Raw genomic sequence first — 57,167 nt, 5'->3', positions numbered from 1 at the left:
TGCATTTGCTCAAACTGACCCAGAAGCCTCAGATTGACGCCTCCGACGCCCTGGCTATCGCGCTGTGTCATGCGCACACGCGCTCCAGCCTGATTCCTCACGGGTTGAGCACCGCGCGAAGTCGCGGCGGCCGTTTGCGCCTGTGACTGAATCACGAGGACCTGTTTTTACGATGACTGTGTTCAATTTCTTCTTCGCGCAAGCGACAGGCAACACGAAAGGATCTGAAACGTGATTGGACGTTTGCGCGGCTCTCTCGCCGAAAAACAGCCTCCGCATCTGGTGTTGGATGTCAATGGTGTCGGCTATGAGCTGGAAGTGCCGATGACGACACTGTATCGGTTGCCGCATGTCGGCGAAACAGTGACATTGCACACCCATCTGGTGGTCCGCGAGGACGCGCATCTGTTGTATGGCTTCTATGAAAAACGCGAGCGCGAGCTGTTCCGTGAATTGATCCGACTCAACGGGGTTGGCCCCAAGCTGGCGCTGGCGTTGATGTCCGGCCTGGAAGTTGATGAGCTGGTGCGTTGCGTTCAGGCGCAGGACACATCGGCGCTGACTCGTATTCCCGGTGTAGGCAAGAAAACCGCCGAGCGTCTGCTGGTCGAGCTCAAGGATCGGTTCAAGGCATGGGAATCCTTGCCAGGCACCTTTACGCTGGTTTCCAATGGTCCGAATCAGGCCGAGCCTGTGGCATCGGCCGAATCCGATGCAGTCAGCGCGCTGATTTCACTGGGTTACAAACCGCAGGAGGCGAGCAAGGCGGTCTCCGCCATCAAGGAAAAAGATTTGAGCAGTGCGGATCTGATTCGCCGTGCGTTGAAGGGGATGGGTTAAGTGATAGACGCCGACCGTCTGATAACCGCCGCTGGCGGCCGTGATCGTGATGAACAGATGGACCGTGCGATTCGGCCACTAAGCCTTGCGGACTACATCGGCCAGCCGACCGTACGCGAGCAGATGGAACTGTTCATCCAGGCTGCCCGTGGCCGCAATGAGGCGCTGGATCACACGTTGATCTTTGGGCCGCCCGGTCTGGGCAAGACCACGCTGGCCAATATCATCGCCCAGGAAATGGGTGTGTCGATCAAGAGTACTTCAGGGCCGGTGCTCGAGCGGCCTGGTGATCTGGCCGCAATTCTGACCAACCTTGAGCCCAACGATGTGTTGTTCATTGATGAGATCCATCGTTTGTCGCCGATTGTCGAAGAAGTGCTGTATCCGGCAATGGAAGACTTCCAGCTCGACATAATGATCGGTGAAGGCCCCGCCGCACGTTCTATCAAACTTGATCTGCCACCGTTCACGCTGGTCGGTGCGACTACCCGAGCGGGCATGCTGACCAATCCGTTACGCGATCGTTTCGGGATCGTTCAGCGACTTGAGTTTTATAATATTGCCGACCTGTCGACGATCGTGTCTCGCTCGGCTGGCATTCTGGGGCTGGTCATCGAGCCGCAAGGCGCTTTCGAGATCGCCAGGCGCGCCCGTGGTACGCCACGGATCGCCAACCGTTTGTTGCGTCGGGTGCGGGATTTCGCCGAGGTGCGCGGCAATGGGCAGATCACCCGGCAGACCGCCGACAAGGCCCTGAACCTGCTGGACGTCGACGAGCATGGCTTCGATCATCAGGACCGGCGTCTGCTGCTGACCATGATCGAGAAGTTCGATGGCGGGCCTGTCGGTGTCGACAGCCTGGCGGCGGCCATCAGCGAGGAGCGTCACACAATTGAGGATGTGCTCGAGCCCTATTTGATCCAGCAAGGCTATATCATGCGCACGCCGCGTGGACGTGTGGTCACCCGTCATGCGTACCTGCATTTCGGGCTGAATATTCCCTCCAGGATGGGGGAGATGCCAGTGGTGGACGATGTGGTCGATGATCCGGCGGATTTATAGCAATGCTTTGCAATTTATTTGCGGTCGGCGTGGTCACATTGCCAGTCCTGCCGCCGATACCGGTAATAAGTGGCAAAACGTTGAAAAACAGTTGCCTGACCCGATTGGCAACCTGAGGAGTAAGCTCTAGAGTATGCGCGCGCAAAACGGGGTTCAGTCGTTCGCACATCGCTGTCGCGTTTATTACGAGGACACCGATGCCGGCGGCATCGTCTACTACGTCAATTATCTGAAATTCATGGAGCGGGCTCGTACCGAGCGGCTGCGGGAATTGGGCTTTGCCCAATCCGAACTGGCGCAGGAAAACCTTTTATTTGTCGTGCACTCCAGTGACGCGCGTTATCACAAGCCCGCGCGGCTGGATGACGAGTTGCTTGTCAGTGCAGAAGTAACCGAATTGAACCGTGTCAGCCTGCGCTTTCAACAGCAGATCAGGCGGGCGTCGGATGCAACGCTGCTCTGTGAAGGGCAGTTCCTGGTGGCGTGTGTACGCGCCGATAGTTTTAAACCCCGGGCCATTCCCGAAGCTCTGCGAGCGGCCTTTGCCGACCAGGGCGGCGCGGGCATACATTCAGAGCAGGAGATAAAGCGTGGAAGCTAACGTCGTCGACCATTCCTCCATGTGGAGTTTGGTCAGCAATGCCAGCATTGTTGTTCAGTTGGTAATGCTGATTCTGGTGGCTGCTTCGGTCACTTCGTGGATCGTGATTTTTCAGCGCAGCAATATGCTGCGCGCAGGTCGGCGCGCACTGGACAGCTTTGAAGAGCGTTTCTGGTCGGGTATCGATCTGTCCAAACTGTACCGTCAGGCGGGCAGCAATCCCGATCCGGACTCTGGCGTAGAGCAGATCTTTCGTGCTGGTTTCAAGGAATTCTCCCGCCTGCGTCAGCAGTCCGGTGTCGATCCCGATGCGGTCATGGAAGGTGTGGCGCGCGCCATGCGTGTAGCTATTTCCCGTGAGGAAGAAAAGCTCGAAGCGGGTCTGCCGTATCTGGCGACCGTGGGCTCCACCAGCCCGTATGTCGGTCTGTTCGGTACTGTCTGGGGGATCATGAACTCCTTCCGCGGTCTGGCGACTGCCCAGCAGGCAACGCTGGCCACCGTGGCACCGGGTATTGCCGAGGCACTGATTGCAACGGCCATCGGCCTGTTCGCAGCCATCCCGGCCGTTATTGCCTACAACCGTTTCGTCGCGCGCAGTGAGACCTTGATCAGCCGTTACTACACGTTCGCTGACGAGTTCCAGGCCATCCTGCACCGTAAAGTGCACACCAGCGAAGAGTGAGCAGGTAATTCCCCATGGCTTTAATCGCTCGAGATCGTCGCAGAAAACGCAAGCCGGTCGCCGAAATGAACGTAGTGCCCTACATCGACGTGATGCTGGTGTTGCTCGTGATTTTCATGGTGACGGCTCCCATGATCAACCAGGGCGTGAAAGTCGACTTGCCCAAGGTCTCCAGCGAGGCTTTGCCGCAAGACAACAACAATCAGGTCCTGACCATTTCGATCAAGGCTGACAAGACCTATTACTGGAACCTTGGCAGCGAAGTCGATACCGACAAACAGATGGACAAGGCAATGACCCTGCCGCAGCTGACTGCCGCAGTGACCAAGATCGTCGCTGCCGGTCGTGACGCAGGCAAGCAGACGCAGGTTTTCATTCGTGGTGACAAGACCGTCGATTACGGCTCGGTCATGGGCACGATGGGCGGGCTGCAGAAGGCTGGGGTCGGGAATGTTGGCTTGATTACCGAGGCACCCTGATGCAGCCGATTCGAGAGCCGTTCGCCTCGGAAAGCTACTTCTGGCCCAGTGTCTGGGCTGTGGCATTGCATATTCTGATCTTTGGCATGCTGTTCGTCAGCTTTGCCATGACTCCGGATCTGCCCGAAGCCAAGCCTATCGTTCAGGCAACGCTCTATCAGCTCAAGTCCAAGAGCCAGGCCACTACCCAGACCAACCAGAAGATTGCCGGTGAGGCGAAGAAAACCGCTGCGCGACAAACTGAAGTCGAACAGCTGGAGCAGAAAAAGATCGAGCAGCTCAAACAGGAAGCTGTAAAAGCTGCGGAACAAAAGAAAGAAGAGGCTGCTCAAAAAGCCGAAGAGCAGAAAGCTGCCGACGAAGCCAAAAAGGCCGAACAGAAAGCAGAGGAGGCCAAAAAGGCTGACGATGCCAAGAAAGCCGATGAAGCCAAGAAGGTTGCCGACGCCAAAAAGCTTGAAGAGAAGCAGCAGGCTGATATAGCCAAGAAAAAGGCCGAAGAAGAGGCGAAGAAAAAAGCCGAAGAAGACGCCAAGAAAGCTGCTGCCGAGGAAGCCAAGAAACAGGCTGCTGATGAGGCCAAGAAAAAGGCCGCAGAAGACGCCAAGAAAAAGGCAGCCGAGGACGCGAAGAAAAAAGCCGCTGCAGATTCCGCCAAGAAGGCGCAGGAAGCAGCTCGCAAATCCGCTGAAGACAAGAAGGCGCAGGCACTGGCCGATTTGCTGTCCGATAAACCGGAGCGGCAACAGGCTTTGGCTGACGAGCGGGGCGATGAAACGGCTGGCAGTTTCGATGACCTGATTCGTGTCAGGGCTTCCGAAGGCTGGAGTCGTCCACCATCGGCACGTAACAACATGTCGGTAACGTTGCAGATCGGCATGTTGCCGGACGGTACGATTGCTTCAGTATCGATTGCCAAGTCCAGTGGTGACGGGCCGTTCGACAGCTCTGCGGTTGCTGCGGTGAAGAACATTGGACGTTTGACAGAAATGCAGGGTCTGAAGCCGGCTGACTTCGCTCCCTATCGTTCATTCAAGATGACATTCACACCTGGAGATCTAGCCTTGTGATCAACCTTTTTCGAGGACTGCTGGTCGTTCTCTGTTTCGCATCCGCAATGGTGTCGGCAGAAGAAAAGAACATTCTGGTCACCAGCGGCAGTGACCGTGCAGCACCGATTGCTGTTGTGCCATTCGGATGGCAGGGCGGCAACGTACTGCCGGAAGACATGGCGGAAATCGTCAGCAACGATCTGCGCAATTCCGGCTACTACGCGCCGATCCCGAAGCAGAACATGATCAGCTTGCCGACCCAGGCCAGCGAAGTCATTTTCCGTGACTGGAAAGCGCTGGGTGCCCAGTACGTCATGGTCGGCAACATCACGCCTGCCGGCGGACGTCTGCAGATCCAGTACGCGCTGTTCAACGTAGCCACCGAGCAGCAGGTTTTGACCGGTAACGTGTCAGGCACCAATGACCAGCTTCGGGACATGGCGCATTACATTGCCGACCAGTCGTTCGAGAAGCTCACTGGCATCAAGGGCGCGTTTTCTACCCGCATGCTTTACGTGACGGCCGAGCGTTTCTCCGAGAACAACACGCGTTACACCTTGCAGCGTTCGGATTACGACGGTGCTCGGGCAGTAACCCTGCTGCAATCGCGTGAGCCAATCCTGTCGCCACGTTTCGCGCCGGACGGCAAGCGTATTGCCTATGTATCGTTCGAACAGAAGCGCCCGCGCATTTTTGTTCAGCACATCGATACCGGTCGCCGTGAGCAGATCACCAATTTTGAAGGCCTGAATGGCGCGCCTGCATGGTCGCCGGATGGCAGCAAGCTGGCATTCGTTCTGTCCAAGGACGGTAACCCGGAGATCTACGTAATCAATCTGGCTTCGCGCCAATTGAGCCGCGTTACCAACGATTCTTCGATTGATACCGAACCTTTCTTCGGAAAGGACGGGTCTACGCTATACTTCACGTCGGACCGTGGCGGCAAGCCACAGATCTACAAGACAAACATTAATGGCGGCGGTGCCGAACGTGTATCGTTCGTGGGTAACTACAACGCCAACCCGAAATTGTCAGCGGATGAAAAGACGCTGGTAATGATTCACCGGCAGGACGGCTTCACTAATTTCAAGGTGGCAGTGCAGGATTTGGCCCGCGGTAGCGTAAAAATTCTCACAGATAGCAACCTTGATGAGTCGCCTACTGTTGCGCCCAACGGCACCATGGTAATCTACGCCACCCGCCAGCAGGGCCGGGGAGTCTTGATGCTCGTGTCCATTAATGGACGCGTAAGGCTCCCGCTTCCTACCGCTCAAGGCGAAGTCAGAGAACCTTCCTGGTCCCCTTACCTGAACTGACGCGGCGCTACACGATTTGCTTAACACACTGGGGTTCATTAGGAGTTTCAAGATGGAAATGCTGAAGTTTGGTAAATTTGCTGCGCTGGCTCTGGCCATGGCTGTAGCTGTAGGTTGCTCTTCCAAAGGCGGCGACAATGCCGGTGCAGGCGGTGCTGTTGACCCTAACGCTGGTTACGGCGCCAACACTGGTGCAGTTGACGGCTCCCTGAGCGAAGAAGCTGCTCTGCGCGCAATCACTACCTTCTACTTCGAATACGACAGTTCGGACCTGAAGCCAGAAGCCATGCGCTCCCTGGACGTGCACGCAAAAGACCTGAAAGCTAACGGCGCTCGCGTTGTTCTGGAAGGCAACACCGACGAACGTGGTACTCGCGAGTACAACATGGCACTGGGCGAGCGTCGTGCGAAAGCCGTTCAACGCTACCTGGTTCTGCAAGGTGTTTCCCCAGCTCAGCTGGAACTGGTTTCCTACGGCGAAGAGCGTCCAGTTGCTACCGGCAACGACGAGCAGTCCTGGGCTCAAAACCGTCGCGTCGAACTGCGTAAGTAATTTGACATGCGAACGTGCCGACGTGCTCTAACCGTTTTGGCCCTCGCCCTCCCGCTTTCAGCGTTGGGTGCGGCACCTGTGGTCGATAACAATTCTGGCTCTGGCAGCAGCAGTTATCCGCCAGCGGGTTATGGCACGTCCGGTGCCTATGCCGGGGGAGGGGTTACGGCCCCTGCCTCGGCACAAGGTCAGCTGTTCATGCAATTGCAGCAAATGCAGGACGAAATCGCGCGTTTGCGCGGTGTTGTCGAGGTCCAGCAGAATGATATCCAGCGCATGAAGCAGGAAGCTCTGGAGCGTTATCAGGAACTCGATCAACGCATAGCCAGTGGCGCAGCCGCTCCGGCTACCAATAATTCTCAACCTTCTGGTGGCGCTATCGATGCCAGTGGGACGCCTTCGGCCTCAGCGGCTCAGCAGGCACCGGCAGCAGGCACCGAGCCTCCTGACCCGACGAAGGAAAAGCTTTATTACGAAGCGGCCTTCGACTTGATCAAGGCAAAGGATTTCGACAAGGCCAGTCAGGCCTTTACCGCTTTCCTGCGCAAATACCCGAACAGCTCGTACGCGGGCAACGCCCAATACTGGCTGGGTGAAGTGAATCTGGCCAAAGGTGACCTTCAGGGTGCCGGTCAGGCGTTCGCCAAGGTCAGTCAGCAGTATCCGAAGCATGCCAAGGTGCCTGACTCGCTGTACAAGCTGGCTGACGTCGAGCGTCGTCTCGGTCACACCGATAAGGTCAAAGGCATATTGCAGCAAGTAGTCGCCCAGTATCCGGGCACCTCAGCTGCACAATTGGCGCAACGAGATCTTCAGCGTCTTTGATGTTCTGACCCGCTGATCAAGAAAGCCGCGCTAGTCGCGGCTTTTTTCGTTAGAATCTCGCACCCGAAATTCCGGTACACCCTACGCGTTTCCGGATTCTGCGATTGCAGGGTCCTTTGAAGTGCCTGACGGAGGCGGACGGCCTGTTTAGCTGTTACGCCCGTGGCTGATATGCAAGACACATTACGCATCACCGAAATCTTTCACTCGTTGCAGGGTGAAACCCGTACGGCTGGCCTGCCTACCGTATTCGTCCGCCTGACCGGCTGCCCATTGCGCTGTCAGTATTGCGACAGTGCCTACGCATTCAGCGGTGGGACCATCCAGACGCTGGATGACATCGTTGGGCAAGTGGCGGCCTATCGTCCTCGCTATGTCTGTGTGACCGGCGGTGAGCCGCTCGCTCAGCCCAATGCCATTCCGTTGCTCAAGCGTCTTTGTGATGCTGGCTATGAGGTCTCACTGGAGACCAGCGGCGCGCTGGATATCTCGGCAGTCGATCCTCGTGTAAGTCGCGTTGTGGACCTCAAGACCCCTGGGTCAAAGGAAGTCTCGCGTAACCGTTACGAGAACATCGAGCTGCTGACGAGAAATGACCAGGTAAAATTCGTGATTTGCTCGCGCGAAGATTATGACTGGGCCGTCTCCAAGCTGATTCAGTACGGTCTTGAACGCCGTGCGGGCGAAGTCCTGTTCTCTGCCAGTCACCACGAGCTTAAAGGTCGTGATCTGGCGGACTGGATCGTTGCCGACAATCTGCCGGTACGGTTGCAGATGCAGTTGCATAAAATTCTTTGGGATGACGAGCCGGGGCGCTGACATGAGTGAATTGACCAATACCGAAAAAAGAGCCGTGATCCTGCTGTCCGGTGGGCTGGATTCTGCAACCGTCGTCGCCATGGCCCGCGCAGAAGGCTACGCCTGCTACACCATGAGCTTCGACTACGGCCAGCGTCATCGCGCCGAACTGGATGCCGCAGCGCGCGTTGCCCGCGATCTGGGTGCAGTCGAGCACAAGGTCATTGGCCTGAACCTCAACGGCATTGGCGGCTCGGCATTGACCGATAGCTCCATCGCCGTGCCGGAGTCGCCCTCTGAGGGCATTCCGATAACTTACGTACCGGCCCGCAACACGGTGTTCCTGTCGCTGGCGCTGGGCTGGGCAGAGGTGCTGGGTGCACGGGATATCTTCATCGGCGTCAATGCCGTGGACTATTCGGGCTATCCCGACTGCCGTCCCGAGTTTGTCGAGTCGTTCGAGCGCATGGCCAACCTGGCGACCAAGGCTGGTGTGGAAGGGCAGGGCTTCACAATCAGAGCGCCGCTGCAGAACCTGAGCAAGTCGGACATCGTCAAGGCAGGCGCTGCTTTGGGGGTCGATTACTCACTGACGGTTTCCTGCTATCAGGCTGATGACCAGGGCCGAGCCTGTGGCAAATGCGACAGCTGTCGCCTGCGCACCGAGGGCTTCACAGCCGCAGGTATGGCAGACCCGACACGTTATTTTTAAAGTTTTTTGAAAAAGGTGTTGAATTACTGATAAAAATCAGTAATATACGCGCCACACAACAGAGGGTCGTTAGCTCAGTTGGTAGAGCAGTTGGCTTTTAACCAATTGGTCGTAGGTTCGAATCCCACACGACCCACCATTTTTGGTTCCAAGGTTCACCTTGGAGCCGAATCTTAAAGATCTGATGCCACTCGTATCAGGTCGCAGGCAGCTGGTTGAGGTGCCTTGATTTACCGGGGTATAGCGCAGTCCGGTAGCGCGCCTGCTTTGGGAGCAGGATGTCAGGAGTTCGAATCCCCTTACCCCGACCAAACACTGTTGTGTGCTTCAGATCTTCAACTGCGGTGTGTAGTTTGCTTCTCGAGGCGAGCATTGCATGTGAAGCGATTTATCCAGGCAAGCAGCCGTCTGTCGCGAAACATAACGCCGGCACGCGGTGATGTCAAATTGCAGCGCCCTGTTCCAAACGAAAGTTTGGGAACAGGGCGCTTTTTTCTGCGCGTGCGACTCAATTCCCACGGCTTATCGGCCATATGACGGGCTTCCTAAGTCCGCTTGGTGGTTCAGGCGACAGCCGGGTATGACCCATCAGTCATGGCAGTTAAGAATCAGCCACACCCCTGTATGTCAGCCTGTTCGGCTGCTCCAAGTGCTCGCTTGAATGCATACCGGCGTTAAGTTGGCTTTTTGCTCGTTCGGTCCGGAAGGTATCGAGGTGCCCACGCTGGTAGGCCCCATCACCAATCTGCCGCTAGCGGCTTCTCTCAGCCACAGCGAAAATTCGTCAAGCCGCCGCGCGAGATACTCCGCACTCATATCCCCGGGAGCGAGAGCCCTTCCCATCAGTGGGTCAGCGAGGTCACCAAACAGATCTGTTTGATCAATGGGCACTGGATCAGCTCTGTATGTTTCAGTTCTATTTGAATGAGCATTTTTGGCCCGCTCACCTCGGCGGTGCATTTCATCGGTCTTCATTTGTGGATGGACATTTGCTGCTGTGGCAGGGACTCTTGTGCTTCCAGAGGCGCTATCTAAATGTGGGGTAGGGGTGATTCTGGGTGAGTTCTGAGTCAGGTTTTTAACGGGTGCTTTCTTGCTTGTACGCGCATTCTCTTGATTAGCAGCATCTGACTTAGCCAGATAATTAATTTTTGCCGGCCTTTTGCCTCGCTCATTCATGACCTCACGCATCACGTCGTAATCCGGCTCGATATATTCCATCGTAGTCGCGATATTGGAGTGGTTGAGCAGGCTTTTGGTTATGTGAATGTTGCGCTCCGGCTGTCGCATCATTTCACTCGCAATGGTATGCCTGAAGCGATGAGGGGTCATTCGAACGCCCGTCATCGCAGTGAGTTTTTTGTACATGGCTTCAACTTGATCAGAGTTCATCTGTGACCGGCTGTAATGGCCGGAAAACCTGTTCACATTGAAAATCTGATCCGTGGGTGCGAAGCCTACTTTGTGCGCGATTTCCATGAGCAATTTCAGATGAGGCATCAGTCCGTCTGGAATCGGGATCATGAATTCTCGATGCGTCTTTTCCGTCTCCCCTCTGACTCTGATCAGGCGTTCTCCGATGTCTATATCGGCGTACCTCAAGCAGATCAGGGCATTGAGTCTAATGCCGGTGTAATAGAACATCTCAAACACGGCCAGCCAGAACCAGGCTGGGGTGATCTCTGCTCTCTTTTCCGTAGCCCGCTCCTCCTGGACCAAAATGTTAAGCCAGTTTCTTGCCCGCACAATGGCGTCTGTTTTGATGGTTTTCTTCGGACGTTTAGTTGGAATCACGCGCGTTTCTTTTAGAGGGTTGACCTTCAGTTCGACGAGGCCGTGTTCCATAGCATAGGCGACGATCTCAAGACCGTGATCCAGCATGCCGCCGTGGTAGGCATGGTGGTGGTTCTCAGAGGCAGGGAGATGCTGCACCAAGGCTGCGTAGCTCTTGAACGCCTGCATGTAAAGCGTATCGAACTGTTCTCGGGGGAGAGAGGTACGCTGCCAGATGTTTTCAATGAGCTGGCGCCGCCGAGAAGTAGAAAGCAACCCATCGGGAGACTCGGGTTTGAAAAAGCCTGTAGCAGTATTGGACGATATCGGAGACGCTTTTCTTCGCGAAAAAAAACTAAGCATTGAGGCACCCATGATGAAGTCATTGGTGGGCCTTTTGCTCTATATGGCTCAACGTGACAAGTCGAAACCCATATCCATCTTGGAAAGGTTATGTACATGAGTCGCTACCTGAATGATTGGGATCCAAGCAGTGTCAGCGAACCGATGTTGCCATGTTTGCCGAAGAAAATGTGGCACTCCAAGTACCTGTTAAGTAACATTTTTTTAAATTCATGTTTATGGAGGCCGCCTTTCCAACCCTTTCGATATCCATTTCCGGCGGAATCGCCGGCCTTTTCAGGTAAGGCACTTACCCTTATTCCCCATTCCATTCAAACCCTTTGCCTTGCCATTTGCTTCAGACCATTTCGGCTCTTTGGGGCTTTGATTGCCTCAGCCTGCTTCATTGCGCCTGTGAGGGGAGGGGCTGAAAAATCAACCCGTTTGTATGGGGGACTGGGCGGCAGGGAGGCGAGGCGCGAAAAATCTGGAACCAAAACTGGAAGAACAGCCACTCAACGTGTGCGACTTTTGTCGGTTTGGGTCAGAGATGCTTGGGCAGACCAACATTGCTTAAGGCTAAGCGTTGCTGCAGGTTTGTCAGCAAAAGCGCTTTATGGCTAATATTTTCTTGGTAGAAATGGAGTGATTATCAACTTATGAAAGCACTGGGCTTAATGGATAACCAGAGGCTTGAGCTTGTGGATTGCAAGGATCCTGTCATGCTTGCTCCTGACGGCGTAGAAATCGATATCGTGCTATCAGGTATATGCGGAACTGATCTGGCGGTATTGTCGGGCCGTGAAGGTGGAGAGGTGGGCATTATACGCGGGCACGAAGCAGTTGGCATTATTATCGATGTAGGTGAGGGCGTAGTACACCTACAAAAAGGGATGCGGGTGGTGGTTGATCCCAACGAATACTGTGGCGTTTGCGAACCTTGCCGTCTTGCTAAAACGCACCTATGCAATGGGGCGGGGAACGCTGGGTTGGATATCGCAGGTGTCAACAAACATGGAACTTTTGCCGAGCGCTTCGTTACTCGTGAGCGTTTTGTGTATCAATTGCCAGACGATATGAGCTGGGCAGCTGGTGTGTTGGTTGAGCCTGTTGCCTGCATTCTGAATAATATAGACCAGGCGTTCATTCGAGCGGGAGAGCGTGTGTTGATCCTAGGGTCTGGCCCTATGAGTCTGATTGCGCAGATCGTTCTGCGCTCAATGGGAATTGACACGCTCGCCACTGATCGAAACACACATCGCATACAGTTCGGCCGCTCACAAAGTCTTGATGTTATACATGCCAATGATCTTGAGTTGCAGATGCAGCACCAAGAAAAGTTTGATGTTGTTATCGATACTGTCGGTAATCAGATCGATACAGCTTCACGCTACATCGGTCGCGGTGGGAGAATTGTACTTTTTGGATTTGATAGCGACTATCATTACATGCTGCCTGTAAAGTACTTCCTGATTAACGCTATCAGTATTATTTCTGCTGGAGAATACAATCAGCACTTTCCTAGAGCAATTCGTCTTGTGCGAAAACTTCCTGAGCTAGGGCGGCTGGTAACGCATCGCTACGTACTAGAAAATCACTCGGAGGTTTTCGATACACTTCTTAACGATGCTTCCGCCCCTAATATAAAAAGCGTATTCACACCAAATCTCGCTTATCTTTAATACCCAATTTCCTCTGTATGATACGAGCGGAATCAAGGAATCAAGGAATCAAGGAATCAAGGAATCAATATGAAAGTTACTGTATTCAGTCAGATATCAATTGATGGCAAGTTGACGATGGGCAAAGGCGCATCCAGCAAGCCGTTGTTTCAGAACTTTGATGATGATGACATGCGTTTTATCCATAAATTCCGCGGTGAAGTAGACGCAATCATGGTAGGGCGCAATACAATTGTTACTGACGATCCACAATTGACCAATCGCTATGAGTCGGGTCGTAACCCAATACGTATCATTCCCACCACCTCCTTAGATCTGCCTACTTCCGCCAGTATTTTCAAATCACCAGAGAAAACTATTATCGCAACTACCGAACAGGCTCGTGATCATGAAATGGTCAAACATATCCGTGCTTGTGGAAAGGAGGTGCTCTTTGCCGGTGCAAAGCATGTCGACTTTACACGACTTTTCCCCATGCTGGAGGTGCGCGGAATAAACCACATCATGGTTGAGGGCGGTGGCCACCTGAACTGGCAGGTATTCAATCTCGATCTGGTAGATGAAATTATACTCATGCAGGTGCCTATCATCATAGGTGGTGCGGCAACTGCAACGCTTGCTGACGGGGTGGGGTATCGGGATATCAACATGGCCAATTCGTTTACGCTGCATGCTTTAGAAGCACGCCCCCATTACAATCTCATGCACTTCAAGCGCGAATAGAGCAATCGGAGCCCATACTGATGCAGGTGATAGGGTCTGTTATTTTTGATATGGATGGAGTTCTGGTTGACAGTGAGCCCCTTTATATGGAACAGGAAAAGAGTTCCTGTTTGCGCCACGGCGTGACCCTTTCTGAAAAAGATCTGTCACGTTTTTTGGGAACTACACAGCACTACATGTGGAGCACGATTAAAAATGAGTACGCGCTCACTGAATCCATCGACCACCTGATGGGACAGCATCAACAGCAATTAATGCGCTCAATCAGTTTTGAATCGTTTCAATCCATGCCTGGCGTGGAGGCGCTTCTCAATTTACTGGAGCATACCGGAGTGCCCTGTGCCGTAGCCTCTTCGTCTCCACGTAATTTGGTCGAGCTTATATTGGAAAAAACGAAATTGCGTCGATTTTTCAAAAAGGTTATTTGTGGTACTGATGTTAAAGAGAGCAAACCGAATCCGGAGATTTTTCTTACGGCGGCCAAGGGGCTTGGAGTATCACCTCGTTCATGTCTGGTTATTGAAGACTCCCATCACGGTGTTACCGCTGCGAAGGCCGCCCATATGTTTTGTATAGGTTTGCGTCATCCCGGCTCATTGCAGCAGGATCTGAGCGCTGCTGATCTGATCGCCAATAATCATTATGAAATCAAGCAATGGTTTGCAGAGAAATAGTATGAAAAAACTCAATTTTTCCGAGCTGAACTGGATTAACACTCCTGAGAGTTTCTCGATTACCGAAAATGAACTCGTCATCCATACGTCACCTGATACTGACTTTTGGCGGGGTACCTATTATGGTCTTGAATACAATAATGCTCCGGGTATTGTGATGCGCAGCGAGGAACGTTTCTGGACGCTGAAATCTAAGGTCGCGTTTGAATCCTATATGTTTTTTGATCAGTGTGGGATGTTGATCTATATAGATGATAATAATTGGATGAAAAGCGGGATCGAATATCAGAATAATGGCTATCAGCAGCTTTTTTCGGTGGTCACGAATAACGGGTTCTCGGATTGGGCAATGACCAATCTTGATCGTGTTACGCAGACTATGTACTACCGACTTAGTCGCCGGGGCAACGATTTTCTGCTCGAGCATTCCGCTGACGTGTTGCCGCTGATGCAGAATTGACCCAACTGCCGAAATTTCGCTGACCCAAGCTTCTACTTCGTAAAACGTTAGCAGGTCTGACTTTGGGCTGAATACTTATGGGGCAACGCCAAGTCGGCAGTTGGGTCAATTCTGCATCAGCGATAATACTCTAGCGTCAGGCAGGGGTTCAGCAAGGTCAACTTCAGCGCTGCCTTCGCACCAACGATAGTTTCCCCCAGTATCGCTGTACCTGTTTTGAGCAAGGACATGCGTATGGACTTGTTGATCCCGTCAATGGACTCCTGGTCCAGGCCACCGGTATAGCGGAACAGCACCGTAGTCAGCGTGGCGGGAGCCAGCAATTCGAAGTCGCTGCTCGCTGCAATCATCTTCGCTACTTGCCCCGTTTGTGTCATGAGGTGATCCACCATGGCGCCAAGGGTTCGAGTGCCAATGGTTCGCAGCGTCATGAACACCTTCAATGCGTCGAATCGCCGAGTGGTAGAGATTGAAAAATCCACAAGATTGGGCAGCTCATCCTCCTCGCGATTGAGGTAGGCAGCGCGATGGAGCAGGTGTTTGAAAGCCTTATTGTCACGTAAAAGCAGCGCTCCACAGCTAATTGGTTGAAACCACATTTTGTGAAAGTCCACTGTCAGCGAGTCAGCGCATTGAATGGCCTCAAGGCGTGATTTGGCCTGGCTGAAAATCACAGCCCCACCGTAAGCTGCGTCCACATGGAGCCAGAGACGTTCGCGCTTTGCGACATCAGACAGCGCGACCAGATCATCAATCGCGCCGTGGTCGGTGGTCCCAGCCGTTGCGACCAGAGCGAAAGCCAGCAGGCCTTCGTTTTTCAAGTCCTGCAAAGTCTGCTCCAGCGCATCCACGACCATCGAGCCGTCCGGATGGGTGCCAACGCGCACCACAGCCTTCACGCCCAACCCCATGATGGCAGCCGCTTTTTCGACAGTAATATGGCTTTTGTCAGAGGTGACAATCCGCAGTTTGCCAGAGTAGTCCGGAAGCCCGTCGTGGTAGACGCTATGGTTGCTATGTGACTGCAGGAAACTGTCCCGTGCCATCAGCAGCGCCATGATATTGCTTTGAGTGCCTCCGCTTGTGAAAACGCCTCCTCCGGAATCTGCAAACCCGTAGATGTCGCAAAGCTCGCGTATGACGCGTTGCTCTACGTAAGTCGCTGCACCGGACTGGTCCCACGAGTCCATGGACAGATTCTGAGCGGCAATGAAGCTCTCGGCCGCTATTCCCACAACCGACGGTGGCGTGTGCAAGTGCGCAGTACACATAGGGTGCTGAACAATGACCGAGTTGCTGGCGATCAGTTGGCCAACCTCTTTAATGGCCTCTTGCAGCGTAACGGTGTGTTCGGCCGAAAGTGATTGATCGTTGATTCTGTTTTGCAGCGTATCCAGTGCAAGACCAGAATAAGGACCGGCGCAGTTTTCAATTATTCGGGCTATTTCTTCCGTGCACAGTTTCAACGCTCCGCGAAAAGCGACTGTGCCTTGAGACGACGGTTGTACGAAGTGGTGGCTCCAGGCTTCAGTCATGGCGGTCTCGCGAAGTCATGGTTAGCGCTTGTGCGAAAACGCGCACTGCAAAATCCAATTGGGCTCGTGTGATGTTCAGCGGGGGAAGCAGTCTTAATACAGCGCCATGACGGCCTTCTTTCTCAATGATTAATCCTCTGCTCAATGCTGCACGCTGTATGGCCGCTGCGCGTTCAGGGTCAGTAAGTGGATCTCCCAACCTGTCGGTCTGTCCGGGCGCCGTGATTTCCATGCCCACCATCAGGCCTCGGCCTCGGCCTCGCACTTGTGCAATGCAAGGATGCTGTTTGCTTAAGGCTTGCAGCTTGCCCATCACATAGTTACCCAGCACTCCGGCGTTATGAGTCAGGTTGTCTCGCTGAATAATCTCGAGCGTTTTCGCACCTGCGGCCATTGCGAGCTGATTTCCCCGGAATGTCCCTGCATGTTCGCCCGCCTTCCAACAGTCCAAATCCTTTTTAAACACCAGACAGGCCAACGGCTGGCCGCCTCCGATGGCTTTGGACAAGACCAGAATGTCAGGCGTGATACCCGCATGCTCAAAGGCAAAATGATTGCCTGAGCGGCCGATACCACATTGGATTTCATCTACGATCAATACTATTTCCAGTTCGGTGCAGATGCGCCGGATCTCCTGGAGCCAGTAAGCGGAGGCAGGAATTACTCCGCCTTCCCCCTGAATGTGTTCAAGAATAAGCGCTGCGGGCTTTACGATGCCGCTCTCCTGGTCATGCAGAACCGACTCGATGTAGCGAATGGATGCACGGTCACCTGCTTCGCCCCCCACGCCGAACTTGCAACGCAAGCTGTAGGGGAACGGGAAAAAATGCACGCCTGGCATCAGGCTGCTGCGGCGCGACTTGGCGTTCAGGTTGCCCATCAAGGCAAGTGCACCATTGGTCATGCCGTGGTAAGCACCATGAAACGAAATGATGTTGTCGCGCCCTGTCACTTGCTTGGCAATCTTCAATGCGGCTTCCACCGCATCCGAGCCGGACGGACCGCAAAATTGAATGCAGGCGTCCCTGGCAAAATCGGCCGGCATGAAGGCCATTACTGATTGTACGAAAGCATCTTTCACGGGGGTCGTCACGTCCAGCGTCTGGAACGGAACGAGAGATTCGATCTGCGCGGTAAGTACCTGATTCACTTCAGCGTTATTGTGCCCAAGTGGCAGAGCGCCTGCGCCCGCAAGGCAGTCAAGGTAAACCTGCCCGTGGGTGTCTTCGATATACGCCCCTTGGCCCCGTGCAATGGTGAACGGAAAGCGCCGTGGGTACGAGCGAACCTGCGACTCCAGGCATTCCTGATTCAAGAACGCCTGATCTTTCGTAAAGTGGTAAAGGGGCAGAACGTCTTCCCCCGCCTCAATTTGATGATTGAAGGTACTGATAGCCGTTGGCGAGAGTTGCATTCGGTGGCGTCGTCTGAATAAGTGATTGTCAGTATTGTTTTGGGCGAATCAGGCAAGGGAAGCGGCTATGTGCAGCGGGTTGCTCAACGCATCGCCAGGCTGGTCCCATTTTGGGGCAATTCCAAATGTCTGGAATGCATTTTTTTCCCGAACCGGATAATGAACTCGGTTGGTAAGGTTGTTAATAATACTGGCGCTTCGATAAGCGCCCATCCCCAGGTCCGGCGCCCCCACTCCATGAGAGTGAATTTCGGCATTCTGGACATAAATACGTCCTTTGATATTCGCCGAGGTTTTGAGTGTGTAGTCACGATTGACGGCAGCATGCCCTTTGCCATCGAACTCAAGCCATTGCCCGAGCGAGGAAAGAAACGGCGGGAATACGTAGTCGTAGCCGGTGGCAAGAATCAGCGCATGGGTGTCAAACGTGAACTTCTTTTGCATGTCTAGCTGACGAAAGCTCAAGGAAAGCGAACTTCCCGCTGCGGCAATGTGTTCCAACTCTGTACGTGACTGAAGCACCACAGGCAGTGGCCTCTCGATGGACTGTATGTACAGGCAGTCATATATCTCCTTGATCGTATCGATGGAAATGCCTTTGTACCAATGGCTTTGCCCTTGTATCGCCGAAAGGCGACTGTGCTCTGGCAGTGCGTGGAAATGCTCGACATAGTCGGGAGTGAAGTGTTCGCTGCCCAGCTTTGAATACTCCATGGAGATAAAGCCACGGCTGCGCGACAGCCAGTTTAGCTCATAGCCAAACTGCGGTTGATCTTTCAGCAGGTCGAGAAAAATCTCCGCAGCACTTTGCCCACTTCCGACCAGAGTGATGTTTTTCTGCGCTTGAAGCCCGCGCTTGTTTTGCACATAGCCTGAAGAGTGAATGCAGTTTTCCTGCTGCATGAAATCGTTAGCCATTTTTGGCCACACGGGCTCAGTGCCCACGCCAACGACCAGATCGCGCCCGCGGTACAGTTTGCGTTCCTGAGTCACCTGATCGGCAACGGTTAGGCAGAAGAGACCGTCGACGATTTCGAGAGCCACCACCCGTGCAGAAAACCGGATATTGTCCAACTGTTCGCTGACCCATTGGCAGTAGTGGTTGTACTCAACCCTGGGAACATAGAAGCTTTGATAGGAATAAAACTGATGGAGGCGACCGTGTTCGTGAAGGTAGTTTAAATAGGTGAAACGGCTCCTTGGTTCCACCATCGTGACTAGGTCGGCCATAAAAGGCACCTGCAGTGTTGCGTCGCCAATCAACATCCCCGCGTGCCAGTGAAAATGTGGCTTGGCTTCGAAAAACAGGCTGTCAATACCGTCCAGAGGCTGTAACAACGAACACAGCCCGAGGTTGAAAGGGCCTACACCGACCCCCAGCAAATCGTAAATTCGATCAGTTGAATCGTTCATGTTAGAGATTCCACGCTCTTGGCTGTCGAGTGGCAGCCAGACTCCTAGAACTGAAGAGGTTCAGCTCTTCAAGAAATCAGTGATTGAGTATTTTGTGATAAGTAATGAACGTCTGTTCCGCCTCGTAGCCAAGCGACTCATAAAGCGCCTGGGCGGTTACGTTGGCTTTGGCCGTGTCCAGGCTCAGGCGTTGAGCACCCTCCCGCGTGAAGATATCGGTGAGTTGGTTCATCAAATAGCGCGCATTGCCTTGCCTGCGCACGCGAGGTTCGACAAATAGATCGTAAATCCAGTAGAAGCGCTTCATCGCTAATGAACAGGTGGCTGGGTAAAGCTGAGCAAACCCGACAGGCTCGTTTTGATCGTCCAGGAGCAGATATATTCTCGACGTCTGGTTATCGAGATTGGACTTTAAAAAGTCACGAGCCGTTGGCAGGTCGTCGGCCTCTTGATAGAACATACGGTATTGATTGAACAGGTACGCCGCTGCGTCCAGGTGCTGCAGTTCGCATGCAATTACATTCATGTGAGGTGCTCGCTGTCAGTGAAGTTGGCCAATTTCTATCTGGATATCGTTGATGTCTCTGAAGAAGAACGCGCGGTACCCCTCAAGCTCGCGAGCGGTGTAGGGCTCTTCAGTGGTAGGCGTAATACCCATGGCCTTTACGCGCGCGAAAATTTCGTCGATGTTGTTGACCATGAACGCCAGATGGATACCTCCAGAGTCGTTATGGTGGGTCACGATATGCTTGCCTTTGGACGAGTAATGCTCGATCAGTTCGAAGTCACGACGGCCGATTCTGACCATGCAGGACTTATAGTCGGGCTTGATGACGTCAATGACCGCACCTACACCATCACCGGTGATATGCACCGCCTCCTCGTAAACTTCCACGGTTGTTAACTGGCGGTAAAACGCCAGGGTGTCATCGATATTCAAAACGGTGAGGCCGACGTGGTTCAGGGTATCCAACATGTCATGGGTTCCGGTTATCAAGTGCGTGCATTAAAAAACGAAGAGTGGGCTGTTCAAGAAAGTCGATGAAATCGATTACCACTCCAAAACTGGTTTCCAGGTTGGACAGTAAGTGCATGATGTTTATCGATGAGCCACCCAACTCACGAAAGTTTGATTCCTGCCTGAATGTCGTTACGGGTAGCTTCAGTTCAGCGGCCCATAACTGCGCCAGCGTATCGAACGTTTCTCCGTAGTTCGTCGATGCAGCAGGTTGCGACTCGCTATTCAAGTGGCTGGGCAAGAGACTCGGGTCTACTTTGCCATTGGCTTTGTAGGGCATTTCCGGAAGCTGAACGACATACTGAGGGACTTTGTAATCCGGTAAATACTGACCAAGCTGATCGCGCACCATCTGTTGGTCCAGGTATTGAGCTGCAACGATGTAAGCCACCAGGCTGCCTTGCGGGTCTGCCATGACGGCTACTTCTTTATGCCCAAGTCGGAATAACATAGCCTCGATCTCTTCCAGCTCGACACGAAAGCCACGAATCTTGACTTGCCGATCCAGCCGACCCACAAAGCAAATGTCTCCCGACGGTGTTACTTGTACGCGGTCGCCAGTCCTGTATAGGGGCGAAGCATCAAGCTGCGCAATGTTCACAAACTTTTCGCACGTCGCCACACTGTCATTCAGATAACCTGCCGATACGGCTAACCCGGCGACGTACAACTCACCTTGGTCCGAAGGCTGTTGATGCTCATCAAGTACATGTAGCCGCACACCGCTGATGGGCTGACCGATATTCTGAGCCGACGTGGTGGCACTCATCGCCTTGCAACTGACCAGCACGGTGGCTTCGGTCGGGCCGTAGAGATTGTAGAGCCGACGCCCGTTTGACCAGGTCTCAATGGCTTGCGGGTGACAGGACTCGCCGCCGGTCAAGACCGTTTTTATGCCTGAGAAACGCCCAGCGTCAAAGACCGCGAGCAGAGGCGGCGGTAGAAAGGCTTGTGTAACTGCATGACGTCTGCAAAACGCAGCCAGTGCCATTTCTGACATTCTTGCATCTTCGGTGGGAATGCACAGAGCACCACCGCTCAGCAGCGTGGGAAACACATCCAGCACAGAAGCATCAAAGTTGATGGTGGAGTACTGCAATACTCTCGCGCCCGGGCCAAGTTCGAATGCGTTAATTGCCCAGTCGACAAGATTCAGCACATTAAGGTGGGTGACGTTAACGCCTTTGGGACGGCCGGTAGAACCCGAGGTAAATAAGGTATAGACGATATCGGTAACGATTGAGGTGTTGGGCGCCGGCCGGCCTGTTTCATCGGCGACAGTGAGGTCTGTGTTGTTCTCCATCCAATCCGGGGTTACTACCAGGTCGCAACGGCAACGGGCGCTTAACTGAAGTCGAGTTTGTTCATTGAGCTTAAGGTCAATGGGCACATAGCAGGCGCCTGTCGTCAGGATCGCAAGAATGGCAATATAAAGATCGACACCTTTGTTTAGTGAAAGGCCGATTTTATCGGAGGGCGAAATAGCCCGGTGCTGCTCATCTAAAAACCAGGTGTGCAGTGCCGCAGCGGTTGCATTGACGTGTGCGAGCAACCCGGTATAGCTGAGTTGCGTATCGTGGGTGATCAATGCGACTTCGTTCGGGTAGCGCTGAACGGTTGCGTGAAAGCGTTCAATAATCGTATTCATAGGCGGCCTGCTCAGGGTGCAGTGCATGTGATGATGCAGGCGCCCATTTGAAACGGGCCCGTGCTGAACAGCAGGATATGGTCGCCGGCCGACAGTTCTTTATCCATTTCCAGTTGTTTGAGATTGATCAGGTTGTCTGAGCCGAAACAGTGCGCGAAGCGTGGTAGCTGTCGGGTGACGGCCTTGCCATGATTGATACCGGACAATTGGCAAAACAGGCGAGTGGCTTCCAGTGTGTAGTTATTGCAAATGAAGCGGCTGACGGACGCGGCAGGAATACTGGATTGTTGATAGGTCCGTTTCATCAGCGCAGAAATGCTGCGCATGTCGGTTTCGCTTGAGAAGTTTTCTATTTGCCTGGTGTTGGAGGTGTACTGCACGTGCCCACATAACTTATAGGGAAGCTGGTGCGCATCCCTGCTGACAAGGCAGGAAGATACGGCATCGCCGGTCACGTAAATGAAGTCACTGCCCTCACCATATACGCGTTGCAGATCGCCGCCTGATTGGTCGAAGCTAAGTAGCAGCGCGTTCTTCAGGTCGCCAGAGGCCACCATTGCGGACGCGCACTTCAGACCGGCATGAAACCCCGCGCAACCCGCCAGACCGACGGCATAGAAGGGTATTGTCTCCATGCCCAGACGCGTGCTCAGGTCGGCGAGCCATTGCGCATCGATGTTGTTCTGCGCATCCACCATGCTCGATATCAGAAAAACCGCATCTATATCCGAGGCGTGGCGCCCGCTGGCGGTCAACGAATGGGCTACCGAGGTACAAGCAGAGTCGAACAGATCGCCTGGGAGATGTGAGAAGTTTTTGACGTTGTTCTCGGGAGCGCGCAAGAGGTCAAGGGTCTCAGGTGACATGGCGGCAGCCGCGATATCAACGGACTCGCCTGTTTCGTAAGACACACCACCGAGATAAATCGATTGTTCCACGTTTTGATCTTCTTATTAAAAAAGGATGAAAGCAGGCCCGCCCCAAAGGATGAGCTCACCGAATAGTCCGATACATAAGTGTCAAGGCTGTTTCCAGCGCGCAGTTTATCGCACACTCAACGAGCGATCACAGTTGGCGCGGTCAGTCTTTCCAGTAAAGAGGATGTCGAACGGTGACTTTAGTAAGGGGGGGAATGTTGTTGCCATAAGCCTTTGAAGCCTTGAGGCAATATGAATATATCACCCGCCTTGTAATTTTTTTGTTGCCCACCCAATTCAGTGATCAGCACGCTGCCACTGATCAGGTGAATGACCTCGGTTTCCGGCCAGCCGGACAACTTTAGTTCCACTGGCGCAATCTCGCAAACCTCAACGGCCGCTTGTTTGCTCTTGGCAATATAGGGGTCGTAGCATCGGTATGAAAAGTGTGTGCCGCTGAGTGTTGTATAAAATTCGGTAATGTCTGGAGCGATGATTGTCTTTACGTCTGCAGGAACGCTTTGCTCGATAAGTGAGGTATTGCGGGCAGGCACATCACTGCCATAACTGCGACCCATCAAGGCTGACATGCAGACAGCAATAGATGAACAAATGATTTTCAGTACGAGCTTATGCCTCACACCATTCTCCTTGATGTTTTTTTATAGCGCTTTCCAGAAAAGTCGCGTCAGAGTAGATCGATGCATTAGATATGTCAAAATATTTCCAATGTTTCTGCGTAGATTTTTATCTGCGATGCTGAACTCAATATTAGTACTATCGTTCAGTTATTTGCGCCCAAGCTGAATTTACCCAATTACCGAGATATCACGGTTGCCGCTGATGCAGGATTGACCCAGCTACCGAAATTTCTCTGACCCACGCTTCTACTTCGTAAAGAGTTAGGAGGGTGTAGACAAAATCATGTAGTGAGTCGGCGCGCGAGTATTCGAGCCTCGGCCAACCAAACCCATGCCTCGCTTACCGCAAAAAGGCGATCATGATGCATGATCAGTCGCCGAGCTCTCTCATTCCAGGCATGAGTTCGCTCCACTACCCATCGCTTGGGCATGACCACAAATCCAGTCTGAACAGGCTCCACGGAAAATAGATCGCCTTGTTCAGAGTGCCATTGCCCTGTTCTTCTGTTATTCGGGCCACGGATCACTTGAACATCGATAGCGTGCAGTTGATGGGTGCGCTGTGCCCATTTTCCTGCGTACGCACTATCAACAAAAAGCGTGCTCAGTGACGGATATTTTTCCTTCGAGTACGCCACCGCATCATCCGCCGCGTCACGATCCTGCACGCTTGCAGCACTGATACTGACAGCCAGCAGCAGGCCCAATGTATCGACAATCAGACTTCGTTTACGCCCCTTCACTTTTTTGCCTGCGTCGTAGCCGCTGTCACCGCCTTGAGGAGAACTGCGGGTCGACTGTGAATCCAGGATCGCTGCTGACGGGCTGTCAGCGCGTTCTTCCCGCTCACGCCATTGAGCTCGCAAGCGATCATGCATTTGCTCGAACTTGCCTTGAGCGCTCCACCGGCGGAACGTTTTGTAGACATTGTCCCAATGAGGAAAATCGCGGGGTAGCATTCGCCATGAGCACCCCGTGCGTACGACATAGCAACAGGCTTCCAGCAACGTGCGCCGAGAGTGAAGCGGTGGCACTCCTCGTCCGCCCTGGCTTTCAAACAGGTCGGCGACCAGTGCCCACTCGGTATCTGTCAAGCAACTCGGATATAGCTGCTCCGGCAGTTGGCGGCGGTGGGTTTCATTGTAGCCATAGGCTTTATTAGGTTCAGGTGACTGAAAACTTCCCTTGGCCCGCTGCTTTACACGCGTAATCCCTGCCATTTTCAACGCTTTTGCAAAGGTGTCGGGATGCGCAGTGATACCGGTTTCGGCGAAGAATACGAGCGCCAATTCGGCCTGGCTGGAATAGGGCTGTGCATGAGCGAGTTTCACCAGCACGGGATAGTGCTCGGCGGCAATCGAGCGAGGACGTCCGGTTTTAGGCATGGCTTGAGGGCTATTCAGACAAGGGAGTGAAAGTTTAATTTATTTTGTCTACACCCTCCTAGCAGAGTTGATATCTAACTCATATGACGCGGATGCTTCAAAAGTGAGTCTGAAGTTTCACGAAAGCGCTAGAGGTCCAATTTCCATAAATGTTGTTGATGACGGTCATGGTATGTCGTCCAGTGACATTCAAAATAAATTTTTAGTGATTGGTAGAAATCGTAGAAAGGATGAAGGAGACGTTCCTACCCGAGTGTTTGAGCGATTAGCGACCGGAAAAAAAGGATTGGGAAAGCTTGCGCTTTTTGGTCTGGCAAAAGTTATTACTGTTGATACTGTTTGCCGTGGGAAGAGAAATCGATTTGTTTTAGATTGGGATAAACTGATGAGTGCTGAGGGGAGCTATAACCCCACAGCTGATTTAATTGATGAAAGCACAACGAAGTCAGATGGTACTACGATAAAATTATCTCAGCTAAAACGACAGTCGGCATTTGATGTGGAGAGTTTGGCAGATAGCTTGTCAAAGATATTTATTGTTGATAAGGATTTTGAGATACTTTTAATAAAGTCCACAGGTGAGGAGTTGATAGTAGATAACGATAGGCGTTATTCTCAGCTTAATAAGCAGTTTGAATGGGAGATTGATTCGCTAGTTGATAGTGGAAGCATTTATAAAGGAGAGGTCGGTGGTATGTTATATACTGCTGAAACTCCTATTAAACCAAATCCCGGCTTGCGGGGTGTGTCACTATTTTCAAGGGGCAAGCTAGTCAATGCTCCTGAGTTTTTTTCAAATAGTACCTCAAGCCACTTTTTTCAATACCTTACAGGTTGGATACAGGCAGACTTTATAGATTTATTATCTGAAGATGTAATATCAACTAATAGACAGTCAATAAATTGGGATAATGAAGAGATGCAGTTGTTCAGAGAGTTTCTCTCTGATTTGATTTCAAAAGTTAACTCCAGTTGGAGGGAGAAAAGAAAGGAAAAAAAAGATGATGAGCTAAAGCACATCACCGGTATTGATACTCAGAAGTGGATGTCTACAATGCCAGAGGATGTGCAACTGCAGACTTCAAAAATAATTGATGCTCTCTCAAGCGAGGATGCATTCACAAAATTTACTCCTGTTATTGAAGCACTCCATGCGATCATCCCGGAATATCCACAACTGCATTGGCGTCATTTGAACGAGAAGATTAGAGAGCGTATAAAAGTATATTATGAAAACAAACAATACGGCGAAGCAGCTGATCAAAGCGTAAAAATATATTGTGAATATATTCGTGAACTTACTGGCTTCGCCGAAGATGGCGTGGAGCTTACAGGTAAGGTGTTCTCTTCAAAGAATAAGCCATTTTTTGAAGTTGGTGATATTAGTACTGTAACAGGAATAAATTTACAAAGTGGACAAGACTTTTTTTCGAGGGGGCTAATCACCGGTTTTAGAAATCCAGTGGCTCATGCACCTTTAGACGCTATAATTCCTAAGATATTCACCGAGATGGATTGTTTAAATGTCTTAAGTCTAACATCTTACTTGTTAGAGCGGTTGGATCGCGGGCGTCTAATTGCTGATTGATTTTATAGTAATTTTGGTTTTGTTGCTGTGTGCGAAGTCAGAAGAATCAGCTACTGACTGTTAGTATCTTTGACTTATGGCTTCGTGTTGATTTTTTTTATTATCGATATTTTGGTTTAGTATGCTTTTAGGTTCGTAAATGGTTGATATCACCATGCCTCTTGCTGTAAGGCTAATTTGCCAGAATTTATTTATATAAAAGCGATGCTCTTGTTCCTCTGGGTCATACTTGCTTTCGCCATATTTCTCTTTCAAGATTTTGAGTGTTGCATTATAGAGGGAGTCTCTATATTTTTTTAAGTCATCGTCTGTTTTTCTTACGATGTTAAAATTTTCATCTATGTTAATAGAGTCCAGTTGCTTGAAATGAAAAAGAACGTGAGAGATTCGCTTTGAGTCACCAAAAGTTATTGGGTAATAAGTCACGCTGCTAAATAAGTTGTCGTCTATGTCAACTGAGATCCATAGCTTTGTTTTGGATATTTTGTTATCTTTGTAAGCTGCTTCAATGTTATTTACATTATCAAGCAACTGAACGCTACGAAATCCCTTTGGAAACGGTGTTTCACTGTTGAGGCGGTCTTCTTCTTGAAGTTCCAATATTTTTGTCGACTTTTCTTTTATTTCGTTGCTCAGTTTTTTACGGGTATCTTCATTTTTATTCTTTTCTTGTAAGAGCTCTTCAGTAGCTTTTACTAGTTTTTCATTTAACGCAGTATCTGCTTTCTCCAGCTCTGAAATTTTATTTAAGTTGTTTTTCTCATATATGGGAACTATAAATGTTACGCAAAATGCAATAGATGAACCAGTAGCGATTGCTGCGACTACTATAGGGTGATCTTTCCAGTTCAATCTTTCTGCTCCAGTATATTGCTAGCTCTTCGGCTTGCTATTTTGTATGTTTGAAATTTAGTAAATTTTATCTTTTTTAGGTTGTTGTAGATTTAAGTATCGCTTTGTCTAGTTGTTTGATTTGTATAAGTTAATAAGTTCTATTGTCGAGAGATGAAACGATCTTGTGTATCGCTTCATCTCTTGAGCTTTCTTAACGTGGGGTGAGGTGATTTTATTTTCAGACTATGTGCTAGGTTATACCCTGATACTTAAGGCTAACCTAGCATCGTACCCATCAATCCCAGCTCAACGCCCCACCAGTCTGATACTCAATAACCCGAGTCTCAAAGAAGTTCTTCTCTTTCTTCAGGTCCATGATCTCGCTCATCCAAGGGAACGGATTCGTCGTGCCAGGATACTCTTCCTTCAACCCAATCTGGCTCAAACGACGGTTAGCGATAAACTTCAGGTAATCCTCCATCATCGCCGCGTTCATGCCCAGCACGCCGCGGGGCATGGTGTCGCGGGCGTATTCGATTTCCAGCTGGGTGCCTTGCAGGATCATCTGCGTGGCTTCTTCTTTCATCTCGGCATCCCACAGGTGTGGGTTTTCGATTTTGATCTGGTTGATCACGTCGATGCCGAAGTTCAGGTGCATGGACTCGTCGCGCAGGATGTACTGGAACTGCTCGGCGACGCCGGTCATTTTGTTGCGGCGGCCCATGGACAGGATCTGGGTGAAGCCGCAGTAGAAGAAGATGCCTTCCAGTACGCAATAGTAGGCGATCAGGTTACGCAGCAGCTCTTTGTCGGTTTCGACGGTGCCGGTTTCGAACTTCGGATCAGAGATCGAACGGGTGTATTTCAGGCCCCAGGCTGCTTTTTTAGCGACCGACGGGATCTCGTGGTACATGTTGAAGATCTCGCCTTCATCCATGGCCAGCGATTCGATGCAGTACTGGTAGGCGTGGGTGTGGATCGCCTCTTCGAAGGCCTGGCGCAGGATGTACTGGCGGCACTCCGGGTTGGTGATCAGGCGGTACACGGCCAGTACCAGGTTGTTGGCAACCAGCGAGTCGGCGGTGGAGAAGAAGCCCAGGTTGCGCATGACGATACGGCGCTCGTCGTCGGTCAGGCCTTCCGGGTTTTTCCAGAGGGCGATGTCGGCGGTCATGTTGACTTCTTGCGGCATCCAGTGGTTTGCGCAACCGTCCAGGTACTTCTGCCAGGCCCAGTCGTACTTGAAAGGTACGAGCTGGTTGAGGTCGGCGCGGCAGTTGATCATCATTTTTTCGTCAACGGCGACGCGGGCGCTGGCACCTTCGAGCTCGGCCAGGCCTTCAGCGACGTCCAGTGCGTCCAGCGCTTTCTTGGCGCGGATCAGGGCAGCGGAGTCGGCGGCGGTAACGGCGCGGGCTTCTTGTGCAGCCAGGCCACCGGCGCTGTCGAGGCGGTCCATGTTGGCTTCGTTGGCGTGACCGGCGTTGGTCGCTTTAGCGACTACTTCGCCGTCTTCTTTATCGAATTCGTCCCAGCTCAGCATGGTGTAATTCTCCTGCTTGAGGGTCAGTCGGGTGGACTGGCCTGTTGGATCCAGAGGGGGGGTTGCTTGCTTTTAAGGTGTTGCGCGCAAGGAACATGAATTTTTGGCTTTTGAGGCCTTTGAGTGAGGAGCAGGGTGGCAAGGGCATGTGTGTCGACCTCTTCGCGGACAAGTCCGCTCCTACAGGAGTCTACAAGTCAGCATTCGGCTTGTTGGCCTCTTTGCGGACAAGTCCGCTCCTACAGGTACAGCGTCAGGCTTGATGGCCTCTCGCTCCCACAGGGTTGTGTTTATCCTGTGGGGCGAGGTGGGGTTGCCTTACTGGCATAATACTCATATCAGCCGACGTATACATTCACGCAGCCCAGCACTGGTGGGGCTTTCATCAAGTCTTAGCCGCCACGCTCGGGTCAAAAACTTATACTTTTGGCCGTTTCAGCTTCATTTTCAGGTTCGAAGTATACGCGTTACCAACCAGATTTCGACCCTAAATTTTCTTACGTCGACGTCCCTGACCAACCTGAAAGCTGCAGATAAATCTTCAGCCCGGATAAGCTTGCGGCCATCGACAAGGGGTAGCGACCGGGCCTTTCGCAGGTACTTGCGCACGGTGTTACGCGAAATACCCAGCTCACGGGCGATGAATTTGATGCCATGGCCCTGACGGGCCAACACTTTAATTTCCACAGACTGCTCCTGGGTCAACATATTGGCAGCTCAAAGCCGCCAGTTTTACCCAGGGGGGTCAATTCTAGGTTGGCGTTAGGGGGGCATTTTTACAGTGGCGGTGACACTTTCTGGGCATCTGCCACTGCCTTGTCGTGCATCTTGAATTGAAATTCAGCTTCATCAAGATGACGTTGATCACCCTTCACGAACGTGTGCTCGCCACAGCTCACGCAGTCCTTGTCTTTGGGACAGGGGGTTAGAGCATGATCATGGCGGCAGATGCCATAACGGGTTCGATGAGTTGCTCCAAGCTCAAGTTTGAGAGCCTCTTCTCTCGTGAGCCCGTGCGTGACCTCGATTGAGCGCACTTTCGCTTCGAGCTGACCTGCAACCTGCATTGGTTTACCCACATCTCCGAGCTTAAGGTATGCCTCAATGAAGGCCTCCTGGGGCAGATGGTCGTACCATTCGTTCTGACTAATGTTCTTTCGCCCAGACCAAAAGGCGATCAAGGCCTCGCTCAGGTGCTTGCTCTGAGCCAAGGTGTTCAGCAGGTGACGGAAAGCATGGGTGGATATGCCCATGGGGCTGCCATCCGGGTTAGCTTTCCCGTTCCGGGTAAACACCGTGACCCCGTTGGGATTAGTGCCCAACTGATGGTTGATCTGATTCGTAGAAATCGGTGATGGCAGGTATAAGAGAGTTTCTCCATCTGGCCGCAGCACGTTAGTGGGCAGAACAAAGAGGGCCTCGTGCCATTTGATTTTGGTATGCCCATCTAGGATTGGGAAAATAGCAGGCAATTTCCCCAGCACATACCTTTCGAGAGAATCAAATTCGTATAGCGGGGCGAGTCCAGTTTTTCTAGAGTCCTGCATCCGACTGCGTTCATTTGTGACACGCCCAGTTGCTATAAGTCCATAACCTCTTTTGGCGTGCGAAGTTTGAATCGCCGTTTCCTTGCCCAAAATTTGCGACACTTCTTGCAAGGTTATTGGAGACCCGCGCAAATGCTCGGTGCCGGGCGGAAGATAAAGATCTTTAGGATTGTTAAAATACCACTCTGCTGCTTTTCTTGCAGGAGCTCCCAGCTCCGCTAGATAGTTAACTGTAGACTCAATGACGGCTTCAAATTCATCGCTCGCAGCGAATTTTGTCATTGACATAGCCCCCTTGGCGGGAGCCCAAGCAATGCCCATTGTGGGCCCATCTTTAGTGTCAGCATGACGTATGCAGTTGACAGGTAGGCTGAGAATTTCGCTGGCTCGGCTTGGTGCGTACATGGCCAGTGTGACGAAAGCAGTTGCTACCCTGTCAGGCATGCTTTTGCTTTTATAGTGGATGTCAGCCAGAGCAAGGATAGATTCAAGGCGTGGGAGCCTTGATGTGTGTTTCTCGGAGTTGGTTGAGACTCTATCGTTCCGTACTGGTGCGGCGTACTCCATAGGGCTGCGCCATTCCAGGAGCAAGGGCGTTAGTCGGGCTGGGTTGATAATTTCAGTTACGATTCTTTCTAAAACTCGGCCCATTGCCCATGGGTTTTGATATTTTTCGCGAAGAATTTCGGCTGCGTTGTCCAGGATAAATGGCGTAAGATTGGTGATGCATGGATTCAGGCCTGCACTGATCAGCGCTTGCTCAATAACACGTAGCGCTGACAGGTGTCGATTATATTCGACCAAGCGCAGGCGTCGCATTGATTCGCTGAAAGCAGCTTTGGCAAAGCTCATGAAGTTTGGGTCGAGCGGAACTTGCACCATCTGCTTACTTCCAGAAGGATCCCGTAGGGACTTAAAGTAGGCTAACTTCCTTGTTTTTCCCTGGGCTCTGCCGATGACAAAGGTTGTAATGTCCCAAATGTCATCTTTCCACTCAATATTGGCGAATGGAGTATTTTTGCGAGCATGCTCTATATAGGGGTTCAGGTTTTCCTTAGCGCTTAAATCATTTCTGCCTACGAAGTGAAAAATTGCGCCCATTACTCAATACCTGCCGATTCATCTCGGAGAGCAATGATTTGCTGGATCGCAGACATGGCATTGTGATTGATCTGACGGATCCTAGGTTCCGTTTCCATTTCTTGGTCGGCCACCAATGAGACCATCAATGTCTCCCAGGGGGCGCTCAGGAGGGGCTCGAAATGCGCGCAGCCGGCTAGGCATGCTACCGGCGCATTCTGGTGAGGGCTCCTTGAACAACCTTTGCTTGTCTTCGGAATTGGTTTCTGAGCTGCCAGCGTCTAGATAGTGGATCAAGCACTCAGCAAGGACGGTGGGAGCGCGTCGAATCCAGCTTTCTTGGGATGATGACATCTCTCCCTTCGCAAGGGGAATTCTCAGCGTTACCTCTAATCCATCTTTGCTATGAATTTTAACGTCCTTCCTTAAAATTCTGTAAGCCTGGACTGGCCTGACCCCGGTTCCGATGAAGAACCAGCTAATGGTATAGTCGGCCTGACTTACCGTTCCTTCCGCATACGCAGAATTCAGCGTCTGACTGATATTATGAATTTCCTGTTCGGTAAACGCACCACGTTCAGGATCATTTGTGATCAGACCGAAATAGGCGCCCGTGCTCTGCTGCTCCCATTTGAATGGTTGATCGAGAAAGTCATGTACTTCGTCGGAGAGCCCTGGCCTTTCTAATTTGCGCATTCTGCGAAGCAAGGGCAGAGTGAAGGGTTGGTAACTCGCAGGGATTTTGTTCAGTAAATTAATTTCCGGAATGCCGATTTCACTTTTGTGCTGCATTTCTGGTAGGGTTAGCCAGTGGCTAAGCGCATAGGAAGTAGTGGCGTTGTAGGAAAGGCTGTGAGTTGATAGTGTTATTTTAAATGATGAATATATGCTTTCGTGTAGCCTGTTCCCAGGCTGCAAGATGTCGAAGCGCAGAGGGTTGGCGTTGCCATCGCGATCCAAGATGCTGGAAACCATCCCCATTTTTATTTTGACAATTCTGCCATCGAGCAATACGACTTCGTCTGACACGCTCTCTGGTAATAGTCCTGCTGTGGTTGCCAGTTGTTCAGTGAGGATCATTAAAAATCAACTTATTTTGTAGGGTGAAGGTCGTTAGCCAAGTCTTCCGCGATCTTGTCTGCCTTCTCCCGAATATGCCGACGTGAATAGCGCTCTTCCATTTTGGATTTTTTCGACCAGCCGTTCAGGCCTTTTCTTATCTGCGCCTCTTCTTCGGGCCTCATTCGCTTCTCTGGAGGGAGGCTGTCGATCTTTCTGCTCAATCGATCATTCCAAGTTCTGCGCATTGCATGAGGTGCAATACTCTCTGGAAGTTGGTTTTTTCGACGCAGTTCCCGGAACACGAGGTTGATCGCCTCTACGGATAGGTGGAGGCCCTCACCGGTTGTGAAGAGATAACCATGCCTTCTGGATTTGGCGGGGATCTTGGCCCAGTGCTTCATCACGAACTCATGGAAGTCGTATGCGGTTTGCTCGGAGATGGGCAAGGTTCTGGCAATAGTTTTTGATACACGTACCTTCACTCGCCGGGCCGCATGAGCAATGTCCTCTACCTTGATGTAGCGCAACTCACTGCGTCTGATCGCTGTTTCGGTGAATATCCGGTACATCAGGTGATTGCGGTACTGATGAAAATCAGACTGGAACGGGTTGGTCGCAGAGCCTGGCTCGAACGCGGCCTCAATGACTGTCATGAGCTCTTCAGAAAGCCCCTCAGGTGCATCGCCCTCGTCTGAGGGGATTGCCCGAGGCTCTTGGGCTCGCAAAGCTGCGATCGCATTCTCGCGGGACTTGGCGATGTCTTTACGGGGTTTCTCGGAGGCTTTAGGGACAATGCGTTTGTGATTGAACTGCAGAAAGTTCGCCACGGTTCGGATCCGGTAGCCACCTTCGACTGCGGAAATCAATGTCCGCTCTGGGGTGGGGGTACCGCCGCTGCGCACCTGTTCGAGCCGCACTACCTTATTGGATCTCACTTCCAGAGAGGCTTCGACAAGCCGATCTTGTGCAGCCCGATCAAGGCGAAGGAAGAAGGCCAAATCCTCACATTGCTCCACAGAGAGGTGTAGTGGTCTAATGAAACCGGACACCCATTTAGGCGAGAATGCTCGCCAGATAGAGGTGTCTGATGACCAAACAACGCCGTACCTTTTCCGCTGAATTCAAACGCGAGGCCGCAGGCCTCGTGCTCGATCAAGGCTATAGCCACATTGAGGCCTCTCGCTCGCTGGGAGTTGTCGAGTCCGCACTGCGTCGCTGGGTTAACCAGCTTCAACAGGAGCGCAACGGTGTCACTCCACAGAGCAAAGCCCTGACGCCCGAGCAGCAGAAAATTCAGGAGCTGGAAGCCCGGATTGCCCGTCTTGAGCGGGAGAAATCCATTTTAAAAAAGGCTACCGCGCTCTTGATGTCGGAAGAGCACGAGCGCATGCGCTGATTGATCAGCTCAGTGCCCGTGAATCGGTTGAGTTGCTGTGCGAAGCCTTTGAAGTACCTCGCTCGTGCTACTACAACCATCGCCTTAGACGGCGCAATCCAGACGTTGAGCGAGTCCGGCTACGCAGCCGGGTCAACGAGCTGTTTACACAAAGTCGAAGCGCTGCCGGCAGCCGCAGCATCGTGTTGATGATGCATGAAGATGGCGAGCAGATTGGCCGGTTCAAGGTACGTAGCCTGATGCGAGAGCTGGGATTGATCAGTAAGCAACCGGGATCGCATGCTTATAGAAAAGCGACGGTGGAGCGACCCGATATTCCGAATATTTTGAATCGAGCATTCGATGTTCCAGCGCCCAATCAGGTGTGGTGCGGCGATATCACTTACATCTGGGCACAAGGGAAATGGCATTACCTGGCTGTGGTTATGGATCTTTTCGCGCGCCGAGTGGTGGGCTGGGCGTTATCGAGCAAACCGGATACTGATCTGGTAATCAAGGCGCTGGATATGGCCTACGAACAACGCGGCAAGCCGCAGGGCCTGCTGTTTCACTCGGACCAGGGCGCCCAGTATGGCAGCCGACAATTTCGCCAGCGGCTTTGGCGATACCGCATACGCCAGAGCATGAGTCGTCGTGGCAACTGCTGGGATAATGCGCCGATGGAGCGGGTGTTCCGGAGTTTGAAAACTGAGTGGATACCGACCGTGGGCTACATGACGGCCCAAGAGGCTCAGCGAGACATCAGTCATTATCTGATGCATCGCTACAACTGGATTCGGCCACACCAGTTCAATAACGGACTGGCGCCAGCTCAGTCCGAAAAAAGACTTAACGTCGTGTCCGGGATCAGTTGACCACTACAAGGAACGAATCTGAGCGCAGCACTACCTCCAGATCAATTGTTCGGGTTGCCGCCCATAGGTAGGCCATACCCAAAGCGCGGAGTACCTTCTCGATGGTGGTTAAGGCAAAGCCAACGTCCCGGTATCGGAGAGTGGCATACACATTGGGCAGGAAGAGCGGGCGTCCTTCCTGATCCACCAGCACGGCCATCGGTAGGTCGTCTGATGCAGTGAAGGATCTGATGGAGTAACTGGGCAATGTATACGATTCCGACCTATGAGCTAGATAGGGCGGCGAGTATAGGGAGGGGTATACGAGAAGTAAACCCCTCCAACCCCTGTATTTATTGGAGTTGGAGGGTTATAGAATCTAGAATGTATACGTTCTAAATCCTATAAGCGCTACTGGCAAGCCTCACAATCCGGCTCGTCGATTGCGCAAGCCTTTGGCACTGGGGCCGGGCCGGCCGGTGCTGCTTCGGTTGGACGCGGGGCGGTGATCGCCGAGTCGTCCGGGCCGTGGCCGCCGCTCGATACTGCGTTGAGCTTGCCGGTGTTGACGGTGGACTTCTCGGTGCTGGTCGCGGCCAGGGCGCGGAGGTAGTAGGTGGTTTTCAGACCACGGTACCAAGCCATGCGGTAGGTCACGTCCAGCTTCTTGCCCGATGCGCCAGCGATGTACAGGTTCAGCGACTGAGCCTGGTCGATCCACTTCTGACGACGGCTTGCCGCGTCGACGATCCACTTGGTGTCCACTTCGAAAGCAGTCGCGTAAAGCTCCTTGAGCTCCTGCGGGATGCGCTCGATCTGTTGTACCGAACCGTCGTAGTACTTCAGGTCGTTGATCATGACCGAGTCCCACAGGTCGCGGGCCTTGAGGTCGCGTACCAGGTACGGGTTGATCACGGTGAATTCGCCGGACAGGTTCGATTTCACGTAGAGGTTCTGATAGGTCGGTTCGATCGACTGCGACACGCCGGTGATGTTGGCGATGGTGGCGGTCGGTGCGATGGCCATGATGTTCGAGTTACGGATACCTTTCTGCACGCGGGCACGAACCGGCGCCCAGTCCAGGGTTTCCTTCAGGTCGACATCAATGTACTTCTCGCCACGCTGCTCGATCAGGATCTGTTGCGAATCCAGCGGCAGGATGCCTTTGGACCACAGCGAACCCTGGAACGTCTCGTAGGCACCGCGCTCGTCGGCCAGGTCGCAGGACGCCTGGATAGCGTAGTAGCTGACCGCTTCCATGGACGTGTCGGCGAACTGCACGGCAGCATCGGAACCGTACGGGATGTGCTGCAGGTACAGCGCATCCTGGAAGCCCATGATGCCCAGGCCGACCGGACGGTGACGCAGGTTGGAGTTCTTGGCCTGCGGCACGGAGTAGTAGTTGATGTCGATAACGTTATCGAGCATGCGCACTGCTACATCGACGGTGCGCTTGAGCTTGTCGGTGTCCAGCTTGCCGTTGACGATGTGGTTCGGCAGGTTGATCGAGCCCAGGTTGCAGACCGCGATCTCGTCCTTGTTGGTGTTCAGGGTGATCTCGGTGCACAGGTTCGAGCTGTGAACCACGCCCACGTGCTGCTGAGGGCTGCGCAGGTTGCACGGGTCCTTGAAGGTCAGCCAAGGGTGGCCGGTTTCGAACAGCATCGAGAGCATCTTGCGCCACAGATCTTTGGCCTGGATGGTCTTGAACAGTTTGACCTTGCCCGGGTATTCGGTCAGCGCTTCGTAGTACTCGTAACGCTCCTGGAAGGCCTTGCCGGTCAGATCGTGCAGGTCCGGTACTTCGGATGGCGAGAACAGGGTCCACGGGCCGTCGTCGAAGACGCGCTTCATGAACAGGTCAGGGATCCAGTTGGCGGTGTTCATGTCGTGGGTACGACGACGATCATCACCGGTGTTCTTGCGCAGCTCGATGAACTCTTCGATGTCCATGTGCCAGGTTTCCAGGTAGGCACAGACAGCGCCCTTGCGCTTGCCGCCCTGGTTGACCGCAACGGCGGTGTCGTTGACCACTTTCAGGAACGGCACGACGCCTTGCGATTTGCCGTTGGTGCCCTTGATGTACGAACCCAGCGCACGAACCGGCGTCCAGTCGTTGCCCAGGCCGCCTGCAAATTTGGACAGCATGGCGTTGTCGTGGATCGCGTGGTAGATGCCCGACAGGTCATCCGGCACGGTGGTCAGGTAGCAGCTGGACAGCTGTGGACGCAGGGTACCGGCGTTGAACAGCGTCGGGGTCGACGACATGTAGTCGAACGACGACAGCAGGTTGTAGAACTCGATGGCGCGGTCTTCACGAGCTTTCTCTTCGATTGCCAGGCCCATGGCCACGCGCATGAAGAAGATCTGCGGCAGTTCGAAACGCACGCCATCCTTGTGGATGAAGTAACGGTCGTACAGGGTTTGCAGGCCCAGGTAGGTGAACTGCTGATCGCGCTCGTGGTTGATGGCCTTGCCGAGTTTTTCGAGGTCGAATTCGGCCAGTACAGGGTTGAGCAGTTCGAACTTGATACCGGTGGCGACGTAGGCAGGCAGCGCCTTGGCGTACAGGTCGGCCATTTCGTGGTGGGTGGCGCTGTCGGCGACACCGAGGAAACCTAGGCCTTCGGCGCGCAGGGTGTCCATCAGCAGGCGGGCGGTGACGAACGAGTAGTTCGGCTCACGCTCGACCAGGGTACGTGCGGTCATGACCAGTGCGGTGTTGACGTCTTTCAGCGCCACGCCGTCATACAGGTTTTTCAGGGTTTCGGTCTGGATCAGGTTGGCGTCGACTTCAGCCAGGCTTTCACACGCTTCGGTAACGATGGTGTTCAGGCGACCCATGTCCAGCGGCGCAAAGCTGCCGTCGGCGAGGGTGATGCGGATCGACGGGTGAGCCTGGACCTGATCTTCAGGGGCACGAACGGCACGCTCCTTGGCGCGCGAATCACGGTAGATGACGTAGTCGCGAGCCACTTTCTGCTCGCCGGCACGCATCAGCGCCAGTTCGACCTGATCCTGGATTTCTTCGATGTGGATGGTGCCGCCCGAAGGCATGCGCCGTTTGAACGTGGCGCTGACCTGTTCGGTCAGGCGTGCAACGGTGTCGTGGATGCGCGACGAGGCGGCAGCGTTGCCGCCCTCAACTGCAAGAAACGCCTTGGTGATGGCAACGGTGATCTTGTCATCCGTGTAAGGAACGACAGTGCCGTTACGCTTGATCACGCGCAGTTGACCGGGAGCAGTGGCAGACAGGTCCTGTGGGGTCTGGCTGGCCTGCGGCGCGCCGGTCGGCGAGTTCTCGCGAGTTGTGTCTGTTTGCATGTGTGACTCCACGTTCTTTAAGTTTGTTCGGGCATTGCTGCCCACCGTTTCGTTTCGAGCAGTAAGTCGCAAAAGGCGACTCAAGGGCTCCAAAACGAAGGTGGAAGCGGGAGGTGCAGCCGCTTCCAGGTTTTGAAGCCAAAAAGGACCGGGCTGTGCCCGATCCTTTGAAAATCTGATGAAGAATGCGTGTTCGATGTTGCAAAACGTGTACGGGATGGCTCTGGCTCAAGCGCGAGCGGTTTGGGTACCTAAACCGGCTTGAAGTTCAACCCCTCAGACGCAACAAAAATGCTTGAATTTCCCATTTGAGTTGTGCTGGTGTTTTTGCGCAAAACCCCACATGTAGGGTGTGTCTCGCCGCCGGGCTACAAGATAATGCGTTTTGGACATGAATTGCAACGCACCGCCTGTGGATAAAGTGTGTGTAGTTTGTGTATGAATCGCACACCATGCGTGTAGGCCGCATAACTACTGGATCGTGACCGTTTGTCACCGATTTCTGTAGGTGCTGGCGACAGGTTGCTGATTTTTGAGGGCGCGAACCCTATCACAAAAAAACGCTGCTGCAAGACCTGTCTGGCATGTGATGTGCTAAGTCGCGCCGGTGTCGTGCGAGGCGGGCGGCGGTTGCTACACTCGCCTGCGACGCGGTGCCGCAACCCTTGTTTTGAATAACAACAACAATGGGTCAATCACAACAAGGGGAGATTGCTTTGGAGCCACACACCTGGCATGTACTGATTGTCGAAGATGACCAGCGACTGGCCGAGCTGACCAGCGATTACCTGCACAACAACGGCCTGCGCGTGAGCATTGAGGGCAATGGCGCGCTGGCGGCGGCGCGAATAATTGCCGAACAGCCGGATCTGGTGATTCTCGACCTGATGTTGCCCGGTGAGGACGGTTTCAGTATCTGTCGCTCGGTACGTGACCGTTACGACGGGCCGATTCTGATGCTCACCGCACGTACCGATGACACCGATCATATTCAGGGGCTCGATACCGGGGCTGACGATTTCGTCTGCAAACCTGTGCATCCGCGCGTGCTGCTGGCGCGTATTCATGCCTTGCTGCGCCGCAGTGAAGCGCCGCAGGTGCCTGCTGCAGAGCTGCGGCGGTTGGTGTTCGGCCCGTTGGTGGTGGACAACGCCCTGCGCGAGGCCTGGCTGCGCGAGCAGAGCATCGAACTGACCGGCGCCGAATTCGACCTGCTGTGGCTGCTGGTGGCCAACGCCGGGCGCACGCTGTCCCGCGAGGAAATCTTCACTGCGCTGCGCGGTGTGGGTTATGACGGGCAGGATCGCTCTATCGACGTGCGTATCTCGCGCATCCGCCCGAAAATCGGCGACGACCCCATCCACCCGCGTCTGATCAAGACCGTGCGCAGCAAGGGCTATCTGTTTGTGCCCGAAGCGGCGCAGGACATGAGCGGCCACGTGTTCAGCGGCTGACCTTATGAACTCGATCTTTCTGCGGATCTACGGCGGCATGCTCGGCGTACTGGTGCTGGTCGCGCTGCTTGGCGTGTTCGCCCTGCACGTGCTCAATCAGTCGCGCGGCGAGCAATACCGCGAACGTCTGGCCCACGGCACCTTTACGGTGATGGCCGATAACCTTGTGCCGCTCAACGACATCGAGCGCCGCCGCGCCCTGGCGATCTGGGAGCGCTTGCTGGGCATTCCCCTCAGCCTGCAAAGCATCGAGCAGGCTGGACTGGACAGCGGCGCACGCGGTCGTATGGCGCGTGGGCAGGTGGTGGTCGAGCAGATCGGCCCGCACGCCGCCAGGGTCTATCGTCAACTGAACGACAAGGAACCGCTGCTGCTGAGCGGCGAGGTGCAGCAGATCACCGAGCAACTGGCGCGAGCCACTATTTACCTGCTGATCGACGAGCTGGTGCGCTTTCCGGTCGATGAGCAACCGGCACGGCTGCAGGCCCTGCGCAGTGACAAGGGCTTTGGTTTCGACTTGCATCTGTTGGCGCTGGACCAGGCTGACCTGGACGATGACCAGCGCCGCCGCATCTATGAAGGCGACACGGTGATGGCGCTGGGCAAGGGCGGCGACTCGATCCGCGTGCTGGCCGGGATCGTCGACACCAACTGGGTGCTGGAAATCGGCCCGCTGTATCAGATGAACCCCTATCCGCTGCATTGGCTGCTGGTGATCGCCTTGATGGGCCTGTGTTTTATCGGTCTGGTGGTGTACTTGCTGGTGCGGCGTCTGGAGCGGCGCGTGTTGGAGCTGGAAGCTGCAGCGACGCAGATCGCCCAGGGCAGCCTGCAAACCCGCGTGCCGACCGAGGGTTCCGACTCGGTGGGGCGTGTGGCGGCGGCGTTCAACAGCATGGCCGAGCACCTGCAACGCTCGCTGATGATCCAGCGCGAGTTGGTGCGCGCGGTGTCTCATGAGCTACGCACGCCGGTTGCACGCTTGCGTTTCGGTCTGGAGATGGTCAGCGACGCCACCACTCCCGAGGCGCGGCGCAAATACATGCGCGGCATGGACAGCGATATTCAGGACCTAGACAAACTGGTCGATGAAATGCTCACTTACGCGCGCCTTGAGCAAGGCGCGCCGACCCTGAACTTCCAGCGTGTCGATCTGGATGCGCTGATCGATCAGGTGATCGCCGAACTGGCACCCTTGCGCGCCGATGTGCGGGTTTCACGGGGCGAATGTTTGACCTCTGAAGAGGGCGAAGCCGCCTGGGTCGAGGCAGAACCGCGTTATCTGCATCGTGCGGTACAGAATCTGGTGAGCAACGCGATGCGCCATGCAGAAAACGAGGTGCGCATCAGTTACCGACTGGAGGCGCAGCAGTGCCGTATCGATGTGGACGATGACGGCCCCGGCGTTCCGGAAGAAGCCTGGGAGCAGATTTTTACGCCGTTCATGCGTATCGATGACAGCCGTACCCGAGCGTCAGGCGGGCATGGGTTGGGCCTGTCGATTGTGCGGCGGATCATCCATTGGCACGAAGGTCGCGCGCTGATCGGGCGCAGCGCCAGCCTGGGTGGCGCGTGTTTCAGCCTGTCCTGGCCGCGTACGCAGGTGCCGCGTTGAGTGCTCAGCTGTTCAGTGGTCCGCTTGAGCGCTTCGGGCAGACGTTGCTGGCGGCAGATGATTCGCGCCCTGATTCGCGCCCTGTAGTGGCGTTGCCTGATCTGCTGCAAGCCGAGCGGCTTGATCTGTTACTGCTGAGCATTTACGGGCCGCAGTTGATGCCCAGCCAATTGCCGGTGCTGGTGTCGCAGTGGGCCAAGTTTTACTTCATGCAGATTATTCCGCCGGTGCTGGTTGCCAGTCTGGTGCATGGCTGGCATTGGCCGTTGGCGCTTGAGCAGGTCGCACTGGCAGTGGATGAACGTGGCCTGCCGAATGGCGTTCGTTTGGCGGGTGAGGGAGAGGCCTGGCGGGGCATTCCGGCTGATCCGTTTCAACAGTTTGCCGGATTGCTTGATGACAATCTGCAGCCCTTTATTGCCGCATTGAGCGCCTATGGCGGGCTACCCTGCGCGGTGTTATGGAGCAGTGCCGGGGATTATCTGGAGGGCTGCCTTGCTCAACTGGCCACGTGCAGTGATGTGTCGCTGGCTGCGGGGCTGGCGCTGTTAAGCGAGAAGAAAAGGCCGGACGGGCGCGCCAATCCTCTGTTTCAGGCAGTGCGTTATGTGCCGCAGGCGCAGGGCGGCAAACCACGCAGGCAACGGCGTGTGTGCTGTTTGAGTCATCGGGTCGAGTGGGTTGGGCGTTGCGAGCATTGTCCGCTGTCCGGCTGATCAGCCTTCGACTGCGACCAGACTCAACAGATGATCGCCCAGCACACTGAACTGGCCGTCGAGTTCCTTGCCTGCGTGCCACTCGCTGGACAGATCGATGAGCAGGCGCAAGCGGGCGCTGCCGTCGGCGGACCATTCAAGCAGTTGCGCGTCTTCAAAATAGAAGCGCTTTTGCACGATGGGATAGAGCGCCTTGAACAGCGCTTCCTTGATCGAAAAGGTCAGGGTCACGCGCAGCGCGACTTGATCCTGCGCGCCTGCCGCCATGTCGGCCAGCTCGGCAGTCGTCAGAATTTCCCCGGCCAGTCGCGAGGCACGGTCATGGCTCAGCAGGTTTTCCGTGTCCAGCCCCAGTCCGCGCCATTGCCGCTTGTTCGCCACCACAGCGGCGGCCCAGCCGGTGCTGTGGGTGATCGAGCCACAGACATCAGCGGGCCAGACCGGCGCGCGGTCTTCACCCACAGCAGGAACATGCAGACGGCCATCCAGTTGGCGCATGGCTTCGCGGGCACAGAGCCGACCGGCGAGAAATTCGGCCTGACGCTTGGCGACCGAGCGCTGAATGCTCGCAGGCATCTGCACCGCACAGCGCTGAAAATCGCCGTCAACCAGCTTGAGCGGATCGAACTGCCCACTGACCAGCATCGCGCCCGGCAGCGCATGCGGCAACGGCCAGTGCTGAACGAGTTCGGGACAGCAGACGGGAAGGTCGGGTAATTGAGTCATGGGCGGCATTTTGCCGGGGGAACGGGTTCGAGGGAAGGGCACTGGTAACTATCCGCGCCCTTCTTGACGACGCAGAGCGTCGCGACCTGCATTCCCACGCTGGAGCGTGGGAACGAGAATCTCAACTATCGTGCGTCGCTCTGCGTCGCATGCCGTTCCGGACGCTCCGCGTCCTCTTGACGACGCTGGGCGTCGCGACCTGCATTACCACGCTGGAGCGTGGGAACGAGAATCCAACTATCGTGCGGCGCTCCGCGTCGCATGCCGTTCCGGACGCTCCGCGTCCTCTTGGCGACGCAGAGCGTCGCGACCTGCATTCCCAAGCTGGAGCGTGGGAACGAGAATCTCAACTATCGTGCGTCGCTCCGCGTCGCATGCCGTTCTGGACGCTCTGCGTCCTCTTTGCCAGGTAGAGCAAAAAGCTGGTCACACTTTCATCATTTCCACCCACTCAGTCGGGATGTACCGTTCGGGCCTCTGATGATTCAAGGACGAACTCATGGGCCGAAGCCGGTACACCATCACCGAACCTGAAAAACCCCACTTTCTGACCTGTACGGTGGTGGAGTGGTTACCGCTTTTTACCCGGCCTGTTCTGGTAGACATTCTGTTCAACGCCTGGCGCTACCAACAGGCTCATCAAGGACTGCAGCTCTTCGGGTATGTCGTACTGGAAAACCATTTGCACTTCGTGGCCCAAGCGCCCGCCTTGGACAAATGTGTGAGTAGTTTCAAGTCTTTCACTGCCCGGCAGATAATCCACGTCCTCGAGAAAGCGAATGCCCAGAGCGCGCTTCAGCGTCTGCGCTTTGTCAAACCCATGCACAAGACCGACAGGGTTTATCAGGTCTGGCAGGAAGGGTCTCATGCCGAGCTTGTGTGGAATGAAGCGGTGATGCGTCAAAAGCTCGATTACATTCACCACAACCCGGTAAAGAGGGGTTATGTGGATGTCGGTGAGCACTGGAGATACTCCAGCGCTCGCGATTATGAGGGGCAGCGCGGTTTGATCGATATTCAGCGCTGGTATTGACGCATAAAGTGCGGAACGATCATCTCAACTATCGTGCGACGCTCTGCGTCGCATGCCTTTCCAGACGCTCTGCGTCCTCTTACGACGCAGGACGCGATTATCTCTGCTACTCAACCAAATATCTTCTTGAAGAACACCTGCATGTCTGACCATGAGCTCTGGTCGGCAGCCTTGTCGTAGCCGATGTCCGGGCCGCCGTGGTCGCCGTGGTCGCCGTGGCTCAGGCGGTCGGCGTCGGGGTTGGTGAAGCCGTGTTTGGCACCGTCGATGCTGACGAATTTGTAGTCTGCCTTGGCGTCGTCCATTTCCTTTTTGAACGCCGCAACATTTTCAGCGGTGACCATGCTGTCCTTGGCACCGTGCTCGACCAGCATCAGCACTTTGATGCCCGGTTTGGCCGGGGTATTGGTGACCAGTGCGCCGTGGAAGCTGACTACGCCCAGCAACGGTTCGCCGCGCCGCGCCGCGTCCAGCACGATCTTGCCGCCGAAGCAGTAACCGATCGCTGCAATTTTTTTCGGGTCGGTCTGAGGTTGCTTCTTCAATTGCTCCAGCCCGGCATCAAAGCGCTTGTCAGCCGCATCGCTGTCCTTCAGCGCAGCCTGCATGAACGCCATTGCGTCCTTCGGGTGCTCGGTGTTCTTGCCTTCGCCGTACATGTCGATAGCCATGGCGCTGTAGCCCAGGGCAGCCAGGTCGCGGGCGCGGCGCTTGGCGTAGTCGTTCAGGCCCCACCACTCGTGAACCACCAGAACACCGGGGCGTGGACCTTTTACCGCGTCGTCGTAAGCGTAGTAACCCACCAGTTTGGTTCCGTCGGCACTCTTGTAATCGATCTGCTCGGTCTTGATCGCTGCCTGAGCGAGTCCGGTCAGGCCCATCATGATCATTGCAATCCACACACGCATGGTCAGCTCCTTTTGATAGTTTGAGGTCGCAAACAACCATAGCCGATTCCGCTGCATCCGGTGTAGATGACTGTTCAGCGCCGGTTCATGCCGTGTTCAGTCGGGGTTCAGCCCAGCGCGATTACTGTTGGGCCGTACCTTGACAGCGTCCCCGAGCGCAAAAGGAGTCGATATGTTGAATCTCAACAAGTTTTTCCTGGCCTTGGCTTTTCTGGGTGGCAGCGCCGCAGCGCAGGTGGGCGATGGTCGGCTTGACGTGGCTCGTATCGAGTTCGGCAAGACCAGCGAAAGGCTTGATGACGCCAACAGCTGGGGGCATGCGCTCGGGGAACAGGCACATACCAATGTTTCTGTGGGCACACTTTATTCACCGCCGGTTTACGGCACCCTGACAGGGACTCACAATGGTGTGCCTGTCAGCCGCGAAATCGTGCTGGGCAGCTATGATGTGACACAACACGTGCCCGTCAGCGCCCGCCTGTTGAGTACTGATGCGACGATGTCGTTTCATTCTTTGTCTTGAGGCTGCGATTGTGCCTGGGAGAGCTGCATGAAGTTGTTGGTAGTTGAGGATGAAGCGCTGCTGCGCCACCACCTGCGAACCCGTCTGACCGAAGCGGGACATGTGGTGGAAGCGGTGGCCAACGCTGAGGAAGCGTTGTATCAGGTCACGCAATTCAATCACGACCTGGCCGTGATCGATCTGGGCTTGCCGGGCATCGGTGGGCTGGACCTGATTCGGCAGTTGCGCACCGTGGGCAAGGCGTTTCCGATTCTGATCCTGACCGCGCGCGGCAATTGGCAGGACAAGGTCGAAGGGCTGGCGGCCGGCGCTGACGACTACGTGGTCAAACCCTTCCAGTTCGAAGAACTGGAAGCGCGGCTCAACGCCTTGTTGCGGCGTTCCAGCGGCTTCATTCAGTCCACCATCACGGCTGGCCCGCTGCTGCTGGACCTCAATCGCAAGCACGCCGCGCTGGCTGAACAACCGCTGGCGCTGACCGCCTACGAATACCGCATCCTTGAATACCTGATGCTCCATCACCAGCAAGTGGTGCCCAAAGAGCGCCTGATGGAGCAGCTGTATCCTGATGACGACGAGCGCGACCCAAACGTGATCGAAGTGCTGGTCGGCCGCCTGCGTCGCAAGCTGGACAGCAACGTGGCGTTTAAACCTATCGAAACCGTGCGCGGCATGGGCTACCTGTTCAATGAGCGCTGTACGTGATTCGTTCGCTTCGCCTGCGCCTGATGCTGGGTGCCGCCACTCTGGCGGTGATCTTCATGCTGCTGATGCTGCCTGCTTTGCAGGGGGCGTTCAGCCTGGCGCTGCGCGGGGCGATAGAGCAACGCCTGGCTTCCGACGTGACCACCATGATTTCGGCGGCGCGCGTCGAAGACGGCCATCTATTGATGCCGTCCGTGCTGCCGGGCGAACAGTTCAACCTGCCGGGCAGTCGTTTGCTGGGCTACATCTATAACCGCCAGGGGCAGATGGTCTGGCGCTCACTGTCCACCGAAGGCGAGAACATCGACTACCGCCCGCAATATGACGGGCAGGGCAGCGAGTTCACCAAGATCAAGGAAATCAATGGCGATGAGTATTTCGTCTATGACGTCGAGATCCGGCTGCTCGGCGGGCGCAATGCCGCGTTCAGTATCGTCGCCGTGCAGCCCTTGCGTGGCTATCAGGAAACCATCGACGGTTTGCGCCGCAAGCTCTATCTGGGCTTTGGCGCAGCACTGGCGGTGCTGCTCGGGTTGCTGTGGATGGGCCTGACCTGGGGGTTGCGTGCCTTGCGCGGCTTGAGCCAGGAACTGGATCAGGTGGAAGCCGGCGTGCGCGACAGCCTGAGCGAGGAGCATCCCAGCGAACTGCTGCGTCTGACCGACTCGCTCAACCGCCTGCTGCGCAGCGAACGTGAACAGCGGATTCGTTACCGCGATTCGCTGGATGACCTGGCCCACAGCCTGAAAACACCGCTGGCGGTCTTGCAGGGGGTCAGCGAAAACATCGCCAAGCGTCCCGAAGATGTCGAGCAGGCGTGGGTGCTGCAGTCACAGATCGAGCGCATGAGCCAACAGATTGGCTATCAACTGCAACGGGCCAGCCTGCGCAAGAGCGGTCTGGTGCGCCATCACGTCATGCTGCGGCCTGTGGTCGAAAGCCTGTGCAACACACTCGACAAGGTGTATCGCGACAAACAGGTCAAGGCCACGCTGGACTTGCCGGAGCATTGTCAGGTGCACATGGAAGAGGGCGCGTTGCTGGAAATGCTCGGCAACCTGCTGGAAAACGCCTATCGGCTATGCCTGAGCGAAGTACGCGTGAGCTTTACCCGCTCAGCGGACGGCGATGAACTGTGCGTCGAAGACGACGGCCCCGGCGTTCCGCAGAGCCAGCGCGCGCGCATTCTCGAGCGTGGCGAACGCCTGGACCGCCAGAACCCCGGACAGGGCATTGGTCTGGCGGTGGTCAAGGACATCATCGAAAGCTACGGCGCACAATTGACGCTGGGCGATTCCCCGCTGGGCGGCGCGGCGTTCAGGATTCATTTTCTGGCGCAGTAAGGGTGTGTTCACCCGAGTTTCAAGAGCGGACGCAGAGCGTCCAGAACGGCATGCCAACGCGGAGCATTGGCACGATAGTGTTATCACACCTGTCGTTGCTCACGCTTCAGCATGGCAATGCCGTTCTGGACGCTCTGCGTCACACCTCTGCGCGTCACCAGGTACTCCAGTCACCACAGAAAGACGGCGGATACCCGCCACTGTGTGCCCATTTTTCCCACCATACGGCGGAAAACCGCCACGTCTTTTTCGGTTTGCGTCTACCGTTACCCGTCTGCGCCTTGTAATGCGGGGTTTTGATGGCTATTTGATTCTATGGCACGCCTATTGCTATCTACATGGCAGAGGCCTGCCTTGCGCAGCTCGACAAAACAAATCCCTCCAGTGCAGGAGGGTTAGCGCTTTATAGGCTCGCGTGCATCAGGTGAAGATGCCGACGACGCCCTTGAGGAAAACTGCAATGACGACTCGTCAGCCCATCTACAAATCCCTCTATTTTCAGGTAATCGTTGCGATTGTCATCGGTATCCTGATCGGTCACTTCTACCCGGACACCGGCAAGGCTCTAAAGCCGCTGGGTGACGGGTTTATCAAACTGATCAAGATGGTTATCGCGCCGATCATCTTCTGTACCGTCGTCAGCGGCATCGCCGGCATGCAGAACATGAAGTCGGTCGGCAAGACCGGCGGTTATGCGCTGCTGTACTTCGAGATCGTTTCGACCATCGCTCTGCTGATCGGTCTGATCGTGGTCAACGTGGTTCAGCCGGGTGCCGGCATGAACATCGACGTCAGCACGCTCGACGCTTCCAAGATCGCGGCTTATGTGACTGCCGGTCAGGATCAGAGCATCGTCGGCTTCATCCTCAACGTGATTCCGAACACCATCGTCGGCGCGTTTGCCAACGGCGATATCCTGCAAGTCCTGATGTTCTCGGTGATCTTCGGCTTCGCCCTGCATCGTCTGGGTTCGTACGGCAAGCCGGTTCTGGACTTCATCGATCGCTTCGCCCACGTGATGTTCAACATCATCAACATGATCATGAAGCTGGCACCTATCGGTGCGTTCGGTGCCATGGCCTTCACCATCGGCGCCTACGGCGTAAGCTCGCTGGTGCAGTTGGGTCAGTTGATGATCTGCTTCTACATCACCTGCGCGCTGTTCGTGGTGCTGGTGCTGGGTGCCATCTGCCGCGCTCACGGTTTCAGCATCTTCAAGCTGGTTCGCTACATCCGTGAAGAGCTGTTGATCGTACTGGGTACTTCCTCGTCGGAATCGGCCCTGCCACGCATGCTGATCAAGATGGAGCGTCTGGGCGCCAAAAAATCTGTCGTGGGTCTGGTTATCCCGACGGGTTACTCGTTCAACCTCGACGGTACGTCGATCTACCTGACCATGGCTGCCGTGTTCATCGCTCAGGCGACCAACACGCACATGGACATCACCCACCAGATCACTTTGTTGCTGGTGTTGCTGCTGTCCTCCAAGGGTGCTGCTGGCGTAACCGGTAGCGGCTTCATCGTTCTGGCTGCAACCCTGTCGGCTGTCGGCCACCTGCCGGTTGCCGGTCTGGCGCTGATTCTGGGTATCGACCGCTTCATGTCCGAAGCCCGCGCCCTGACCAACCTGGTCGGTAACGCTGTTGCCACCGTTGTGGTTGCCAAGTGGGTCGGCGAGCTGGACACCGACAAGCTGCAATCCGAGCTGGCTTCCGGTGGCAGTGCCATCCTGGAAACCCGTCCTGAAGACGACCTCGGCGTTGCCGAAGGCCCGACTCCGGCCAATGCGGTGAATACCACCAAAACCGTCTGATTAACCGTCAGGCCATAAAAAACCCATCTTCGGATGGGTTTTTTTATGCCTGTCGTTTGCGCGGGGGTTATTCCGTGCGCGTCTCGCCGCTGAACACCAACGGCTCGCGGCAGCGGCGGCACAGGTAGCGCCGACCCTTGCGAACCATGCTGTGGCGCTGGGCAGTGAACGGAAAGTCGCTGTCCGGGCAAGGGCAGCGGTAGATGTAACGGATCACGCTGCGTCGCTTGACGGCGTAGGTGTGGCAGCGGTTGGGTGGCAGTTCATAGACGCCGCGCATGATCAGTTGCCATTCTTCGCCATGTGGCTGGATGCTGCCGCCAAACAGCTGGTGGGCAATCAGGTGCGCGACTTCGTGCGGCACGGTCTGGCGCAGGAAGTCTTCGGCGTTTTCCTTGTAGAGCTGCGGATTGAAGCGCAGCAGGTTTTCGTGCAGGTGAGCGACACCAGCCTTCTGGCCGCGCAACTGGAAACTGACCATTGGGCGTTTGAAGGTGCGCTTGAAGAAGGTTTCGGCTTGTTGGTAACAGGTTTCAACGCGTGAATTGAGTTGGTCGGGCATGCTTTAGGATTCTCCAGTGCGCCAAGTATGCCGCAATGTGACTACGCTCTGAAAATGCTGGCCGCCCGGTGGTCGTTTTTGATCAAGGGCGATTGCCAGTCTGAACAGCACGCGCGCAGCATATTTAACCAAAGGTCGGTTATAGGTAAAATGCCCGGCTTTTCTCAAGCTACCGTCAGCGGATATTTCCATAAATGGGCACCCTTTCAGTCAATCAGAACAAACTGCAGAAACGTCTGCGTCGGCTGGCCGGCGAGGCGGTTGCCGACTTCAACATGATCGAAGAGGGTGACAAGGTCATGGTCTGCCTGTCCGGCGGCAAGGACAGTTACACCATGCTCGATGTGCTGATGCACTTGCAGAAAGTCGCGCCGATCAAATTCGACATCGTGGCCGTCAACATGGACCAGAAGCAGCCTGGCTTCCCCGAGCACGTGCTGCCTGCGTATCTGAAAGAGCTGGGTATCGAGTACCACATCGTCGAGAAAGACACGTATTCAGTGGTCAAGGAATTGATTCCTGAAGGCAAGACGACCTGTTCGCTGTGTTCACGGCTGCGTCGTGGCACGCTGTATACCTTCGCTGATGAAATAGGTGCTACCAAGATGGCACTGGGGCATCATCGAGACGATATCGTCGAGACGTTCTTCCTCAACATGTTTTTCAACGGCTCGCTCAAGGCCATGCCACCCAAACTGCGTGCCGACGATGGCCGTAACGTGGTGATTCGTCCATTGGCGTATTGCCATGAAAAGGACATTCAGGCCTATTCGGACCTTAAACAGTTTCCGATCATCCCGTGCAACCTCTGCGGCTCTCAGGAGAATCTGCAACGTCAGGTGGTCAAGGACATGTTGATCGACTGGGAGCGCAAGACACCGGGTCGCACGGAAAGCATTTTCCGCGCCCTGCAGAACGTACAGCCCTCGCAACTGGCTGACCGCAACCTGTTCGACTTCAGCAACCTGCGCATCGACGAAACCGCTGCGTCGCGGTTCGTCAATGTGGTGAATATCTGAGGGTGCTCAGTGGTTGACCGTGAACGCCAGCATGGCTGACAGCTGGCACATCGGCCGACCGCTTTCTGCGTGCCATTGGTTGAAGACGTCCTGCACAATCGCCTGATCGCGTTTGCTGGTGGGCACGCGGTCGACGATATCCTGCGCGTTCAGCGCGGCCACCACGTCCCAGGTCGGAATGAACGTGTCCTTGCCGATCATGCGCAGAAAGCGTGGCGCTGACAGTCCGCCCATCTGGTTGCCGTGTTTGGCAATGTACTGCCACAAGCCCGTGATGTTATCGACCGGCCACTCGGCGATGAATTTGCCGAAACTGCCGTGCTCCTGTTCGATGTCCAGAATCAGTTGCGCATTGCGCGGCACGCTCTTGAGTTTGCCCAGGTGACGGATGATGCGCGCATCCTGCATCAGCCGCTCCAGGTGATCAGCCCCCATCAGCACGACTTTTTCCGGGTCGAAGCGGAAGAAGACTTCCTCGAACGCTGGCCATTTAGAGTCCACCAGGCTGTGTTTCAGGCCTGCGCGAAACACGCGCAGGGCCATGGTCGACAGATAGCGGTCGGCGCTGATGGCTTGCAGTTGTTTCGGTGTCTTCGGGGTGGGCAGGTGGGCTTCCAGTGCTTTGGCGGAGCCGAATCGATTCAGGCAATACTCGTTCAGCCATTTGTAGTCTTGCATCGGTTCTCCAAAGAAATTCAACAGGCAGGTCAAGGGTTCAGACCGACCCTTGCGCTGCAAGTTTGCGATTTAACTGAAAGCGTCAGACCACGCCCTGCCGATTCAGCTGCGTGTTGTGTCCAGCTGCAAGGCGGTTTTGGCCAGGCGCTGGCCCAGTGCACGGCACAGGTCAGTCTCATGGCGGTCCAGCGCGCGCTTGCCATCGGCACCGGCGTGATGACTGGCACCATAAGGCGTGCCACCTCCTGCGGTTTCCAGCAGCGCCGATTCACTGTAGGGCAGACCCATGATCAGCATGCCGTGGTGCAACAACGGCAGCAGCATCGACATCAGCGTGGTTTCCTGGCCGCCGTGCAGACTGGCAGTGGAGGTGAAGACGCCTGCGGGTTTGCCGACCAGTGCGCCGGTCAGCCAAAGGTTGCTGGTACCGTCGAGAAAGTATTTCAGCGGGGCGGCCATGTTGCCGAAGCGCGTCGGGCTACCCAGCGCCAGGCCTGAGCAGTTTTTCAGGTCGTCGAGGGTCGCGTACAGCGCGCCGTTTTCCGGGATCTCAGGGGCGGTCGCTTCGCAGTCGGCGGAAACGGCAGGAACGGTGCGCAGCCGAGCTTCCATGCCGCCCAGCTCGATACCGCGGGCAATCTGCCGGGCCATTTCGCTGGTGGAACCGTTGCGGCTGTAATAGAGGACCAGAATGTAAGGTTTGCTCACGGCAGCAGCTCCAGGATGTTCTCGGGTGGGCGGCCAATCACAGCCTTGTCGCCTGCGACCAGAATTGGCCGCTCGATCAGTTTGGGGTGCGCGGCCATGGCGGCGATCAGTTGCTTGTCGCTCAGGCTCGGGTCGGCCAGGTTGAGTTGCTTGTAATCATCTTCGCCGGTACGCAGCAGTTGCCGGGCAGTGATGCCCAGCTTGCCGAGCAGATCGCGCAAACGCTCTGCGTCGGGCGGGGTTTCCAGGTACAGGACGATATCGGGCGTCAGGCCGCGGGCCTGAAGCAGTTCCAGCGCGCCGCGGGATTTGCTGCAGCGCGGGTTGTGATACAGCGTCAGATCGGTCATTTGCACGTCGCATCTTGTGTGGGGTGGCGTATTCTAACCAGCGATGGCACTGTCCGACATATCGAATGGTCAATAGTCGTAGCCTGGATATAAGTGATTGCAGGTTGAACGGGGCGAGGAAGGAAACAAATGGCAAGGCGATTAACAGCAGCAGTGATACTTTTCGGCAGCTTGCTGCTCAGCGGATGTGGCGTGGACCTGGGCAATGACCAGAACGGCCAGAAGGTGGCCAGCGAGCGAATCAAGGGGCATTGGCTGGTGGTGAACTACTGGGCCGAATGGTGTGGCCCGTGCCGTACCGAGGTGCCGGAATTCAACGCATTGTCCGAACAGCTCAAGGACAAGAAGGTCACGGTGCTGGGTGTCAACTTTGACAATCTGCAGGGCGACGAGCTGAAAAACGCTGCCAACGCACTGGGTATCAAATTCACCGTGCTGGCTCAGGACCCAGCCGAGCAGTACAGCCTTCCGCCCTCCGAAGCGCTGCCGGTGACCTACATCATCGACGACAAGGGCAAGATGCGCGAGCAACTGCTCGGTGAGCAGTCAGCCGCGACCGTGATCCAGAAGCTCAAGGCATTGCGCGGCGAGGGGTGATCGGATCGATTTTCGACGCTCTGCGCCGTAACGAGGACGCGGAGCGTCCAGAACGGCATGCGACGCGGAGCGTCGCACGATAGTGAAATGCGCGAGCAGTCGGCTGTGATCCGGGCGTTGCGCAGAACATCGCACGATAGTGAAATGCGCGAGCAGTCGGCTGTGATCCGGGCGTTGCGCAGAACATCGCACGATAGTGAAATGCGCGAGCAGTCGGCTGTGATCCAGGCGTTGCGCAGATCATCGCACGATAGTCTGGATTATCGTTCCCTACGCTCCAGCGTGGGAATGCAGGTCGCGACGCTCTGCGTCGAAAGAGGACGCGGAGCGTCCAGAACGGCATGCGACGCGGAGCGCCGCACGATAGTGAAATGCGCGGGCAGTCGGCTGTGATTCAGGCGTTGCGCAGAACATCGGACGATAGTCGGGATTATCGTTCCCTACGCTCCAGCGTGGGAATGCAGGTCGCGACGCTCTGCGTCGCAAGAGGACGCGGAGCGTCCAGAACGGCATGCGACGCGGAGCGCCGCACGATAGTGAAATGCGCGAGCAGTCGGCTGTGATCCAGGCGTTGCGCAGATCATCGCACGATAGTCGGGATTATCGTTCCCTACGCTCCAGCGTGGGAATGCAGGTCGCGACGCTCTGCGTCGAAAGAGGACGCGGAGCGTCCAGAACGGCATGCGACGCGGAGCGTCGCACGATAGTGCAATGCGCGAGCAGTCGGCTGTGATCCAGGCGTTGCGCGGGGCGTCGCAGGATAGTGATCGTTCCCTACGCTCCAGCGTGGGAATGCAGTTCTAGACGCTCTGCGTCGCAAGTTACGCGGAGCTTCGGATCAGCTATCTTCCAGCCAGAAGCGCAGCGGCTTGCCTTGGGTTGGCCACAGGCGCAGTTGCTCGATGGGCGAGATGTCCCAGCGTTGCACGCTGCTGATGGCTTTGATGAAGCGTTGTTCCTGCTCCATCAGCGCGGGGGCGCACATCTTGCGGGTTTTGCCCACCGGACCGAAGCTGATGCTGTGGTCGTTCAGCGTATAGGGTGCGAACCAGTGGTTGCAGCCTGCATTGCCATACGCTCGGCCATCGGCACCCAGGGTCATCGTCAGGCGGCTGTTGTCGATGAGTGGACGTTCGCCAATCCACTCCATCACGTAGCTGTGGTCCTGACGGATAGGCAGCGGGTCAGCGGTACAACCGGCCAGCAGCGCGCCGCCGATCAGGCTCAGGAGCGCAAACTGCTTCATGCCGCTTTCTCCTGGCACTTCTTGCAGAGGTGCTTCTCGCCTTCGGTTTTCCAGCCCAGCTCCGCGATGCGCGCGATGGCGGCAGGTTTCTGCGCCTTGACGCCCAGCTTGCTCTCTACCATGAACTCGAAGTTCAGTTCGGCGGCGCAGCTGTCGCAATTCACTTTCCACTGATGAATCGCCAACTCGTCGAACACCGGACCTTTGGCCACTGCAATCCATTGGCCCGGCGGGTTGATCAGGTGCCGGACTTTCTCGACGGTCAGGCGCATGTGCAGGCTTTTGCTGCCTTTGATCGTCACCAGCAACTGGTCGTTGTCGTGAATCGAGCCGCCGTTACCGGTGACCTGATAGCGACCGGGCGCCAAAGTGCGGCATTCGGTCAAGGTGTGCTGCGGGTTGAGCATGCTGTAGCGAAAATCGTGTTCGACCATGGGTCCTCCAAAATTGCGCGCATCCTATCATGCTCCACGCCTTCAGGACCGGACTCAGGGCACCCACAACGGCATTGCTGCGCTGAAGTGTGAGGAGCGAGCGTTACCATTACGCTGTCACCCGCGCCTCGGATTCCAGGCGAATGATGGCTTTGTCCAAATCGTCCAGAGCTTCTTCGGTGTGCGCGGCGTTCTGCTTGAGCAGGGTTTCAGCGCGTTGACAGGCGGTGCGCAGTTGCGGGACGCCGCAGTAGCGCGTTGCGCCGTGCAGACGGTGGATGCGCTCGATCAAGGCGTGTACATCCTGACTGGCGCGCGCCACACGAATGGCTTCGCGGTCGGCGTCCAGTGAAGCCAGCAGCATGGCCAGCATGTCGGCGGCGAGATCCGCCTTGCCCGCGGCCAGGCGCAACCCCTCCTCATGATCCAGCACCAGCGGCCCTACGTGGACCTCAGGCGCTTCATTCTGGCGTTCCGGCGCAGGGTTGCGCAGCGCCAGCCCTGTCCACTTGAGCACCACCTGCGCCCGTTGCCGTTCGCTGATCGGCTTGGTCAGGTAGTCGTCCATACCGCTTTGCAGCAGTGAGCGTTTTTCGTTGGCCATCGCATGGGCGGTGAGGGCTACGATCGGCAGTGAGCTCTGGTTGCGTTCGGCCTCCCAGGTGCGGATCGCCTCGGTGGCCTGACGACCGTCCATGCCGGGCATTTGCATGTCCATCAACACCAGGTCGAACGCTTCTTGCTGTACGGCGTTGACCGCTGCGTAACCACCCTCGACAGCGACCACTTCAGCGCCCATGTCTTCGAGCAGGGTCTGTACTAGCAGCAGGTTGGCCGGGTTGTCATCCACGCACAGCACTCGCGGCGCGTGGCTCGACAATGGCGGACCGATGTCGGCACGCACCGCTCGCGGCGCGATCAGCTCGGACAGGGCTTTTTGCAGTTTGCGGGTGCAGGCGGGCTTGGCCTGCAGTTGCGTGTAGACATCGTGGACTGCCAGCTGGAACAGCGCGTGCTCGGTGGTCGGGCACAGCACCATGACCTTGCAGTTGAGGTTCTCCAGGTCCCAGATGTGCTGGCGCAGCCGTTCCGGAGAGATTTCCAGCGCCGTCACGCCAAGTACCGCCAGATCGATAGCCGCTGGCGTCTCGTGCGCTGCGGTCACGCCGTTGAGCAGGTTTTCCAGATTATTGAACACGATGGTCTGCAGGCCGCAGTCTTCCAGCTGATGCTCCAGCGCCTGGCGCGCCAGGTCATGATGTTCAAGCACTGCGGCGCGCAGGCCTCCGAGCGGAATATTGAGGGATTCTTCCTTGTCTTCGCGGGCCTTGGGCAGTTTCAGGCTGATCCAGAATTCCGAACCTTCGCCCGGTGTGCTGTCGACACCGATTTCGCCGCCCATCTGTTCGATCAGGCGTTTGGAGATCACCAGACCCAGTCCGGTACCGCCCGGTTGGCGCGAGAGCGAGTTGTCGGCCTGGCTGAAGGCCTGGAACAGTGCCCGCACATCCTGGCTGGACAGGCCGATCCCGGTGTCCTGCACGCTGATGCGCAATTGCGCGTGCTCTTCGGTTTCGTCTTCAAGCATGGCACGTGCGACGATGGTGCCTTCGCGGGTGAATTTGATCGCGTTGCTGACCAGGTTGGTCAGAATCTGCCGCAGGCGCAACGGGTCGCCGGACAGCGCCAGTGGTGTATCGCGGTACACCAGACTGACCAGTTCCAGCTGTTTGGCATGCGCCGCCGGGGCGAGGATGGTCAAGGTGTCCTGCAGCAGATCGCGCAGGTTGAACGGGATGTTGTCGAGCACCAGCTTGCCAGCCTCGATCTTCGAAAAGTCGAGAATCTCGTTGATGATGCTCAACAGGTTGTCGGCCGACTTCTCGATGGTGCCCAGGTAGTCGAACTGACGCGGCGTCAGCTCGCTTTTTTGCAGCAAATGGGTGAAACCCAGAATGCCATTGAGCGGCGTGCGGATTTCGTGGCTCATGTTGGCCAGGAATTCGGACTTGATCCGGCTCGCTTCAAGGGCTTCCTTGCGAGCCAGGTCCAGCTCGATGTTCTGGATCTCGATGGTTTCCAGATTCTGGCGTACATCCTCGGTCGCCTGATCGATGCTCAGTTGCAGCTCTTCCTGCGCGTTCTGCAAGGTCGCCGCCATGCGATTGATGCCCGACGCCAGCTCGTCCAGCTCCCGACTGCCCAGCGGCGGCAGGCGGGTTTCGAGATTGCCGTCCTTGAGCTGCGACACCGCTTGTTTGATCTGGCTCATCGGCCCGTTGATGGTGCGGCTCATGCGTACTGCAAGAGTCGCGGTGCAGGCCAGCCCGGTCAGAATCAGCAGCAGGCTGGCAAACAGGCTTCGATAGCCGCGCAACAGCGTGCCGTTATGGGATATTTCAAGTTCGACCCAGCCCAGCAGGGTGTCGGCTTCGGCAGGAATGATCGGACTGGTCAGATGCCGTTGACTGCCGAAGACCGGCAGCAGGTAGCGTGTGGCGTCGGTGCCGGTCGAGCTGAGCAATTGCGAGCCGCTGCCAATCGGCGACGGGCTGATCATGGTCGGCCCGGCGTGGGCCAACTCCGTGCGATCGGTGTCGAGAAACGACACGGCGCGCACGTCGGTCTGCTCCAGCGTCTGGGTGGCAATGCGACTGAGCAGCACTTTGTCCTTGCGCCCCAGTGCATTGGCGGCAAGCGGCGCAAGGTCCTGGGCAATCATTTCGCCGCGTTGCAGCAACTGGCTTTGCAGTTCGCTCAACTGCATCCAGGTGAAATAACCACCGAGCATCGCCGCCATCAGGCTGGCAGGCAGAATAGTCAGTAGCAGCACACGGCCTTTTATACCCAGCTTGGTCAGCACGCTCTTCCTCCGGCAACACGTATCAGTCCGTCGATATCAGGCATCGGCTGCCTTGCTGTATCGGCACAAGGGGATGAGTTTAGCCATTTACCGTCGGCATGGGCACCTAACTCTCTGTG

Annotated in this window: 54 protein-coding genes, 2 tRNA genes and 1 pseudogene (1 of these 57 cut by a window edge); 30 read left to right on the top strand and 27 right to left on the bottom strand. The window is 55.2% G+C overall.

Annotated elements, in window-relative coordinates; translation table 11 throughout:
* From ruvC to FFH21_RS20065, 14 genes are all read left to right on the top strand, one after another.
* Positions 1-146: the 3' portion of a crossover junction endodeoxyribonuclease RuvC gene (gene ruvC, locus FFH21_RS20130; RefSeq protein WP_004657902.1), read on the top strand. It extends 379 nt beyond the left edge of the window; the window shows 146 of its 525 coding nt (coding positions 380-525); the start codon falls outside the window, past its left edge; it ends in the stop codon at positions 144-146.
* Positions 147-231: 85 nt separating this feature from the next.
* Entirely contained in the window at positions 232-840 is a 609-nt protein-coding gene (gene ruvA / locus FFH21_RS20125) for a Holliday junction branch migration protein RuvA (protein WP_004657901.1), read from the top strand.
* A complete protein-coding gene (gene ruvB, locus FFH21_RS20120) occupies positions 841-1,902 on the top strand; it encodes a Holliday junction branch migration DNA helicase RuvB (protein WP_004657900.1) in 1,062 nt (353 codons plus the stop codon). It begins immediately after the preceding gene.
* 133 nt (positions 1,903-2,035) lie between these two features.
* Positions 2,036-2,503 (top strand): tol-pal system-associated acyl-CoA thioesterase, encoded by a 468-nt coding sequence (ybgC, locus tag FFH21_RS20115; protein WP_005733346.1) that lies wholly within the window; start codon positions 2,036-2,038, stop codon positions 2,501-2,503.
* Positions 2,493-3,188, top strand: a complete 696-nt coding sequence (gene tolQ, locus FFH21_RS20110; RefSeq protein ID WP_004657898.1) for a protein TolQ — start codon at positions 2,493-2,495, stop codon at positions 3,186-3,188. Before ybgC ends, tolQ begins: the two co-directional genes overlap by 11 nt.
* Positions 3,189-3,202: 14 nt before the next feature.
* Positions 3,203-3,667, top strand: coding sequence for a protein TolR (gene tolR, locus FFH21_RS20105; RefSeq protein ID WP_002554654.1), 465 nt, complete (start codon positions 3,203-3,205; stop codon positions 3,665-3,667).
* Positions 3,667-4,737 (top strand): cell envelope integrity protein TolA, encoded by a 1,071-nt coding sequence (gene tolA, locus FFH21_RS20100; RefSeq protein ID WP_054072861.1) that lies wholly within the window; start codon positions 3,667-3,669, stop codon positions 4,735-4,737. Before tolR ends, tolA begins: the two co-directional genes overlap by 1 nt.
* A gap of 47 nt (positions 4,738-4,784) precedes the next feature.
* Positions 4,785-6,035, top strand: coding sequence for a Tol-Pal system beta propeller repeat protein TolB (gene tolB / locus FFH21_RS20095; protein WP_216597077.1), 1,251 nt, complete (start codon positions 4,785-4,787; stop codon positions 6,033-6,035).
* Positions 6,036-6,087: 52 nt separating this feature from the next.
* A complete protein-coding gene (pal, locus tag FFH21_RS20090) occupies positions 6,088-6,588 on the top strand; it encodes a peptidoglycan-associated lipoprotein Pal (RefSeq protein WP_002554651.1) in 501 nt (166 codons plus the stop codon).
* 6 nt (positions 6,589-6,594) lie between these two features.
* Positions 6,595-7,413, top strand: a complete 819-nt coding sequence (gene ybgF / locus FFH21_RS20085) for a tol-pal system protein YbgF (RefSeq protein WP_002554650.1) — start codon at positions 6,595-6,597, stop codon at positions 7,411-7,413.
* A gap of 171 nt (positions 7,414-7,584) precedes the next feature.
* Positions 7,585-8,232, top strand: a complete 648-nt coding sequence (gene queE / locus FFH21_RS20080; RefSeq protein ID WP_002554649.1) for a 7-carboxy-7-deazaguanine synthase QueE — start codon at positions 7,585-7,587, stop codon at positions 8,230-8,232.
* A gap of 1 nt (position 8,233) precedes the next feature.
* Positions 8,234-8,923, top strand: a complete 690-nt coding sequence (queC, locus tag FFH21_RS20075; protein ID WP_011169273.1) for a 7-cyano-7-deazaguanine synthase QueC — start codon at positions 8,234-8,236, stop codon at positions 8,921-8,923.
* Between the two features lie 63 nt (positions 8,924-8,986).
* Positions 8,987-9,062: transfer RNA gene (locus tag FFH21_RS20070), tRNA-Lys, on the top strand.
* A 95-nt stretch (positions 9,063-9,157) separates the two neighbouring features.
* Positions 9,158-9,234 (top strand) — tRNA-Pro (locus FFH21_RS20065).
* Between the two features lie 316 nt (positions 9,235-9,550).
* Here the strand turns inward: FFH21_RS20065 and FFH21_RS20060 are convergent.
* On the bottom strand, positions 9,551-11,071 hold the full coding sequence (locus FFH21_RS20060) for a site-specific integrase (RefSeq protein WP_162885700.1): 1,521 nt from the start codon (positions 11,069-11,071) through the stop codon (positions 9,551-9,553).
* Positions 11,072-11,697: 626 nt separating this feature from the next.
* On the opposite strand from FFH21_RS20060, the gene FFH21_RS20055 reads away from it, so the two are divergent.
* The 4 genes from FFH21_RS20055 (at position 11,698) to FFH21_RS20040 (ending at position 14,577) form a co-directional block, all read left to right on the top strand.
* A complete protein-coding gene (locus tag FFH21_RS20055) occupies positions 11,698-12,720 on the top strand; it encodes a zinc-binding dehydrogenase (protein WP_011169271.1) in 1,023 nt (340 codons plus the stop codon).
* Positions 12,721-12,789: 69 nt separating this feature from the next.
* Positions 12,790-13,443 carry a dihydrofolate reductase family protein gene (locus FFH21_RS20050; protein ID WP_011169270.1) on the top strand — a complete coding sequence of 218 codons (654 nt, stop codon included), beginning with the start codon at positions 12,790-12,792 and terminating at the stop codon, positions 13,441-13,443.
* A gap of 20 nt (positions 13,444-13,463) precedes the next feature.
* The gene (locus FFH21_RS20045) at positions 13,464-14,117 is read left to right on the top strand and encodes an HAD family phosphatase (RefSeq protein WP_041924615.1); all 654 of its coding nucleotides are present in this window, start codon (positions 13,464-13,466) and stop codon (positions 14,115-14,117) included.
* Between the two features lies 1 nt (position 14,118).
* A complete protein-coding gene (locus tag FFH21_RS20040; protein ID WP_011169268.1) occupies positions 14,119-14,577 on the top strand; it encodes a DUF1349 domain-containing protein in 459 nt (152 codons plus the stop codon).
* 116 nt (positions 14,578-14,693) lie between these two features.
* Here the strand turns inward: FFH21_RS20040 and FFH21_RS20035 are convergent, their stop codons facing one another.
* From FFH21_RS20035 to FFH21_RS19995, 9 genes are all read right to left on the bottom strand, one after another.
* Complete coding sequence (locus FFH21_RS20035) at positions 14,694-16,112, bottom strand: pyridoxal-dependent decarboxylase (RefSeq protein ID WP_011169267.1); 1,419 nt, start codon at positions 16,110-16,112, stop codon at positions 14,694-14,696.
* Complete coding sequence (locus FFH21_RS20030) at positions 16,105-17,526, bottom strand: diaminobutyrate--2-oxoglutarate transaminase family protein (RefSeq protein WP_054073218.1); 1,422 nt, start codon at positions 17,524-17,526, stop codon at positions 16,105-16,107. Before FFH21_RS20030 ends, FFH21_RS20035 begins: the two co-directional genes overlap by 8 nt.
* A gap of 48 nt (positions 17,527-17,574) precedes the next feature.
* Positions 17,575-18,939, bottom strand: a complete 1,365-nt coding sequence (locus tag FFH21_RS20025) for a lysine N(6)-hydroxylase/L-ornithine N(5)-oxygenase family protein (RefSeq protein WP_011169265.1) — start codon at positions 18,937-18,939, stop codon at positions 17,575-17,577.
* 76 nt (positions 18,940-19,015) lie between these two features.
* Positions 19,016-19,465, bottom strand: coding sequence for an N-acetyltransferase (locus tag FFH21_RS20020; protein WP_005622216.1), 450 nt, complete (start codon positions 19,463-19,465; stop codon positions 19,016-19,018).
* 15 nt (positions 19,466-19,480) lie between these two features.
* Complete coding sequence (locus FFH21_RS20015; RefSeq protein ID WP_003349395.1) at positions 19,481-19,915, bottom strand: VOC family protein; 435 nt, start codon at positions 19,913-19,915, stop codon at positions 19,481-19,483.
* A gap of 1 nt (position 19,916) precedes the next feature.
* Complete coding sequence (locus FFH21_RS20010; protein WP_011169264.1) at positions 19,917-21,605, bottom strand: non-ribosomal peptide synthetase; 1,689 nt, start codon at positions 21,603-21,605, stop codon at positions 19,917-19,919.
* Between the two features lie 11 nt (positions 21,606-21,616).
* Positions 21,617-22,543, bottom strand: a complete 927-nt coding sequence (locus FFH21_RS20005) for a MupB (protein WP_041924614.1) — start codon at positions 22,541-22,543, stop codon at positions 21,617-21,619.
* Between the two features lie 179 nt (positions 22,544-22,722).
* Positions 22,723-23,163: a cupin domain-containing protein gene (locus FFH21_RS30345; RefSeq protein WP_011169262.1), complete on the bottom strand. Its 441-nt coding sequence runs from the start codon at positions 23,161-23,163 to the stop codon at positions 22,723-22,725.
* A gap of 281 nt (positions 23,164-23,444) precedes the next feature.
* Positions 23,445-24,548, bottom strand: a complete 1,104-nt coding sequence (locus FFH21_RS19995) for an IS5-like element ISPsy19 family transposase (RefSeq protein WP_004663854.1) — start codon at positions 24,546-24,548, stop codon at positions 23,445-23,447.
* 103 nt (positions 24,549-24,651) lie between these two features.
* On the opposite strand from FFH21_RS19995, the gene FFH21_RS19990 reads away from it, so the two are divergent.
* Positions 24,652-26,136, top strand: a complete 1,485-nt coding sequence (locus FFH21_RS19990) for a TIGR02391 family protein (RefSeq protein ID WP_011169261.1) — start codon at positions 24,652-24,654, stop codon at positions 26,134-26,136.
* A gap of 60 nt (positions 26,137-26,196) precedes the next feature.
* Here FFH21_RS19990 and FFH21_RS19985 read toward each other — a convergent pair whose 3' ends face one another.
* The 6 genes and pseudogenes from FFH21_RS19985 to FFH21_RS19960 form a co-directional block, all read right to left on the bottom strand.
* On the bottom strand, positions 26,197-26,988 hold the full coding sequence (locus tag FFH21_RS19985) for a hypothetical protein (RefSeq protein WP_041924613.1): 792 nt from the start codon (positions 26,986-26,988) through the stop codon (positions 26,197-26,199).
* Positions 26,989-27,265: 277 nt separating this feature from the next.
* Positions 27,266-28,513, bottom strand: coding sequence for a ribonucleotide-diphosphate reductase subunit beta (locus tag FFH21_RS19980; protein ID WP_002554639.1), 1,248 nt, complete (start codon positions 28,511-28,513; stop codon positions 27,266-27,268).
* Positions 28,514-29,104: 591 nt separating this feature from the next.
* Positions 29,105-29,221, bottom strand: a pseudogene (locus tag FFH21_RS19975) (helix-turn-helix domain-containing protein); the annotation flags it as partial.
* A 68-nt stretch (positions 29,222-29,289) separates the two neighbouring features.
* Positions 29,290-31,161, bottom strand: a complete 1,872-nt coding sequence (locus FFH21_RS19970) for a hypothetical protein (RefSeq protein WP_011169259.1) — start codon at positions 31,159-31,161, stop codon at positions 29,290-29,292.
* Positions 31,162-31,242: 81 nt separating this feature from the next.
* Positions 31,243-32,220: a hypothetical protein gene (locus FFH21_RS19965; RefSeq protein WP_054073027.1), complete on the bottom strand. Its 978-nt coding sequence runs from the start codon at positions 32,218-32,220 to the stop codon at positions 31,243-31,245.
* Positions 32,221-32,231: 11 nt separating this feature from the next.
* Positions 32,232-33,200 carry a site-specific integrase gene (locus FFH21_RS19960; protein ID WP_134933191.1) on the bottom strand — a complete coding sequence of 323 codons (969 nt, stop codon included), beginning with the start codon at positions 33,198-33,200 and terminating at the stop codon, positions 32,232-32,234.
* Positions 33,201-33,289: 89 nt separating this feature from the next.
* On the opposite strand from FFH21_RS19960, the gene FFH21_RS19955 reads away from it, so the two are divergent.
* Positions 33,290-34,452, top strand: a protein-coding gene (locus tag FFH21_RS19955; protein ID WP_086004864.1) for an IS3-like element ISPsy24 family transposase whose coding sequence is annotated in 2 segments (ribosomal slippage) — positions 33,290-33,545 and positions 33,545-34,452 — 1,164 coding nt in all. Because the reading frame shifts where the segments join, the coding sequence is not laid out codon by codon here.
* Here FFH21_RS19955 and FFH21_RS19950 read toward each other — a convergent pair.
* Together FFH21_RS19950 and FFH21_RS19945 are read right to left on the bottom strand one after the other, a co-directional pair.
* The gene (locus FFH21_RS19950; protein ID WP_041924610.1) at positions 34,445-34,651 is read right to left on the bottom strand and encodes a hypothetical protein; all 207 of its coding nucleotides are present in this window, start codon (positions 34,649-34,651) and stop codon (positions 34,445-34,447) included. The genes FFH21_RS19955 and FFH21_RS19950 overlap by 8 nt on opposite strands.
* Positions 34,652-34,842: 191 nt before the next feature.
* Positions 34,843-37,755: a ribonucleoside-diphosphate reductase subunit alpha gene (locus tag FFH21_RS19945; RefSeq protein WP_011169256.1), complete on the bottom strand. Its 2,913-nt coding sequence runs from the start codon at positions 37,753-37,755 to the stop codon at positions 34,843-34,845.
* A gap of 686 nt (positions 37,756-38,441) precedes the next feature.
* On the opposite strand from FFH21_RS19945, the gene FFH21_RS19940 reads away from it, so the two are divergent.
* Genes FFH21_RS19940 through fhuF form a run of 3 tightly spaced genes read left to right on the top strand, consistent with a single transcriptional unit; the run spans position 38,442 to position 41,540 of the window.
* On the top strand, positions 38,442-39,209 hold the full coding sequence (locus FFH21_RS19940; RefSeq protein ID WP_161794678.1) for a response regulator transcription factor: 768 nt from the start codon (positions 38,442-38,444) through the stop codon (positions 39,207-39,209).
* Positions 39,210-39,213: 4 nt separating this feature from the next.
* Complete coding sequence (locus tag FFH21_RS19935) at positions 39,214-40,824, top strand: ATP-binding protein (protein ID WP_011169255.1); 1,611 nt, start codon at positions 39,214-39,216, stop codon at positions 40,822-40,824.
* Positions 40,782-41,540 carry a siderophore-iron reductase FhuF gene (gene fhuF, locus FFH21_RS19930; protein ID WP_011169254.1) on the top strand — a complete coding sequence of 253 codons (759 nt, stop codon included), beginning with the start codon at positions 40,782-40,784 and terminating at the stop codon, positions 41,538-41,540. The genes FFH21_RS19935 and fhuF overlap by 43 nt, the downstream gene beginning before the upstream one ends.
* Here the strand turns inward: fhuF and FFH21_RS19925 are convergent, their stop codons facing one another.
* Complete coding sequence (locus FFH21_RS19925; RefSeq protein WP_200731404.1) at positions 41,541-42,266, bottom strand: 4'-phosphopantetheinyl transferase; 726 nt, start codon at positions 42,264-42,266, stop codon at positions 41,541-41,543.
* Between the two features lie 499 nt (positions 42,267-42,765).
* Here FFH21_RS19925 and FFH21_RS19915 point away from each other — a divergent pair, with 499 nt between their 5' ends.
* Positions 42,766-43,299: a hypothetical protein gene (locus tag FFH21_RS19915; RefSeq protein ID WP_004665998.1), complete on the top strand. Its 534-nt coding sequence runs from the start codon at positions 42,766-42,768 to the stop codon at positions 43,297-43,299.
* Between the two features lie 110 nt (positions 43,300-43,409).
* On the opposite strand, the gene FFH21_RS19910 is transcribed toward FFH21_RS19915, so the two are convergent.
* Positions 43,410-44,207 carry a dienelactone hydrolase family protein gene (locus FFH21_RS19910; RefSeq protein ID WP_041924609.1) on the bottom strand — a complete coding sequence of 266 codons (798 nt, stop codon included), beginning with the start codon at positions 44,205-44,207 and terminating at the stop codon, positions 43,410-43,412.
* A 172-nt stretch (positions 44,208-44,379) separates the two neighbouring features.
* On the opposite strand from FFH21_RS19910, the gene FFH21_RS19905 reads away from it, so the two are divergent.
* The 4 genes from FFH21_RS19905 (at position 44,380) to FFH21_RS19880 (ending at position 48,591) form a co-directional block, all read left to right on the top strand.
* A complete protein-coding gene (locus FFH21_RS19905; protein WP_004657173.1) occupies positions 44,380-44,730 on the top strand; it encodes a hypothetical protein in 351 nt (116 codons plus the stop codon).
* Between the two features lie 27 nt (positions 44,731-44,757).
* Positions 44,758-45,435, top strand: a complete 678-nt coding sequence (locus tag FFH21_RS19900) for a response regulator (RefSeq protein ID WP_002554629.1) — start codon at positions 44,758-44,760, stop codon at positions 45,433-45,435.
* Positions 45,432-46,778, top strand: coding sequence for an ATP-binding protein (locus FFH21_RS19895; protein WP_004665996.1), 1,347 nt, complete (start codon positions 45,432-45,434; stop codon positions 46,776-46,778). Before FFH21_RS19900 ends, FFH21_RS19895 begins: the two co-directional genes overlap by 4 nt.
* A gap of 460 nt (positions 46,779-47,238) precedes the next feature.
* A complete protein-coding gene (locus FFH21_RS19880; RefSeq protein ID WP_004657180.1) occupies positions 47,239-48,591 on the top strand; it encodes a dicarboxylate/amino acid:cation symporter in 1,353 nt (450 codons plus the stop codon).
* Positions 48,592-48,658: 67 nt separating this feature from the next.
* On the opposite strand, the gene FFH21_RS19875 is transcribed toward FFH21_RS19880, so the two are convergent.
* The gene (locus FFH21_RS19875; RefSeq protein WP_004657182.1) at positions 48,659-49,153 is read right to left on the bottom strand and encodes a SprT family zinc-dependent metalloprotease; all 495 of its coding nucleotides are present in this window, start codon (positions 49,151-49,153) and stop codon (positions 48,659-48,661) included.
* Positions 49,154-49,347: 194 nt separating this feature from the next.
* On the opposite strand from FFH21_RS19875, the gene ttcA reads away from it, so the two are divergent.
* Positions 49,348-50,172 (top strand): tRNA 2-thiocytidine(32) synthetase TtcA, encoded by an 825-nt coding sequence (gene ttcA, locus FFH21_RS19870; protein WP_002554625.1) that lies wholly within the window; start codon positions 49,348-49,350, stop codon positions 50,170-50,172.
* 6 nt (positions 50,173-50,178) lie between these two features.
* Here ttcA and FFH21_RS19865 read toward each other — a convergent pair whose 3' ends face one another.
* The 3 genes from FFH21_RS19865 to arsC form a co-directional block, all read right to left on the bottom strand.
* Positions 50,179-50,850 carry a DNA-3-methyladenine glycosylase I gene (locus tag FFH21_RS19865; protein ID WP_004657183.1) on the bottom strand — a complete coding sequence of 224 codons (672 nt, stop codon included), beginning with the start codon at positions 50,848-50,850 and terminating at the stop codon, positions 50,179-50,181.
* A gap of 102 nt (positions 50,851-50,952) precedes the next feature.
* Positions 50,953-51,558: an NAD(P)H:quinone oxidoreductase gene (gene wrbA / locus FFH21_RS19860; protein WP_004657185.1), complete on the bottom strand. Its 606-nt coding sequence runs from the start codon at positions 51,556-51,558 to the stop codon at positions 50,953-50,955.
* A complete protein-coding gene (gene arsC / locus FFH21_RS19855; protein ID WP_004665994.1) occupies positions 51,555-51,908 on the bottom strand; it encodes an arsenate reductase (glutaredoxin) in 354 nt (117 codons plus the stop codon). Before arsC ends, wrbA begins: the two co-directional genes overlap by 4 nt.
* Positions 51,909-52,037: 129 nt before the next feature.
* Between arsC and FFH21_RS19850 the strand changes: the two genes are divergently transcribed.
* Positions 52,038-52,505, top strand: coding sequence for a TlpA disulfide reductase family protein (locus tag FFH21_RS19850; RefSeq protein ID WP_011169249.1), 468 nt, complete (start codon positions 52,038-52,040; stop codon positions 52,503-52,505).
* A gap of 838 nt (positions 52,506-53,343) precedes the next feature.
* On the opposite strand, the gene FFH21_RS19835 is transcribed toward FFH21_RS19850, so the two are convergent.
* From FFH21_RS19835 to FFH21_RS19825, 3 genes are all read right to left on the bottom strand, one after another.
* Complete coding sequence (locus tag FFH21_RS19835) at positions 53,344-53,751, bottom strand: META domain-containing protein (protein WP_004657193.1); 408 nt, start codon at positions 53,749-53,751, stop codon at positions 53,344-53,346.
* Positions 53,748-54,185 (bottom strand): hypothetical protein, encoded by a 438-nt coding sequence (locus FFH21_RS19830; protein WP_002554619.1) that lies wholly within the window; start codon positions 54,183-54,185, stop codon positions 53,748-53,750. Before FFH21_RS19830 ends, FFH21_RS19835 begins: the two co-directional genes overlap by 4 nt.
* Before the next feature lie 109 nt (positions 54,186-54,294).
* Positions 54,295-57,048: a response regulator gene (locus FFH21_RS19825; RefSeq protein ID WP_054088533.1), complete on the bottom strand. Its 2,754-nt coding sequence runs from the start codon at positions 57,046-57,048 to the stop codon at positions 54,295-54,297.
* Between the last annotated feature and the right edge of the window lie 119 nt (positions 57,049-57,167).

The organism is Pseudomonas sp. KBS0707, assembly GCF_005937945.2.
GTDB lineage: Bacteria > Pseudomonadota > Gammaproteobacteria > Pseudomonadales > Pseudomonadaceae > Aquipseudomonas > Aquipseudomonas amygdali.
This window is presented reverse-complemented; position numbering and strand designations above follow the sequence as displayed.

What these genes read in the sequence shown, in the direction of transcription:
- arsC (WP_004665994.1), bottom strand. Translation starts at nt 51,908, where the DNA reads ATGACCGATCTGACGCTGTATCACAACCCGCGCTGCAGCAAATCCCGC.
- queE (WP_002554649.1), top strand. Translation starts at nt 7,585, where the DNA reads ATGCAAGACACATTACGCATCACCGAAATCTTTCACTCGTTGCAGGGT.
- FFH21_RS20045 (WP_041924615.1), top strand. Translation starts at nt 13,464, where the DNA reads ATGCAGGTGATAGGGTCTGTTATTTTTGATATGGATGGAGTTCTGGTT.
- FFH21_RS20060 (WP_162885700.1), bottom strand. Translation starts at nt 11,071, where the DNA reads ATGGGTGCCTCAATGCTTAGTTTTTTTTCGCGAAGAAAAGCGTCTCCG.
- FFH21_RS19880 (WP_004657180.1), top strand. Translation starts at nt 47,239, where the DNA reads ATGACGACTCGTCAGCCCATCTACAAATCCCTCTATTTTCAGGTAATC.
- FFH21_RS19940 (WP_161794678.1), top strand. Translation starts at nt 38,442, where the DNA reads ATGGGTCAATCACAACAAGGGGAGATTGCTTTGGAGCCACACACCTGG.
- FFH21_RS19945 (WP_011169256.1), bottom strand. Translation starts at nt 37,755, where the DNA reads ATGCAAACAGACACAACTCGCGAGAACTCGCCGACCGGCGCGCCGCAG.
- FFH21_RS20055 (WP_011169271.1), top strand. Translation starts at nt 11,698, where the DNA reads ATGAAAGCACTGGGCTTAATGGATAACCAGAGGCTTGAGCTTGTGGAT.
- FFH21_RS20040 (WP_011169268.1), top strand. Translation starts at nt 14,119, where the DNA reads ATGAAAAAACTCAATTTTTCCGAGCTGAACTGGATTAACACTCCTGAG.
- ybgF (WP_002554650.1), top strand. Translation starts at nt 6,595, where the DNA reads ATGCGAACGTGCCGACGTGCTCTAACCGTTTTGGCCCTCGCCCTCCCG.
- FFH21_RS19915 (WP_004665998.1), top strand. Translation starts at nt 42,766, where the DNA reads ATGGGCCGAAGCCGGTACACCATCACCGAACCTGAAAAACCCCACTTT.
- FFH21_RS19830 (WP_002554619.1), bottom strand. Translation starts at nt 54,185, where the DNA reads ATGGTCGAACACGATTTTCGCTACAGCATGCTCAACCCGCAGCACACC.
- FFH21_RS19875 (WP_004657182.1), bottom strand. Translation starts at nt 49,153, where the DNA reads ATGCCCGACCAACTCAATTCACGCGTTGAAACCTGTTACCAACAAGCC.
- FFH21_RS19935 (WP_011169255.1), top strand. Translation starts at nt 39,214, where the DNA reads ATGAACTCGATCTTTCTGCGGATCTACGGCGGCATGCTCGGCGTACTG.
- FFH21_RS19865 (WP_004657183.1), bottom strand. Translation starts at nt 50,850, where the DNA reads ATGCAAGACTACAAATGGCTGAACGAGTATTGCCTGAATCGATTCGGC.
- queC (WP_011169273.1), top strand. Translation starts at nt 8,234, where the DNA reads ATGAGTGAATTGACCAATACCGAAAAAAGAGCCGTGATCCTGCTGTCC.
- tolB (WP_216597077.1), top strand. Translation starts at nt 4,785, where the DNA reads ATGGTGTCGGCAGAAGAAAAGAACATTCTGGTCACCAGCGGCAGTGAC.
- FFH21_RS19950 (WP_041924610.1), bottom strand. Translation starts at nt 34,651, where the DNA reads ATGGCCGTGCTGGTGGATCAGGAAGGACGCCCGCTCTTCCTGCCCAAT.
- FFH21_RS19980 (WP_002554639.1), bottom strand. Translation starts at nt 28,513, where the DNA reads ATGCTGAGCTGGGACGAATTCGATAAAGAAGACGGCGAAGTAGTCGCT.
- FFH21_RS19925 (WP_200731404.1), bottom strand. Translation starts at nt 42,266, where the DNA reads ATGACTCAATTACCCGACCTTCCCGTCTGCTGTCCCGAACTCGTTCAG.
- ttcA (WP_002554625.1), top strand. Translation starts at nt 49,348, where the DNA reads ATGGGCACCCTTTCAGTCAATCAGAACAAACTGCAGAAACGTCTGCGT.
- FFH21_RS20050 (WP_011169270.1), top strand. Translation starts at nt 12,790, where the DNA reads ATGAAAGTTACTGTATTCAGTCAGATATCAATTGATGGCAAGTTGACG.
- FFH21_RS20025 (WP_011169265.1), bottom strand. Translation starts at nt 18,939, where the DNA reads ATGAACGATTCAACTGATCGAATTTACGATTTGCTGGGGGTCGGTGTA.
- FFH21_RS20010 (WP_011169264.1), bottom strand. Translation starts at nt 21,605, where the DNA reads ATGAATACGATTATTGAACGCTTTCACGCAACCGTTCAGCGCTACCCG.
- FFH21_RS19850 (WP_011169249.1), top strand. Translation starts at nt 52,038, where the DNA reads ATGGCAAGGCGATTAACAGCAGCAGTGATACTTTTCGGCAGCTTGCTG.
- tolA (WP_054072861.1), top strand. Translation starts at nt 3,667, where the DNA reads ATGCAGCCGATTCGAGAGCCGTTCGCCTCGGAAAGCTACTTCTGGCCC.
- FFH21_RS19965 (WP_054073027.1), bottom strand. Translation starts at nt 32,220, where the DNA reads ATGATCCTCACTGAACAACTGGCAACCACAGCAGGACTATTACCAGAG.
- FFH21_RS19900 (WP_002554629.1), top strand. Translation starts at nt 44,758, where the DNA reads ATGAAGTTGTTGGTAGTTGAGGATGAAGCGCTGCTGCGCCACCACCTG.
- FFH21_RS20015 (WP_003349395.1), bottom strand. Translation starts at nt 19,915, where the DNA reads ATGTTGGATACCCTGAACCACGTCGGCCTCACCGTTTTGAATATCGAT.
- FFH21_RS19995 (WP_004663854.1), bottom strand. Translation starts at nt 24,548, where the DNA reads ATGCCTAAAACCGGACGTCCTCGCTCGATTGCCGCCGAGCACTATCCC.
- ybgC (WP_005733346.1), top strand. Translation starts at nt 2,036, where the DNA reads ATGCGCGCGCAAAACGGGGTTCAGTCGTTCGCACATCGCTGTCGCGTT.
- FFH21_RS19835 (WP_004657193.1), bottom strand. Translation starts at nt 53,751, where the DNA reads ATGAAGCAGTTTGCGCTCCTGAGCCTGATCGGCGGCGCGCTGCTGGCC.
- FFH21_RS20030 (WP_054073218.1), bottom strand. Translation starts at nt 17,526, where the DNA reads ATGCAACTCTCGCCAACGGCTATCAGTACCTTCAATCATCAAATTGAG.
- FFH21_RS20020 (WP_005622216.1), bottom strand. Translation starts at nt 19,465, where the DNA reads ATGAATGTAATTGCATGCGAACTGCAGCACCTGGACGCAGCGGCGTAC.
- FFH21_RS19905 (WP_004657173.1), top strand. Translation starts at nt 44,380, where the DNA reads ATGTTGAATCTCAACAAGTTTTTCCTGGCCTTGGCTTTTCTGGGTGGC.
- FFH21_RS19970 (WP_011169259.1), bottom strand. Translation starts at nt 31,161, where the DNA reads ATGGGCGCAATTTTTCACTTCGTAGGCAGAAATGATTTAAGCGCTAAG.
- FFH21_RS19910 (WP_041924609.1), bottom strand. Translation starts at nt 44,207, where the DNA reads ATGCGTGTGTGGATTGCAATGATCATGATGGGCCTGACCGGACTCGCT.
- tolR (WP_002554654.1), top strand. Translation starts at nt 3,203, where the DNA reads ATGGCTTTAATCGCTCGAGATCGTCGCAGAAAACGCAAGCCGGTCGCC.
- FFH21_RS20035 (WP_011169267.1), bottom strand. Translation starts at nt 16,112, where the DNA reads ATGACTGAAGCCTGGAGCCACCACTTCGTACAACCGTCGTCTCAAGGC.
- pal (WP_002554651.1), top strand. Translation starts at nt 6,088, where the DNA reads ATGGAAATGCTGAAGTTTGGTAAATTTGCTGCGCTGGCTCTGGCCATG.